48 protein-coding genes and 1 riboswitch (1 of these 49 running past the window's edge) are annotated in these 57,671 nt (G+C 72.2%); of the genes, 34 read left to right on the top strand and 14 right to left on the bottom strand.

What is annotated here, in order from left to right:
* From ABZY44_RS19310 to gcvT, 4 genes are all read right to left on the bottom strand, one after another.
* Positions 1 to 612 carry the beginning of an APC family permease gene (locus ABZY44_RS19310; protein ID WP_356655308.1) on the bottom strand. 1,068 nt of this gene lie to the left of the window's left edge, so the window shows 612 of its 1,680 coding nt (coding positions 1–612); it begins with the start codon at positions 610 to 612; its stop codon lies beyond the left edge, outside the window.
* 180 nt (positions 613 to 792) lie between these two features.
* A complete protein-coding gene (glyA, locus tag ABZY44_RS19305) occupies positions 793 to 2,049 on the bottom strand; it encodes a serine hydroxymethyltransferase (protein ID WP_356655306.1) in 1,257 nt (418 codons plus the stop codon).
* Between the two features lie 16 nt (positions 2,050 to 2,065).
* Entirely contained in the window at positions 2,066 to 2,446 is a 381-nt protein-coding gene (gcvH, locus tag ABZY44_RS19300) for a glycine cleavage system protein GcvH (protein ID WP_356655304.1), read from the bottom strand.
* A 160-nt stretch (positions 2,447 to 2,606) separates the two neighbouring features.
* Positions 2,607 to 3,722, bottom strand: coding sequence for a glycine cleavage system aminomethyltransferase GcvT (gene gcvT, locus ABZY44_RS19295; protein WP_356655302.1), 1,116 nt, complete (start codon positions 3,720 to 3,722; stop codon positions 2,607 to 2,609).
* A gap of 183 nt (positions 3,723 to 3,905) precedes the next feature.
* Positions 3,906 to 4,010: riboswitch (glycine riboswitch) on the bottom strand.
* A gap of 289 nt (positions 4,011 to 4,299) precedes the next feature.
* On the opposite strand from gcvT, the gene ABZY44_RS19290 reads away from it, so the two are divergent.
* The 11 genes from ABZY44_RS19290 (at position 4,300) to ABZY44_RS19240 (ending at position 16,655) form a co-directional block, all read left to right on the top strand.
* A complete protein-coding gene (locus ABZY44_RS19290) occupies positions 4,300 to 4,911 on the top strand; it encodes an AAA family ATPase (protein WP_356655328.1) in 612 nt (203 codons plus the stop codon).
* Positions 4,912 to 5,012: 101 nt separating this feature from the next.
* Entirely contained in the window at positions 5,013 to 5,723 is a 711-nt protein-coding gene (locus ABZY44_RS19285) for an enhanced serine sensitivity protein SseB (protein ID WP_356655326.1), read from the top strand.
* 66 nt (positions 5,724 to 5,789) lie between these two features.
* Positions 5,790 to 6,530: an enhanced serine sensitivity protein SseB C-terminal domain-containing protein gene (locus tag ABZY44_RS19280; protein WP_356655300.1), complete on the top strand. Its 741-nt coding sequence runs from the start codon at positions 5,790 to 5,792 to the stop codon at positions 6,528 to 6,530.
* 522 nt (positions 6,531 to 7,052) lie between these two features.
* Positions 7,053 to 8,045 carry an ABC transporter permease gene (locus ABZY44_RS19275; protein ID WP_356655298.1) on the top strand — a complete coding sequence of 331 codons (993 nt, stop codon included), beginning with the start codon at positions 7,053 to 7,055 and terminating at the stop codon, positions 8,043 to 8,045.
* A 31-nt stretch (positions 8,046 to 8,076) separates the two neighbouring features.
* Positions 8,077 to 9,855 carry an ABC transporter substrate-binding protein gene (locus tag ABZY44_RS19270; RefSeq protein WP_356655296.1) on the top strand — a complete coding sequence of 593 codons (1,779 nt, stop codon included), beginning with the start codon at positions 8,077 to 8,079 and terminating at the stop codon, positions 9,853 to 9,855.
* A gap of 197 nt (positions 9,856 to 10,052) precedes the next feature.
* Positions 10,053 to 11,054, top strand: a complete 1,002-nt coding sequence (locus tag ABZY44_RS19265) for an ABC transporter permease (RefSeq protein WP_356655294.1) — start codon at positions 10,053 to 10,055, stop codon at positions 11,052 to 11,054.
* Positions 11,055 to 11,143: 89 nt separating this feature from the next.
* On the top strand, positions 11,144 to 12,220 hold the full coding sequence (locus ABZY44_RS19260) for an ABC transporter ATP-binding protein (RefSeq protein ID WP_356655324.1): 1,077 nt from the start codon (positions 11,144 to 11,146) through the stop codon (positions 12,218 to 12,220).
* Positions 12,217 to 13,338, top strand: coding sequence for a dipeptide ABC transporter ATP-binding protein (locus ABZY44_RS19255; RefSeq protein WP_356655292.1), 1,122 nt, complete (start codon positions 12,217 to 12,219; stop codon positions 13,336 to 13,338). The genes ABZY44_RS19260 and ABZY44_RS19255 overlap by 4 nt, the downstream gene beginning before the upstream one ends.
* Positions 13,339 to 13,585: 247 nt before the next feature.
* Positions 13,586 to 14,242, top strand: coding sequence for a trimeric intracellular cation channel family protein (locus ABZY44_RS19250; RefSeq protein ID WP_356655290.1), 657 nt, complete (start codon positions 13,586 to 13,588; stop codon positions 14,240 to 14,242).
* Positions 14,243 to 14,301: 59 nt separating this feature from the next.
* Positions 14,302 to 15,162 (top strand): thioesterase family protein, encoded by an 861-nt coding sequence (locus ABZY44_RS19245; protein ID WP_356655288.1) that lies wholly within the window; start codon positions 14,302 to 14,304, stop codon positions 15,160 to 15,162.
* Positions 15,163 to 15,491: 329 nt separating this feature from the next.
* Positions 15,492 to 16,655: a cysteine desulfurase family protein gene (locus ABZY44_RS19240; RefSeq protein ID WP_356655286.1), complete on the top strand. Its 1,164-nt coding sequence runs from the start codon at positions 15,492 to 15,494 to the stop codon at positions 16,653 to 16,655.
* A 107-nt stretch (positions 16,656 to 16,762) separates the two neighbouring features.
* Here ABZY44_RS19240 and ABZY44_RS19235 read toward each other — a convergent pair whose 3' ends face one another.
* Complete coding sequence (locus ABZY44_RS19235) at positions 16,763 to 17,473, bottom strand: N-acetylmuramoyl-L-alanine amidase (protein WP_356655284.1); 711 nt, start codon at positions 17,471 to 17,473, stop codon at positions 16,763 to 16,765.
* 69 nt (positions 17,474 to 17,542) lie between these two features.
* Here ABZY44_RS19235 and mnmA point away from each other — a divergent pair, with 69 nt between their 5' ends.
* Positions 17,543 to 18,697, top strand: a complete 1,155-nt coding sequence (mnmA, locus tag ABZY44_RS19230; protein ID WP_356655282.1) for a tRNA 2-thiouridine(34) synthase MnmA — start codon at positions 17,543 to 17,545, stop codon at positions 18,695 to 18,697.
* A 55-nt stretch (positions 18,698 to 18,752) separates the two neighbouring features.
* Here the strand turns inward: mnmA and ABZY44_RS19225 are convergent, their stop codons facing one another.
* Positions 18,753 to 19,676, bottom strand: coding sequence for an NADP-dependent oxidoreductase (locus ABZY44_RS19225; RefSeq protein WP_356655280.1), 924 nt, complete (start codon positions 19,674 to 19,676; stop codon positions 18,753 to 18,755).
* Between the two features lie 173 nt (positions 19,677 to 19,849).
* Between ABZY44_RS19225 and ABZY44_RS19220 the strand changes: the two genes are divergently transcribed.
* From ABZY44_RS19220 to gatB, 10 genes are all read left to right on the top strand, one after another.
* Positions 19,850 to 20,905, top strand: a complete 1,056-nt coding sequence (locus ABZY44_RS19220; RefSeq protein ID WP_356655278.1) for a helix-turn-helix domain-containing protein — start codon at positions 19,850 to 19,852, stop codon at positions 20,903 to 20,905.
* A gap of 147 nt (positions 20,906 to 21,052) precedes the next feature.
* Positions 21,053 to 21,397 (top strand): DUF1330 domain-containing protein, encoded by a 345-nt coding sequence (locus tag ABZY44_RS19215; RefSeq protein WP_330298707.1) that lies wholly within the window; start codon positions 21,053 to 21,055, stop codon positions 21,395 to 21,397.
* Positions 21,398 to 21,515: 118 nt separating this feature from the next.
* Positions 21,516 to 22,205 carry an SDR family oxidoreductase gene (locus ABZY44_RS19210; RefSeq protein ID WP_356655276.1) on the top strand — a complete coding sequence of 230 codons (690 nt, stop codon included), beginning with the start codon at positions 21,516 to 21,518 and terminating at the stop codon, positions 22,203 to 22,205.
* Entirely contained in the window at positions 22,202 to 23,191 is a 990-nt protein-coding gene (locus ABZY44_RS19205) for a methionine synthase (RefSeq protein WP_356655274.1), read from the top strand. Before ABZY44_RS19210 ends, ABZY44_RS19205 begins: the two co-directional genes overlap by 4 nt.
* Before the next feature lie 31 nt (positions 23,192 to 23,222).
* On the top strand, positions 23,223 to 25,433 hold the full coding sequence (gene ligA, locus ABZY44_RS19200) for an NAD-dependent DNA ligase LigA (protein ID WP_356655272.1): 2,211 nt from the start codon (positions 23,223 to 23,225) through the stop codon (positions 25,431 to 25,433).
* 408 nt (positions 25,434 to 25,841) lie between these two features.
* The gene (locus tag ABZY44_RS19195; protein ID WP_356655270.1) at positions 25,842 to 28,031 is read left to right on the top strand and encodes a bifunctional diguanylate cyclase/phosphodiesterase; all 2,190 of its coding nucleotides are present in this window, start codon (positions 25,842 to 25,844) and stop codon (positions 28,029 to 28,031) included.
* 191 nt (positions 28,032 to 28,222) lie between these two features.
* Entirely contained in the window at positions 28,223 to 28,519 is a 297-nt protein-coding gene (gene gatC, locus ABZY44_RS19190; protein ID WP_007266718.1) for an Asp-tRNA(Asn)/Glu-tRNA(Gln) amidotransferase subunit GatC, read from the top strand.
* Positions 28,520 to 28,523: 4 nt separating this feature from the next.
* On the top strand, positions 28,524 to 30,026 hold the full coding sequence (gene gatA, locus ABZY44_RS19185; RefSeq protein ID WP_356655268.1) for an Asp-tRNA(Asn)/Glu-tRNA(Gln) amidotransferase subunit GatA: 1,503 nt from the start codon (positions 28,524 to 28,526) through the stop codon (positions 30,024 to 30,026).
* Positions 30,023 to 30,268, top strand: coding sequence for a hypothetical protein (locus ABZY44_RS19180; protein ID WP_356655266.1), 246 nt, complete (start codon positions 30,023 to 30,025; stop codon positions 30,266 to 30,268). Before gatA ends, ABZY44_RS19180 begins: the two co-directional genes overlap by 4 nt.
* Before the next feature lie 15 nt (positions 30,269 to 30,283).
* Positions 30,284 to 31,792, top strand: coding sequence for an Asp-tRNA(Asn)/Glu-tRNA(Gln) amidotransferase subunit GatB (gene gatB / locus ABZY44_RS19175; RefSeq protein WP_356655264.1), 1,509 nt, complete (start codon positions 30,284 to 30,286; stop codon positions 31,790 to 31,792).
* A 59-nt stretch (positions 31,793 to 31,851) separates the two neighbouring features.
* Here the strand turns inward: gatB and ABZY44_RS19170 are convergent, their stop codons facing one another.
* From ABZY44_RS19170 to ABZY44_RS19160, 3 genes are all read right to left on the bottom strand, one after another.
* Complete coding sequence (locus ABZY44_RS19170; protein WP_356655262.1) at positions 31,852 to 33,807, bottom strand: protein kinase; 1,956 nt, start codon at positions 33,805 to 33,807, stop codon at positions 31,852 to 31,854.
* Positions 33,808 to 33,913: 106 nt separating this feature from the next.
* Positions 33,914 to 34,525, bottom strand: a complete 612-nt coding sequence (locus tag ABZY44_RS19165; protein ID WP_356655260.1) for a GNAT family N-acetyltransferase — start codon at positions 34,523 to 34,525, stop codon at positions 33,914 to 33,916.
* The gene (locus tag ABZY44_RS19160) at positions 34,522 to 36,660 is read right to left on the bottom strand and encodes a penicillin acylase family protein (RefSeq protein ID WP_356655258.1); all 2,139 of its coding nucleotides are present in this window, start codon (positions 36,658 to 36,660) and stop codon (positions 34,522 to 34,524) included. The genes ABZY44_RS19165 and ABZY44_RS19160 overlap by 4 nt, the downstream gene beginning before the upstream one ends.
* Before the next feature lie 70 nt (positions 36,661 to 36,730).
* Here ABZY44_RS19160 and ABZY44_RS19155 point away from each other — a divergent pair, with 70 nt between their 5' ends.
* Positions 36,731 to 37,492, top strand: coding sequence for a siderophore-interacting protein (locus tag ABZY44_RS19155; RefSeq protein ID WP_356655256.1), 762 nt, complete (start codon positions 36,731 to 36,733; stop codon positions 37,490 to 37,492).
* Positions 37,493 to 37,523: 31 nt separating this feature from the next.
* On the opposite strand, the gene ABZY44_RS19150 is transcribed toward ABZY44_RS19155, so the two are convergent.
* Both ABZY44_RS19150 and ABZY44_RS19145 read right to left on the bottom strand, forming a co-directional pair.
* Positions 37,524 to 38,042, bottom strand: a complete 519-nt coding sequence (locus ABZY44_RS19150; protein ID WP_356655254.1) for a DinB family protein — start codon at positions 38,040 to 38,042, stop codon at positions 37,524 to 37,526.
* Positions 38,043 to 38,288: 246 nt separating this feature from the next.
* Entirely contained in the window at positions 38,289 to 39,098 is an 810-nt protein-coding gene (locus ABZY44_RS19145) for a GNAT family N-acetyltransferase (protein WP_356655322.1), read from the bottom strand.
* A gap of 167 nt (positions 39,099 to 39,265) precedes the next feature.
* On the opposite strand from ABZY44_RS19145, the gene ABZY44_RS19140 reads away from it, so the two are divergent.
* The 6 genes from ABZY44_RS19140 to ABZY44_RS19115 all read left to right on the top strand — a co-directional run bounded on the left by ABZY44_RS19140 (position 39,266) and on the right by ABZY44_RS19115 (position 46,884).
* Positions 39,266 to 39,646, top strand: a complete 381-nt coding sequence (locus tag ABZY44_RS19140; RefSeq protein WP_356655320.1) for a signal peptidase I — start codon at positions 39,266 to 39,268, stop codon at positions 39,644 to 39,646.
* A gap of 158 nt (positions 39,647 to 39,804) precedes the next feature.
* Positions 39,805 to 42,054, top strand: a complete 2,250-nt coding sequence (locus tag ABZY44_RS19135) for an MMPL family transporter (protein WP_356655252.1) — start codon at positions 39,805 to 39,807, stop codon at positions 42,052 to 42,054.
* Positions 42,055 to 42,093: 39 nt separating this feature from the next.
* Entirely contained in the window at positions 42,094 to 42,648 is a 555-nt protein-coding gene (locus ABZY44_RS19130) for a GNAT family protein (protein WP_356655250.1), read from the top strand.
* 136 nt (positions 42,649 to 42,784) lie between these two features.
* Positions 42,785 to 43,372 (top strand): hypothetical protein, encoded by a 588-nt coding sequence (locus ABZY44_RS19125; RefSeq protein ID WP_356655248.1) that lies wholly within the window; start codon positions 42,785 to 42,787, stop codon positions 43,370 to 43,372.
* A 213-nt stretch (positions 43,373 to 43,585) separates the two neighbouring features.
* Positions 43,586 to 43,750 (top strand): hypothetical protein, encoded by a 165-nt coding sequence (locus tag ABZY44_RS19120; RefSeq protein WP_356655246.1) that lies wholly within the window; start codon positions 43,586 to 43,588, stop codon positions 43,748 to 43,750.
* Between the two features lie 80 nt (positions 43,751 to 43,830).
* Complete coding sequence (locus tag ABZY44_RS19115) at positions 43,831 to 46,884, top strand: AAA family ATPase (RefSeq protein ID WP_356655244.1); 3,054 nt, start codon at positions 43,831 to 43,833, stop codon at positions 46,882 to 46,884.
* 25 nt (positions 46,885 to 46,909) lie between these two features.
* Here ABZY44_RS19115 and ABZY44_RS19110 read toward each other — a convergent pair whose 3' ends face one another.
* The 3 genes from ABZY44_RS19110 to ABZY44_RS19100 all read right to left on the bottom strand — a co-directional run bounded on the left by ABZY44_RS19110 (position 46,910) and on the right by ABZY44_RS19100 (position 49,549).
* Positions 46,910 to 47,083 (bottom strand): DUF6191 domain-containing protein, encoded by a 174-nt coding sequence (locus ABZY44_RS19110; RefSeq protein ID WP_356655242.1) that lies wholly within the window; start codon positions 47,081 to 47,083, stop codon positions 46,910 to 46,912.
* A gap of 40 nt (positions 47,084 to 47,123) precedes the next feature.
* The gene (locus tag ABZY44_RS19105) at positions 47,124 to 48,287 is read right to left on the bottom strand and encodes a PQQ-dependent sugar dehydrogenase (RefSeq protein WP_356655318.1); all 1,164 of its coding nucleotides are present in this window, start codon (positions 48,285 to 48,287) and stop codon (positions 47,124 to 47,126) included.
* 254 nt (positions 48,288 to 48,541) lie between these two features.
* Positions 48,542 to 49,549 (bottom strand): aldo/keto reductase, encoded by a 1,008-nt coding sequence (locus ABZY44_RS19100; RefSeq protein WP_356655241.1) that lies wholly within the window; start codon positions 49,547 to 49,549, stop codon positions 48,542 to 48,544.
* 81 nt (positions 49,550 to 49,630) lie between these two features.
* On the opposite strand from ABZY44_RS19100, the gene ABZY44_RS19095 reads away from it, so the two are divergent.
* The 5 genes from ABZY44_RS19095 to ilvC all read left to right on the top strand — a co-directional run bounded on the left by ABZY44_RS19095 (position 49,631) and on the right by ilvC (position 57,547).
* Positions 49,631 to 50,587: a 2-hydroxyacid dehydrogenase gene (locus tag ABZY44_RS19095; protein ID WP_356655239.1), complete on the top strand. Its 957-nt coding sequence runs from the start codon at positions 49,631 to 49,633 to the stop codon at positions 50,585 to 50,587.
* Between the two features lie 342 nt (positions 50,588 to 50,929).
* Positions 50,930 to 53,752: an EAL domain-containing protein gene (locus ABZY44_RS19090; RefSeq protein ID WP_356655316.1), complete on the top strand. Its 2,823-nt coding sequence runs from the start codon at positions 50,930 to 50,932 to the stop codon at positions 53,750 to 53,752.
* A 215-nt stretch (positions 53,753 to 53,967) separates the two neighbouring features.
* Positions 53,968 to 55,854, top strand: coding sequence for an acetolactate synthase large subunit (locus ABZY44_RS19085; protein WP_356655237.1), 1,887 nt, complete (start codon positions 53,968 to 53,970; stop codon positions 55,852 to 55,854).
* A gap of 31 nt (positions 55,855 to 55,885) precedes the next feature.
* Entirely contained in the window at positions 55,886 to 56,410 is a 525-nt protein-coding gene (gene ilvN, locus ABZY44_RS19080) for an acetolactate synthase small subunit (RefSeq protein WP_150517694.1), read from the top strand.
* 135 nt (positions 56,411 to 56,545) lie between these two features.
* Complete coding sequence (gene ilvC / locus ABZY44_RS19075) at positions 56,546 to 57,547, top strand: ketol-acid reductoisomerase (protein WP_356655235.1); 1,002 nt, start codon at positions 56,546 to 56,548, stop codon at positions 57,545 to 57,547.
* Positions 57,548 to 57,671 lie beyond the last annotated feature (124 nt).

Below are 57,671 nucleotides of genomic sequence, written 5' to 3'. Positions count from 1 at the left end.
CATGACGGCGGACCAGCCGTTGGGTGCGAAACCGCCGTGGTCGGTGAAGTTGCCCGGGTGGAAGCCGGAGGCGATCAGGGCGATCACGGCGAGCACCGGGATGGCGAACTTGACGAGGGTGAGCAGATTGTTCGCCTTGGCGAGCAGCGCCACCGACCAGTAGCAGGCCAGCCACAGGGCTACCGTCAGGAACAGCGCCATCGCCATGCCGGAGGTCGTCAGGCCGCCGTTCTCGACCAGGCCCCTGGCCCAGCCGAAGTTCCAGGACGACATGTACTGCGTACCGGCGATGGACTCGATCGGGATCAGTGCGGCGATGGCGATCCAGCCCGCCCAGCCGGTGATGAAGCCCAGCACGGGTCCGTGCGAGAGGGCGCCGAAGCGGGCCATCGAGCCGGGCAGCGGGTAGGCGGCGCCCAACTCCGCGTACGACATGGCGATCATGCCGATGAGCACGGCGCCGATGACCCAGGCGACGATGGCCGCGGGCCCCGCGACGGTGGCTGCCCGGCCGGCGCCGAAGAGCCACCCCGAGCCGAAGATCGAGCCGAGCCCGATCATGATCAGGGCGAAGAGGCTGAGCCCCTTCCTGTTGGCCGCGCTCATGTCCATGAGGTGTGCTGTCCGTCCTGCCGAGGGGACCGTCGAGTCCGGCGACTCCTTATTCGCAGCCTATTTGCCATGAAATAAAACGAATCAGTGGCGATCGGCAGGTTCCATCAGGCCTTTGGTCATGAGAGGGGCCCGGAGCCCGTGGACGAACGGGCAGGCGCCGGGCCCCTCACGGTGACGTCAGAGCGTCGGGTACAGCGGGAACTTCCCGGCGAGCGCCGAGACGCGCGCCTTCAGGGAGTCGCCGTCGAAGGCCGGCTTCAGCGCGGCCGCGATGATCTCCGCGACCTCGGTGAAGTCCTCCGCGCCGAAACCGCGCGTGGCCAGGGCCGGGGTACCGATGCGCAGGCCGGAGGTGACCATCGGCGGGCGCGGGTCGTTCGGAATGGCGTTCCGGTTGACCGTGATGCCGATCTCGTGGAGCCGGTCCTCGGCCTGCTGGCCGTCCAGCTCGGAGTTGCGCAGGTCGACCAGGACCAGGTGGACGTCCGTACCGCCGGAGAGGACGGACACGCCGACCTCGGTGACGTCCGGCTGCACCAGGCGCTCGGCGATGATCTTGGCGCCCGCCAGGGTGCGCTCCTGGCGCTCCTTGAACTCGGGCGAGGCCGCGATCTTGAAGGAGACGGCCTTGGCCGCGATCACGTGCTCCAGCGGACCGCCCTGCTGGCCCGGGAAGACCGCGGAGTTGATCTTCTTGGCCAGCTCCTGCGTCGACAGGATGACACCGCCGCGCGGACCGCCGAGGGTCTTGTGCGTGGTGGTGGTCACGACGTGGGCGTGCGGCACCGGGTTCGGGTGCAGACCCGCGGCGACCAGGCCGGCGAAGTGGGCCATGTCGACCATCAGGTACGCGCCGACCTCGTCCGCGATGCGGCGGAAGGCGGCGAAGTCCAGCTGGCGCGGGTAGGCGGACCAGCCCGCGACGATCAGCTGCGGCTTGGACTCCTTGGCGAGGCGCTCGACCTCGGCCATGTCGACCTGGCCGGTCTCGTCGACGTGGTACGGGACCACGTTGTAGAGCTTGCCGGAGAAGTTGATCTTCATGCCGTGGGTCAGGTGGCCACCGTGGGCCAGGTTCAGGCCCATGATCGTGTCGCCCGGCTTCAGCAGCGCGAACATCGCGGCCGCGTTGGCCTGCGCACCCGAGTGGGGCTGCACGTTCGCGGCCTCGGCGCCGAACAGCGCCTTGATGCGGTCGATCGCGATCTGCTCGACGACGTCCACGTGCTCGCAGCCGCCGTAGTAGCGGCGGCCGGGGTAGCCCTCGGCGTACTTGTTGGTCAGGACCGAGCCCTGGGCCTCCATGACGGCGACCGGGGCGAAGTTCTCCGACGCGATCATTTCCAGGGTCGACTGCTGGCGCACGAGTTCGGCGTCGACAGCGGCGGCGACGTCCGGGTCGAGCTCGTGGAGAGGGGTGTTCATTGCAGACATCTTCGATCCCCTGGGGTCAGTTGCCGGAGGTGAGCTTGGCGTACTCGTCCACGGAGAGCAGGTCGGCCGGCTCCTCCGTGACGCGCACCTTGAAGAGCCAGCCACCCTCGAACGGGGCCGAGTTCACCAGGGACGGGTCGTCCACGACGTCCTGGTTGGCCTCGACGATCTCGCCGGTGACGGGGGAGTACAGGTCGCTGACCGACTTGGTCGACTCCAGCTCGCCACAGGTCTCGCCTGCCGTCACCGTGTCGCCGACCTCGGGGAGCTGGGCGTATACGACGTCACCGAGCGCGTTGGCCGCGAACTCCGTGATGCCGACCGTCGAGACGCCGTCCTCGGCGACCGACAGCCACTCGTGCTCCTTGCTGTAACGCAGCTGCTGGGGGTTGCTCATGACCTGATTCTCCTGGATGCGGGGGAGTGGATACGAACGGTGGTCCTGCGTGCCGAGACGGACCGGGACGGACCGGGACGGAGCGCGGGCGCGAGGGCGTACGGGAACCGGTGCGGGAGCCCCGGCGGGGCGACCCGAACGGCAGCGGTCCCGTACAGAGTTACTTCTGCCGCTTGTAGAACGGCAGAGCCACGACCTCGTACGCCTCATGCGTACCGCGAATGTCCACGCCGACGCCGGAGGTGCCGGGCGCGGCGTGCGCCGCGTCGACATAGGCCATCGCGATCGGCTTGCCCAGCGTCGGGGACGGGGCGCCCGAGGTGACCTCGCCGACGACCTGGCCGTCGAACGTCACGGAGAAGCCGGCGCGCGGAACGCGGCGGCCCTCGGCGATCAGGCCGACCAGCTTGCGCGGCGGGCTGGCGGCGGCGCGCTCGGCGGCGGCCTCCAGGGCGGCGCGGCCGACGAAGTCGCCCTCCTTCTCGAACTTCACGACCCGGCCCAGACCCGCGTCGAACGGGGTGAGGGAGGTGGTCAGCTCGTGCCCGTACAGCGGCATGCCCGCCTCCAGGCGCAGCGTGTCGCGGCAGGACAGGCCCGCGGGCACCAGGCCGACACCCTCGCCCGCCTTGGTCAGCGCCTGCCACAGCTCCACGGCGTGCTCGGGGGCGACGAAGAGCTCGAAGCCGTCCTCACCGGTGTAACCGGTGCGGGCGATCAGCGCGGGCACCCCGGCGACCGTGCCCGGCAGGCCGGCGTAGTACTTCAGCCCGTCCAGGTCGGCGTCCGTGAGGGAGGCCAGGATGCCCGGGGACTGCGGACCCTGCACCGCGAGCAGCGCGTACGCGTCGCGGTCGTCGCGGACCGCGGCGTCGAAGCCGGCGGCGCGCTCGGTGATCGTGTCGAGGACGACCTGCGCGTTGGAGGCGTTCGCGACGACCATGAACTCGTCCTCGCCGAGGCGGTAGACGATCAGGTCGTCGATGATCCCGCCGTCCTCCTGGCAGATGTGCGTGTAGCGGGCGCGGCCGACGCCGACGGTGGAGATGTTGCCCACCAGCGCGTAGTCGAGGGCCTTGACGGCCTCGGGGCCGGTCAGGGTGATCTCGCCCATGTGGGAGAGGTCGAACAGGCCGGCCTTGGTGCGGACGGCGTTGTGCTCGTCGCGCTCGCTGCTGTACCGCAGCGGCATGTCCCAGCCCGCGAAATCGGTCATGGTCGCACCGAGTGAACGGTGCAGCGCATCGAGGGCGGTCAGGCGGGGGGCAGTGCTCATGGGTGTGGCTCCCGGGTCCCAGGGCATGACATGACGAGGAGGAGTTCCTCCCCATCTGTCATCGGAACCTGAGAGGTTCGCCGAGAGTTCCCCGCTTCCAGGGGAAGGCCTTCGACTTGCACCTTGGGTGGAGCAGCGCCGGTGCCCTCACGGGCGGTGGCGCGGCTCGCTTTTCAGATCTGCCTCATCCACGCGGTACGGGGCCTGAGAGATTCAAGGGAGGTACTTGCTCCTTCGGCGCCCGGACGCGGCCTTGCGGGCCCGCCGGGACTCTCCCGCGTGGATTCAAGCGGCCGGTATGCAGTTGGTGTCCAGATGGCGCACATCATTGCACGGCGTGCGGCCGAATGGGGGAGGGGGTCCGCAAGCGGAGCGGAACCGGTGGTCCCGGATTACCGTCTCTTTACACTCAGGGGACGGGTCCCGGTGGCCCGACGCGGGGGAGGCGATCACTGTGCGGAGATTCGGAGCACTGACGGCAGCGAGCACGGCAACGAGCACGGCACCGAGCACGGCAGCGAACACGACGACGGGCGCGGAAGCCGATGCGGGGACCGGCGGGGGCGGCGCCGCCGGGGTGCCCACGCAGCGCGGCGCGGCGCGGGGGCCGGCCGAGCCGGCGACGGCGGTCGTACGGGACCTGCGCGCGGTGGCGGGCCCCGGCCGGCTGCGCTTCGCCGACGGCGACATCGTGGTGGTGTCCGGACTGCCCGGCGGCGGCAAGAGCACCCTGATCAAGCGGGCCGCACAGGGCGGCGGCATCGACTCCCAGGACGCGCGCGAGCGGTGGGAGCGCCTGATGCCGGCCCCCGTGCCGTACGCGGTGTACCGGCCGGCCGTCCGGATCGCCCACTACTGGGGGCTGTGGCGGGTGCTGCGCTCCGGAGCCTCGGCCGTGGTCCACGACTGCGGTACCCAGAGCTGGGTACGGGCCGTCCTCGCCGGGGCCGCCCGGCGCCGGGGCCGCGCGCTGCACCTGGTGCTCCTGGACACCACCCCCGAGGAGGCCAGGGCTGGGCAGGCGGCGCGCGGGCGGGGGGTGTCGGCGTACGCCTTCGCCCGGCACCGCGGCGCGGTGGCCCGGCTGCTGCGCGAGGCGGAGTCGGGCCGTCCGCCGGCCGGCTGCGCGTCGGTGGTCCTCCTGGACCGGCCGGCGGCGTCCCGCCTGACGGAGATCGGCTTCCGGTAGCCGCGCGGCCGCGGCGGCCGCCGCGGCCCGGCCCCCGGCGGGCGGGGCGGGGCCGACCGTTAACCTCGGGGCGGACAAGGGTGAACGAAGCGGAGGCGTACATGTGGCCGGGTAACGAGCTGGAGCAGGTGCTCGGGGCGGCGCTGGGGCAGGCGGACGCCGGCGGGCGGATCGTCGAGGTGCTCGGGCGCAGCCACGTGTGGATCCCGCTGCCCGGCGGCGTGGGCAGTCTGAGCCTGCCCACCATGGAGATCAACGGCGCCGCGTACGTGCCCGTCTACACCTCCGAGGAGCAGTTCCGCGCCTGCGCCGGACCCGCCATGGACTTCGCCGTGGCCCCCGCCGTGGACTTCGCCCGCGGCCTGCCCCCGCAGCTGGGCATCGCGCTCAATCCCGAGGGCGCCGTCGGCGCCCCGCTCCCCCCGCCCGCCGTCGCCGAGCTGTGCCGCGCCGGCCGGAGCGCGCTCGACGGCACCGCCACCGGCGGCCGGGTCCGGCTCTTCGAACCCGACTGGCAGCAGGACCCGGTGGACTTCCTGGCCGCCGCCGCGGAGGAGTTCCGCGCCACCGCGGCGGTCACGGCCGCCTACCGCTGCCTCGCCAGCGTCGAGGGCGGGGCCCCGGAGCTGTACGTCGGCGTCCAGCTGGTGGGATGGTCGACCGACATGCGAAACGCCCCGATGGAGGCCCTGGGCCGCGCCCTGGCGCGCGTACCGGCCCCCTGGCCCGTCCAGTTGATCCTCCTCGACGCCGCCGAGGACCCGGTCGTCGACTTCATCGTTACGCGCGTGCGCCCCTTCTACCTGCCGTAGGCACGCTTAAGCTGGTGTGGACACGCGTGGGCGACGGGCGGACGAACAGACGAAGAGGGGTACCGGGTGAGTGCGTCAGGCACGGCCGCGGTCGGGCAGGTCGAGCACATGCTGCGCCAGGTGACTCCCGGGCGCTACGAGAGCTACGAGTCGCTCCTGCACGCCCTCGCCGAGGGCCGGCTGTGGATGCTGCTCTGGCAGGGGCAGCCCGGCTCGCCGGATGCCCAGTACGGCGGCATGGAGGTCGAGAACCTCGGCTACGCGCCCTGCGTGACCTCCCCCCAGGAGCTGGCCGCCAGTGGCTGGAACCGGGGCTACGAGGTGGTCACCGGCCGGGACATCGCCCGCGCCCTCTACCCCGACCGCTGGGGGCTGTGGCTCAATCCCCATGCCCAGGGCGGCGGCGTCGGCATCCCCTGGGCCGACCTGCGCCGGATCGCCACCGGTCTCGACCGGATGCCGGCGGGACCGCTGCGGCTGTCCGAGCCCGCCCTGGAGCTCCCGCAGTTCTACGGGCTGCTCACGCAGCACGCGCACCGCACGCCCGCCGTCCGCTCGCTGCGCCGCGCCTGGGTGCAGCCCGCGCTCGGGTCTCCGTACCTGGCCGTCGGGCTCGACCTCTACGACGCCTCCGCGCCCGCGCTGGAGTCCGTACGGGAGATGATGCGCCAGTCCGTCGGCGTGGTCCCCGAGGGCGTGCCCGTGTGCACGGTCGCGCTCGCGGACGAGCACGACCCCGTGGCGATGTGGCTCCGGGCGCAGACGAGGCCCTTCTACGACCGCGAGGGACAGGCGGCCGGTTACTGAGACATCGGTATCAAGCCATGCGAGGCCGCACGGAACAGGCGTTCCGTGCGGCCTTTGCGTTGTCCTGATTTCGCCGCTGATGTACGCCCAATAGGCATGCTGGTACGACGAGTTGGGCGCCATGTCCCATTCCGCACCGAACGCACGGTCTTGCTCCGCTGAGACGCCAGCGAAGTCCGGATAACGGGAACTCGACCCTCACATCACGGTTGCGCATCCATTCACCTGCGGGTCTGGCGGCTGATCGAGCGCCCGATGAAGACTCCCCACCCAAGAGCAGGTCAGTCCTCCCGGAGGCGGACCTGCCACGGGAAATTCGCTTGTCGTTTCGCACAGCACCACGCGCACCACCAGCTACGCCAGTACTGCCAGCACCGCACGGCATCGAGTGCGCCTCCCGCGCACCCGGGCCCTCCCGCACTCTTCCAGTACTCCGCACTCCGAGCGCCACTCCGCACCAACGCCGCCACAGCGGCGGGCATGGGCCGGCCCACCCGTCGGCCGAGAGGGGTCCCCACCACGATGACGGCACCACTGCACGACACGAGCGCGGAGACTCCCGCACCCGTGTCCGTAGCCGACGTCCCAGCCAAGGCCATCGAAGGCCGCTCGCCCGGCCGCATCGCCTGGATGCGGCTCAAGCGCGACAAGATCGCGCTGACGGGCGGCGTGGTCGTGATCCTCCTGATCCTGGTGGCGGTCTTCGCCCCGCTGATCGTGAGCCTGCTGGGCCACCCGCCCAACGAGTTCCACGAGGATCTCCTCGACCCGGAATTCGGCACACCGCTCGGGTCCTTCGGCGGCATCAGCCCCGATTACCTGCTGGGCGTCGAACCGACCAACGGGCGCGACGTGTTCAGCCGGATCGTCTTCGGCGCCCGCATCTCCCTGGTCGTCGCGTTCCTCGCAGCCTTCGTCTCCGTCGTCCTCGGCAGCCTGCTGGGCGCCCTGGCCGGTTTCCTCGGCGGCTGGGTCGACGGCCTCATCAGCCGCACGATGGACCTGCTGCTGGCCTTCCCGCAGCTGCTCTTCACCATCTCCCTGGTCTCCGTGGTCCCCAACTCCCTCTGGGGCTTCACCGGTTCGGGCGTCCGCATGGGCGTACTCGTCGTCGTCATCGGCTTCTTCGGGTGGCCCTACATCGGCCGCATCGTGCGGGGCCAGACGATCTCCCTGCGCGAACGCGAGTACGTGGAGGCGGCGCGCAGCCTGGGCGCCGGCCGCGGCTACATCCTGATCAAGGAGCTGCTGCCGAACCTGTTCGCGCCGATCCTCGTCTACACGACGCTGATCATCCCGACGAACATCCTGACGGAGGCGGCCCTCAGCTTCCTCGGTGCCGGCGTCAAACCGCCCACCGCCTCCTGGGGAAAGATGCTGTCGGATGCCATCCCCATCTACCAGGACGACCCCATGTACATGGTGGTCCCGGGTATGACGATCTTCATCACCGTCCTGGCGTTCAACCTCTTCGGGGACGGGCTGCGCGACGCACTCGACCCCAAGGGCAGCTGAACCGCTTCAACGATTCACCCACCAATGGAGGTTGAACAACGTGATCCGCAGAAAGAAGGCGCTCGCGATCACCGCGGTGGTCGCTGCCCTGTCGATGTCCGCCGTGGCGTGCTCCAAGGACGACGCCAAGAAGCCCTCCGAGGGCAAGCCGGCGGCCGGTGCCAGCGGCTTCAACGCCGCGACCACGGGCATCGTGAACCCGTCGACCACCAAGGGCGGAGAGCTCAAGCTCTGGTCCCCCCAGGACGTCGACTACCTCGACCCGGCGCGCGCGTACTACGGCTTCGTGTGGAGCATGCAGCGGCTCTACATCCGCCAGCTGTTCGCGTACGACAGCAAGCCGGGCGCCGCGGGCACCAAGCTGGTCCCGGACCTCGCCGCGGCCGACCCGGTCCTGAGCAACGACGGCAAGACGTACACCGTCAAGATCAAGGACGGCGTCAAGTTCGAGGACGGCACGCCGATCACCTCGAAGGACTTCAAGTACGGCATCGAGCGCGTCTTCGCGCAGGACGTGCTGTCCGGCGGTCCCACGTACCTGATCGACATACTCGACCAGGGCCAGAAGTACCCCGGCCCGTACAAGGACACCGACCCCGACAAGATGGGTCTGAAGTCCGTCGAGACGCCGGACGACAAGACGATCGTCTTCAACCTGGCGAGCGCCAACTCCGACTTCAAGTACCTGCTGGCCATGCCCTCGTCCTCCCCGGTCCCCGCGGGCAAGGACACGGGCGCCACCTACACCAACAAGCCGGTCTCCACCGGTCCTTACAAGGTGTCGGAGTTCACGGCGAGCAAGGGCGCGACCTTCGTCCGCAACGAGAACTGGGACCCGTCGACGGACACGATCCGCACGGGCCTGCCGGACACGGTCTCCTTCACGGTGACCACCAACCCGGACGACATGGACGCGCGTCTGCTCTCCGGTGACATCGACCTCGCGGTCGACGGCACGGGCATGCAGGCCGCCGGCAAGAACAAGGTCCTCAAGGACGAGGCGCTCAAGGCCAACGCGGACAACCCGTTCACGGGCTACATCCGCTACTTCGCCTTCCCGACGACCGTCGCTCCGTTCGACAACGTCGAGTGCCGCAAGGCCGTCATCTACGCGGCCGACAGCAAGTCCCTGCAGACCGCCCGCGGCGGCCCGACCAGTGGTGACCTCGGCGCGAACATGCTGCCGCCCGGCATCCCCGGTGCCGACAAGAAGTACGACCCGTACGGCCTGACCAAGGGCGAGCCGCAGATCGAGAAGGCCAAGGAGGCCCTCAAGGCCTGTGGCAAGCCGGACGGCTTCACGACCACCATCGCGGTCCGCAACAACCGCGCCCCCGAGGTGAAGTCCGCGGAGTCCCTGCAGGCGGCCCTCGACAAGGTCGGCATCAAGGTCACGATCGACCAGTACGACGGCAAGCTCTCGTCCTCCGTCATCGGTTCGCCGGAGAACGTGAAGGCCAAGGGCTACGGCATCATCGTGATGGGCTGGGGCGCCGACTACAACTCCGGCTCGGGCTTCCTGCAGCCGCTGGTCGACGGTTCGTTCATCCTGCCGAACGGCAACAACAACTACAGCATGATCAACGACCCTGAGATCAACGGGCTGTTCAAGACCGCCGCTGCCGCCGCCACCCCGGAAGCCGCCGCGCCGTTCTACACCCAGATCAACCAGAAGGTCATGGAGAAGGCGCTGTATCTGCCGATCAACTTCGACAAGGCCTTCGTCTACCACAACCCGCGCCTGACCAACGTCTACTTCAACGACTCCCTCGGCAAGATCGACCTTGCCACCCTCGGCGTCGCGAAGTAGTCAGTCGCAGCCGCACCACGGTTCGCAGGCCGCCCGACTCGTCCGATCGACCGGGCGGCCGACCGTACGGCTCGTCAGACACCAGCTGGTTACGCCTTCACCGCACATGCGCTAGTCCGAAGGGCAGGTGAAGGCCGCAGGCGGCGGTTGCCGTCCCCACAAGGGGCGGCGGCCGTCGGCCCGAGCGGCCGACTGCAGTGCTCGTCTACCTCATACGGCGACTTTTCAACGTCGCCGCAACGCTGCTGGTGGTCTCCGCGGTCACCTTCGGCATCTTCTTCGCGGTCCCGAAGCTGACCGGCAGCGACCCGGCGCTCATGTACGCCGGACGCGAGACCAACGCGACCGCCCTGGCGGGCATCCGGGTCAAGATGGGCTTCGACAAGCCCATCTCCGAGCAGTACCTGATCTTCATGAAGGGCATCTTCACCGGCCGCGACTACGACGGCGGCACCGAGATCACGCACTGCGCGGCCCCGTGCTTCGGCTACTCCTTCAAGACCGAGGTCCCCGTCTGGGACACCCTGGTCGACCGCATGCCGGTCACCCTGTCGCTCGCGCTCGGCGCGGCCGTCATCTGGCTGATCGCGGGCGTGGCCACCGGTGTGATCTCCGCGCTCAAGCGCCGGACCGCCGTCGACCGCACCGTCATGGTCGGAGCACTCGCCGGCGTCTCCCTGCCGATCTTCTTCACCGGCATGGTGGCCCCAGCGGTCTTCGTCTACGGCCTCGGCTGGCTGGACGTCTCCAACTACAAACCGCTCACCGAGGATCCGGGGGCCTGGCTCAACTCCCTGATCCTGCCCTGGGTGACCCTGGCCTTCCTCTTCGCCGCCACCTACGCCCGCATCACCCGCGCCACGATGCTGGACGTGCTCGGCGAGGACTACATCCGCACCGCCCGCGCCAAGGGGCTCAAGGAGGGCGTGGTCATCCGCAAGCACGCCCTGCGCTCCACGCTGACCCCGGTCGTCACGATGTTCGGCCTCGACCTCGGCGGACTCCTCGGCGGCGCGGTGCTCACCGAGACGACCTTCAACTTCCAGGGTCTGGGGACGGCAGCCGTCGCCGCCATCAGCGCGGGCGACCTCCCGGTGATCATGGGTGTCACCCTGCTCGCCGCACTGTTCGTGGTGCTGGCCAACCTGATCGTGGACCTGCTGTACGCCGTCATCGACCCGCGCGTGAGGCTGACGTGACCGAGAACCACACCACCGACGCCGGGGCCGCGTCCGTACCGGCCCCCGCGTCCGGCTCCACGGCGGCCCCCGCCTCCGGCCCCGCCTTCGTGCCCGAGCAGGGCAGGGTGCGGGACCGGGCCTTCCTCTCGGTGCGCGACCTCAAGGTGCACTTCCCGACCGACGACGGCCTGGTCAAGTCCGTCGACGGGCTCTCCTTCGACCTCGAGCGCGGCAAGACGCTCGGCATCGTGGGCGAATCCGGCTCGGGCAAGTCGGTGACCTCGCTCGCGATCATGGGCCTGCACCGCACCGGTCACGTCCGCAACCGTCCGCAGATCTCGGGCGAGGTGGTGCTCGACGGCGAGGACCTGATCACGGCCGACGCCGACCACGTACGCACCCTGCGCGGCCGCAAGATGGCCATGGTCTTCCAGGACCCGCTGTCCGCGATGCACCCGTACTACTCGGTCGGCAAGCAGATCGTCGAGGCCTACCGGACCCACCACGACGTGGACAAGAAGACGGCGCGCAAGCGGGCCGTCGAAATGCTCGACCGCGTCGGCATCCCGGAGCCCCAGCAGCGCGTCGATTCCTACCCGCACGAGTTCTCGGGCGGCATGCGCCAGCGCGCGATGATCGCGATGTCGCTGGTCAACAACCCCGAGCTGCTCATCGCGGACGAGCCGACCACCGCCCTGGACGTCACCGTCCAGGCACAGATCCTGGACCTGATCCGGGACCTGCAGCGGGAGTTCGGCTCCGCGGTCATCATGATCACGCACGACCTCGGCGTGGTCGCCGAGATGGCCGACGACATCCTCGTGATGTACGGCGGCCGGTGCGTGGAGCGCGGCAGCGCCGAGAAGATCTTCTACGAGCCCCGGCACCCCTACACCTGGGGCCTGCTCGGCTCGATGCCGCGCATCGACCGCGACCAGACCGAGCGCCTCATCCCGGTCAAGGGATCGCCGCCCAGCCTCATCAACATCCCGAGCGGCTGTGCCTTCCACCCGCGCTGCCCCTACGCCGACCTCCCCAAGGGCGGCATCACCCGTACCCAGAGGCCCGAGCTGGCCCTGGTCGACGGATCCGCGGAGGGTGACGGCCGCCACTGGGCCGCCTGCCACCTCTCCCCGGAGCAGCGGAACCGGATCTGGACCGAAGAGATTGCGCCGAAGCTGTGACCGATAAGAAGAACACGGAAGCGGGGACGGGCACGGCCACGGGCGCGGTCCCCGCGCAGGCGGACGCGTCCCCCGAACCCCTGCTGAAGGTGACCGGCCTGGTCAAGCACTTCCCCATCACCAAGGGGCTGCTGCGCCGCCAGGCGGGGGCCGTGAAGGCCGTCGACGGCATCGACTTCGACGTCCGGCGCGGCGAGACCCTCGGCATCGTCGGCGAGTCCGGCTGCGGCAAGTCGACCATGGGCCGGCTGATCACGCGCCTGCTCGAACCGACCGGCGGCAAGGTCGAGTTCGAGGGCAAGGACATCACGCACCTGAGCGTCGGCGCCATGCGCCCGCTGCGCCGCGACGTGCAGATGATCTTCCAGGACCCCTACGGCTCCCTGAACCCGCGGCACACGGTGGGCACCATCATCGGCGCGCCGTTCAAGCTCCAGGGCGTCCAGCCCGAGGGCGGCCTCAAGGCGGAGGTGCAGCGGCTGCTCTCCCTGGTCGGCCTGAACCCGGAGCACTACAACCGCTACCCGCACGAGTTCTCCGGCGGCCAGCGCCAGCGCATCGGCATCGCGCGGGCGCTCGCGCTCAAGCCGAAGCTGGTCGTCGCGGACGAGCCGGTCTCGGCGCTGGACGTGTCGATCCAGGCCCAGGTGGTCAACCTGCTGGACGACCTCCAGGAGGAGCTCGGCCTCACCTACGTGATCATCGCGCACGACCTGTCGGTCATCCGGCACGTCTCGGACCGCATCGCGGTCATGTACCTCGGCAAGATCGTCGAGCTCGCCGACCGCAAGTCCCTGTACGAGGCTCCGATGCACCCGTACACGACCGCGCTGATGTCGGCCGTGCCGGTGCCGGACCCCAGGCGGCGCGGCGCGAAGAGCGGCCGCATCCTGCTGAAGGGCGACGTCCCCTCGCCGATCTCGCCGCCGAGCGGCTGCCGCTTCCACACCCGGTGCTGGAAGGCGACGCAGATCTGCACGGTGCAGGAGCCGCCGCTCGTCGCTCTGAAGACCGGCCACCAGGTGGCCTGTCACCACCCGGAGAACGCGCCGGACCAGAGCCCGGACGACCCGGCCCTCCCGGGCGCCGCGGAAGCGGTCTCCACGGTCGTGGAGTAACGGTCGTGGAGTAGCGGTCGTGGAGTAGCGGCCGAGCCGGGCCGCGCCCGGGCTCCCCGGGCCGACCCCCGGGCCCGAGCCCCGGGATCCCGCACCCCGGAGCCCGGGGATCGGCCCCCCCCTGGGACACCTCGCCCCGAACGCCGGCACACATCAGCCCCGCCGGCGTTCGAGGCGCGTCCGGTTCCCGGGCCGCGACCGGGGCACCCGTTCCCGCGCGCCGTCGGGCGACCGGCAGAATGGGGCCGTGCTCCACGATCTCTTCCCGCCCGGTATCCAGCACGGCCTGGACCTCGCGGGCATCTTCGTCTTCGCCCTGGCCGGGGCCCTGCTCGCCGTACGCAAGAACTTCGACGTCTTCGGCATCGCCGTCCTCGCGCTCGTCACCGCCCTCGGCGGCGGTCTCTTCCGGGACATCGTCATCGGCGCCACCCCGCCCGCCGCCTTCGGCGACCTCGGCTTCTTCGTGACGCCCCTGGTCGCCGCCGCCATAGTCTTCTTCCTGCATCCCGAGGTGCAGCGGATCAACCGCGCGATCAACGTCTGCGACGCGGCCGGCCTCGGACTGTTCTGCGTGACGGGTACGACCAAGGCGTACGAGTTCGGCCTCGGCCTCACCGCGTCCGCCGCGCTCGGCCTGGCCACGGCCGTCGGCGGGGGCGTACTGCGCGACGTACTCGTCAACGAGGTGCCCTCGCTGCTGCGCGACCGCGAGATGTACGCGGTGCCGGCCATCATCGGAGCCTCGCTGGTCGCCCTCTTCATCAGCTTCGACTCCCTGAACGCCGTCACGACCGGCGTCGCCATCGTCACCACCTTCGTGCTCCGGCTCCTGGCCATCCGCTACCACCTGCGGGCGCCGCTCGCCTGGAACCGGCGCTCCGCGGTCGCGGAGGAGCCGTGACGCGGCCGCAACCGAAGAAAGCTACCGCTTAGTAGCTACTTCGTTGTACCGTCGTCCGCATGTCACACGCAGCTGCCAAGGCCACCGTCGGCGACAGCGAGTTCGACCGCGACACCGCCGTCACCGCTCGCGCGGGCGACCCCGGGGTGTACGACGCGGACCTCTCCGCCGGGTGGACGATCATCACCGCCGTCAACGGCGGCTATCTCCTGGCCCTCGTCGGCCGCGCCCTGTCGGCGACCCTGCCGCACCCGGACCCGTTCACGGTCTCCGCGCACTACCTGACCTCGTCCGTGCCCGGCCCCGCCGTGATCCGCACCCAGGTCGTACGCGTCGGCCGCACGCTCTCCACCGGCCAGGCCTCGCTCTTCCAGTACGACGAGAACGGCACCGAGATCGAGCGCATCCGCGTCCTCGCCTCGTACGGTGACCTCTCCGCGCTCCCGGACGCCGTCCACACCACGGCCCTCCCGCCGCGCATCCCCGCCTACGAGGACTGCCTCGGCCCCGAGGCCGGCCCGGCGCCGATCCCCGGCAGCTCGGCGATCGTGGACCGGCTCCGGCTGCGCCTGGACCCGGCGACGGCCGGCTGGGCGGTCGGACAGCCGTCGGGCAAGGGTGAGATGCGGTCCTGGTTCGAGCTCGCCGACGGGCGCGACGCGGATCCCCTCTCGCTGCTGCTCGCGGTCGACGCGCTCCCGCCGACCTCGTTCGACCTCGGCCTCGTCGGCTGGACCCCGACCGTGGAACTCACCACCCACGTCCGCCACCGTCCGGCCCCGGGCCCGCTCCGGGTCGCCATCACCACGCGCAACCTGGCGGGGGGCTTCCTGGAGGAGGACGCGGAGATCTGGGACTCGGCGGACCGCCTGGTGGCGCAGTCCCGCCAACTGGCGCGCGCACCACGGCTCCCTTCCTGACGTCGCCCCGGCCTCCGGAAGCCCCCTTCCTGACGTCGCCCCGGCCTCCGGAAGATCCAGCCCCGCCGGCGCTCGAGGCGCGGGGTTCGGGGCGGAGCCCCAGGTCCTCCGGGTCAGGGCGAGCCCTGGGAACGGTGGAAGGGCGGGGAGGGGACAACGGCCCCGCGCAGCGGTGGCCCTGCCCCGTCCCGCCCCCTCGGCGGGCCCCGGGCAGGGCCCAGGGCAGCGCGCGGGCAGCGCACAGGCGGCCCCGGGTCGAGGCCCTGGCCCACCGGCTACGCCCCCGCGCGGGATTCCGAGGCGCGGGGGACTCGTAGAATCGGGGGATCATGGCCTACCTCGACCACGCCGCCACCACTCCGATGCTTCCGGAGGCCGCTGCGGCGATGACCGCGCAGTTCGGCGTCACGGGCAACGCGTCCTCCCTGCACGCCGCCGGCCGCCGCGCCCGCCGCACCGTCGAGGAGGCCCGCGAGGCCCTCGCCGAGGCGCTCGGGGCCCGGCCGAGCGAGGTGGTCTTCACCGCGGGTGGCACGGAGGCCGACAACCTCGCCGTCAAGGGGCTCTACTGGGCCCGCCGCGACGCGGATCCCGCCCGGACCCGGATCCTCGCCAGCCCCGTGGAGCACCACGCCGTCCTCGACGCCGTGCACTGGCTCGCGGAGCACGAAGGGGCCCAGGTCGAGTACCTCCCCGTCGACCGCCACGGCCGCGTACACCCCGAGGCCTTCCGCGAAGCGATCGCGCGGAACCCCGACGACGTCGCCCTCGCCACCGTCATGTGGGCCAACAACGAGATCGGCACGGTCATGCCGGTCGCGGAACTGGCCGCCATCGCGGGCGAGTCCGGCATCCCCCTGCACTCCGACGCCGTCCAGGCCTTCGGCCAGCTCGACGTCCGCTTCGGCGACAGCGGCCTCGCCGCCATGACCGTCAGCGGCCACAAGGTCGGTGGACCGTACGGGATCGGCGCGCTGCTGCTCGGCCGCGACCAGAGCCCCGTGCCCGTCCTGCACGGCGGCGGCCAGGAACGGCACGTCCGCTCCGGCACCCTCGACGTCCCGGCGATCGCCGCCTTCGCGGTGGCCGCCGTGCTCGCCGCCGAGCGGCGCGAACGCTTCGCCGCCGAGATCGGCGCGCTGCGCGACGAGCTCGTCGCGGCCGTGCTCCGCGAGGTCCCCGACGCGGTCCTGGGCGGCGACCCCCTCGACCGGCTCCCCGCCAACGCCCACTTCAGCTTCCCCGGCTGCGAGGGCGACTCCCTGCTGCTCCTGCTCGACGCCCAGGGCATCGAGTGCTCCACCGGATCGGCCTGCACGGCGGGCGTGGCCCAGCCCAGCCACGTCCTGCTGGCCACCGGCACGGATCCGCAACTGGCCCGCGGCACCCTGCGCTTCTCCCTCGGCCACACGTCCACGAAGGCCGACGTGGACGCGGTGGCCGCCGCCATCGGCCCGGCCGTCACCCGCGCCCGCACGGCGGGCCTCAGCTAAGGGTTTGCAGAGAATCAACATGCGATCGAACACCCTGCGTGGGCTGGTCTGTCAAGAGCTGAAACACGCACGTTAATTCTCTGCAAGCCCTTAGTTGCCTGACGCCACTAGTGCTCTGATCCCAGGGCTTCGCCGACCAGGCGGACGTAGCGGTTCCAGTCCCAGTGGGGTCCGGGATCCGTGTGGTCGGCGCCCGGGACCTCGGAGTGGCCGACGATGTGCTTGCGGTCCGCCGGTATGCCGTACCGTCGGCAGATGCCGGCGGCGAGCAGCGCCGAAGCCCCGTACATGGCGTCCGTGAAGTCCTGGGGCCGGTCCACGAAACCGACGTGCTCGATGCCGACGCTGCGCTCGTTCATGGAGCGGTTCCCCGAGTGGAAGGCGACGTCGAGCTCGCGCACCATCTGCTCCACGTGACCGTCCTGGCCGACTATGTAGTGGGCCGACGCCCGGTGGAACGGATTCTTGAAGGCGTCCACCGAGGACGCGAAACTGCCTTGTGTGACATGCACGACGATCCGGTCCACGCGATAGTCGGCGGGCCGGTCCGCCAGCCGCCAGTTCGCCGGCGAGGCCGAGGTCCACCCCGCCCCCGCGTGGTCCAGCTCACCCTCCTTGCGCGGCTTGGACACCCCCGGCACCAGCCACCAGGCCCGTCCCAGCTCGTCCCGCCCGGCGACCGCCGCCACCGCGACGGCCCCGAGCCCGCCGAACAGCAGCGCCCTGCGGGTCCGCCCAGGCCGCTTCGCCCCCGCGGCACCCTCGGTCCCCGCGGCCCCCTCGGTGCCCGAAGCACCCCCGTCGCCCTTGCTCCCCAAGGTTCTCCACCCCCCTGACCCGATAACGCGCTGTGACCCCGCGCGGTTCCCCGTACCCTGGACGGTGCTATGACTGAGAACCTGCCGAGCAGCCCCCGCCCCCTGCGCATCCTCGCCGCCATGTCCGGCGGCGTGGACTCCGCCGTCGCCGCCGCCCGCGCCGTCGAAGCCGGGCACGACGTGACCGGTGTCCACCTCGCGCTCTCCGCGAACCCGCAGTCCTTCCGGACCGGCGCCCGCGGCTGCTGCACGATCGAGGACTCGCGCGACGCCCGCCGCGCCGCCGACGTCATCGGCATCCCGTTCTACGTCTGGGACCTCGCCGAGCGCTTCCGCGAGGACGTCGTCGAGGACTTCATCGCCGAGTACGAGGCCGGGCGCACCCCGAACCCGTGCCTGCGCTGCAACGAGAAGATCAAGTTCGCGGCGCTGCTCGACAAGGCCCTCGCCCTTGGCTTCGACGCCGTCTGCACCGGCCACTACGCCACCGTCGTCCTCAACGACGACGGCACGCGCGAACTGCACCGCGCCTCGGACATGGCCAAGGACCAGTCGTACGTCCTCGGCGTCCTCGACGAGAAGCAGCTCGCCCACGCGCTCTTCCCGCTCGGCGACACCCTCACCACCAAGGACGAGATCCGCGCCGAGGCCGAGGAGCGCGGCCTGGCCGTCGCGAAGAAGCCCGACAGCCACGACATCTGCTTCATCGCCGACGGCGACACCCAGGGCTTCCTCGCCGGCCGCCTCGGCAAGGCCGAGGGCGACATCGTCGACGGGGTCACCGGCGAGAAGGTCGGCACCCACGAGGGCGCCTTCGGCTTCACCATCGGCCAGCGCAAGGGCCTGCGGATCGGCCACCCGGCCCCCGACGGCAAGCCGCGCTACGTCCTCGACATCTCTCCGGTGAACAACACCGTCACCGTCGGCCCCGTCGAGGCCCTCGACGTCACCGCGCTCACCGCCATCCGCCCCCGCTGGTGCGGCTCCAGCCCCGCCGCCCCGGGTACGTACACGGCGCAGCTGCGCGCCCACGGCGGCGAGACCGAGGTCTTTGCCGAGGTGGTGGAGGGCGAACTGCGCGTCTCCTTCACCGAGCCGGTCCGCGGGGTCGCCCCGGGCCAGGCGATCGTCCTCTACGACGGCACGCGCGTGGTCGGCTCCGCCACCATCGCCACGACCACCCGGGCCGCCACCGCCGACGCCACCGCCGCGGCGTCGGCCTAGCCGGAGCGCCGGCCGCGGCCCGGTGCGGACCCGCCCCCGGCGGGCGGGGGACCGGTCAGACCACCGTCAGGACGATCTTGCCGGTGGTGCGGCCCAGCTCGCCGGTCTCGTGGGCCCTCGCGGCCTCGGCCAGCGGGAGCACCGTCTCGACGACCGGGCGCAGCTTCCCCTCCTCCACCAGGGAGGCGATCTCCACCAGGCCCCGGAAGTCCGGCTCGACCAGGGTCCAGCCGGTGTGGACGCCCGCCGCGTCCGTCGGGACGTCGTCCGGGGCGGGCAGGGTCACCAGGTGCCCGCCGGGCTTGAGGACCTTCAGCGAGCGCTCGCCGGTGTCCCCGCCGAGCGCGTCGATCACCACGTCCACGTCCGACACCACCTCGGTGAAGTCGGCCGAGCGGTAGTCGACCAGCTCGTCGGCGCCCAGCTCGCGCAGCAGGCCGTGCTTGGCCGCGCTCGCCGTGCCGATGACGTACGCGCCGCGCGCCTTGGCGATCTGCACCGCGAGGTGGCCGACGCCGCCCGCCGCCGCGTGGACCAGCACCCGCTGGCCGGGGGCGATCGCGGCCGTGTCCACCAGCGCCTGCCAGGCGGTCAGCGCCGCCAGGGGCAGGGCGGCCGCCTGCACGTGGTCGAGCGACGCGGGCTTGCGGGCGAAGTGCCGGGCCGGTCCCACCACGTACTCGGCGTAGCCGCCTGCCTGACGGGGGAAGCGCGGCATCCCGTACACCTCGTCGCCCGGGCGGTACAGGGTCACGCCGGGCCCGACCGCCTCGACGGTGCCGGAGACGTCCCAGCCCACGACCGGGACCTCGCCCCAGGCGATCAGGGCGCCGCTGGCCCGGGTCTTCCAGTCGACCGGGTTCACCCCGGCCGCGTGGACGCGCACCAAGATCTCGCTCAGACCCGGCTCGGGCCGCTCGATCTCCCGCTCGACCAGGGTCTCGGGGCCGCCCCATTCGCTCACGACCATCGCGCGCATGCTGTTCTCCTCGATTGTCCGACCGCGTCGGCCGCGTACGGCCAGGTCCTCCTGACACTGACCACGTCCGACTGCTCCGAAACCGGAGTGTTCTCCGGTGACGTGTCCCAGATTCGGCCACCGTGACACCCGCCGGTGTTGGCCGTCTGGCCACTATGTGACAGGATTCGGCCATGAGTGAGGTGCGAGCGGAACCGACGTCGGCGGCCGGGGCGCCCCGGGGGAGCGGCGGCGGAGGGCGGCACCTGGTCGCGGTGCTCGCCCTGCCCGGGTTCCCGCCCTTCGAGCTGGGGATCCCCTCCCGGGTCTTCGGCAGCGCCGTGGACGAGTCCGGCGAGGCCCTGTACGAGGTCGTCGTCTGCACCGCGGATGGCGGTCCGGTGCCCAGTGACTCCGGCTTCGTCCTCCAGCCCGCTGCCGGTCCCGAGGCCCTCGCCGTCGCCGACACCGTGATCGTCCCGCCCACCCACGCCATGCCCGAGCTGGCCCTCGGAGGTCCGCTGCCGCCCGCGGTGGCCGCCGCCATCGCGGGCATCCGCCCGGGCGCCCGCCTGGTCTCCATCTGCTCCGGCTCCTACGTGCTCGCCGCCGCGGGCCTGCTCGACGGCCGCCCCGCGACGACGCACTGGAACCTCGCCCTCGAGTTCCGCCGCGCCTACCCCCGCGTCAGCATCGACGAGAACGTCCTCTTCGTCGACGACGGCGACGTTCTGACCTCGGCCGGGGTCTCCGCCGGCGTCGACCTGTGCCTGCACCTGATCCGCCGGGACCACGGCGTCGCCGTCACCAACCGGGCCGCCCGCATGTGCGTCGTACCGCCCTGGCGCGACGGCGGCCAGGCCCAGTACATCGACCGGCCCGTCCCCGAACCCACCGTCGCCACCACGACCGCCACCCGCGCCTGGGCCCTGGAACGCCTCGCCGAGCCGATCGCCCTGGCGGAGCTGGCCGCCCACGCCCGGATGAGCCTGCGCACCTTCACCCGCCGCTTCCGCGACGAGGTCGGCATGACCCCGGTGCAGTGGCTCACCGCCCAACGGATGGAACTCGCCCGCGACTTGCTGGAGTCGAGCGACCTCCCGGTCGACCTGGTCGCCCACCAGTCCGGCTTCGGCTCGGCGAACTCCTTGCGCCAGCACATGCGTTCCACCCTCGGCATCTCCCCGATCGCCTACCGCCGCACCTTCCACGCGACTCCGGAGGCAATCGACGTGGCGGCGGCCCGCTGACGGGCGATCGTCCTCCACGACGGCGCCCCTGACCCCCGTCGGCCCTCATGGCGGCCATGACCCCGGAAGTAATCGACCGGGCCGCGCCCCGCTGACAGGCTGGATCCAACAGCCCGGAACGCCGGGCCCTCGACCGGGGAGACGAACATGACCGCGTACGCCATCGGACACCTGCGGCCCGAGACGATGAACGAAGAGATCCTGCACTACATGGGCGTGGTCCAGTCGACGATGGACCCCTTCGAAGGCCGGTTCCTCGTGCACGGCAAGCAGGTCGAGGTCATGGAGGGCCCCTTCCCCGGCTCGGTGGTCGTGATCGCCTTCCCGGACATCGAGAGCGCCCGCGCCTGGTACGCCTCCGACGCCTACCAGGCAATCCTCCCGGAGCGCACCCGCCACATAGCGGGCGAGGTCGTCCTGGTCGAGGGCGTCGCCCCCGACTACGACGCGTCGGCGACGGCCGCCCGCCTCCGCGAAGCCGCCGGCCTCTGACGCATCCCCTGACGCCGACCCCTGACGCCGGCCTCTGACGCCGCCCTCGGACCTCCGGCAGGTCCGGCGGTCCGGCCCGGCGGGCCTCCGGACCTGGCCGGGGTGCGAGCATGGCCGCATGGCTACTCACCTGATCACCGGCGCCGGCTCCGGCATCGGCGCCGCCGTCGCCAACCGGCTGCACGCCCGCGGCGACGACCTCGTCCTGCTCGCCCGTGACGCCGCCCGCGCCAAGCAGCTCACCAGCCGGTACCCCGGATCCACCGCCCTCGTCGGAGACCTCGCCGACCCCGACCGGCTCTCCTGGGCCTTCTCCAAGCAGGCCGTCCCCGAGCGCATCGACTCCCTCCTGCACATCGCCGGGATCGTCGACCTCGGCCCCGTCGGCGACCTGCGCCCCAAGACCTGGCACCAGCAGCTCAACGTCAACCTCGTCGCCCCCGCCGAGGTGACCCGCCTGCTGCTCCCCACGCTGCGCGCCTCGCACGCGACCGTGGTCTTCGTGAACTCCGGCGCCGGCCTCGCCGCCCACGCCGACTGGAGCGCGTACGCCGCCTCCAAGCACGGCCTCAAGGCACTCGCCGACTCGCTCCGGGCGGAGGAGAAGGAGCACGGCATCCGCGTCACGTCCGTCTACCCCGGCCGTACCGCCACCCCCATGCAGGCCAAGGTCCGCTCGCAGGAGGGCGAGTCCTACGACGCCGCCGACTGGATCGACCCCGAGTCCGTCGCGACGACCGTCGTCATGGCCGTCGACCTGCCCCGCGACGCCGTGGTCAGCGACCTCTCCGTCAGGCCCGGCCGATGAGTGCCCCCGGCGGAGCCACCGGCATCGGCTCGCTGCCCGGCGGCGACGCGCGCGAAGCCGCCAAGACGGTCACCGGCTCCTTCGAGGAGTTCCCGTACCTCGCCGAGCTGCCCGCCCGGGGCCCCGGCGCGGACATGGCCGGCCGTTCCCTCGGCCTGCTCGTGGACATGTACGCGCACGTGGAGCCCAGCGGCTGGCGGATCAGCGACCGGCCCGGCCGCGACACCAGGCGGGCCCGCTCCTGGCTCGGCGAGGACCTCGACGCCCTCGAGGAGTTCACCCAGGGCTACCAGGGACGGCTGAAGGTCCAGGCCGTCGGGCCCTGGACGCTCGCGGCCGCCCTGGAGATGCACGGCGGCGAGGCCCTGCTCCAGGACCCGGGCGCCTGCCGCGACCTGGCCGGCTCCCTCGCCGAAGGCGTCCGCGAGCACCTGGCCGACGTACGCAGGCGGATCCCCGGCGCCGAGATCGTCCTCCAGTACGACGAACCGTCACTGTCGGCCGTGCTGCTCGGGCGGGTCCGGTCCGCGAGCGGCTACCGCACCTACCGCGCCGTCGACCGGCAGGTCGTCGAGGGCACCCTGCGCGACCTGTTCGCCGTCCACGACGGCGAGGTCGTCGTCCACTCCTGCGCGCCCGAGGTGCCCTTCGGGCTGCTGCGGCGGGCCGGGGCCTCGGGAGTGTCGTTCGACTTCTCCTTGCTCACCGAGCGCGAGGACGACGCCATCGGGGAAGCCGTCGAAGCGGGTACGAAACTCTTCGCCGGAGTGGTGCCCGGCACCGACGGCCCGTTGTCGGACCCGGGCGGTAGCGTCATGGGTGTCAGGAAGCTTTGGCGCAGGCTGGGGCTGACCCCGGGGACTCTCGCGGAGTCCGTCGTGGTCACCCCGTCGTGCGGCCTGGCGGGCGCCTCGCCCGCCTACGCGCGCGCGGTCCAGGCGCACTGCGTCAGGGCGGCGAGGTCGCTCGCCGACAACCCTGAGTGACGGATCGGGACGGGCCACGGGAGGACACGGCATGGCAGCCGAACAGAAGCAGGGCAGCGACACGGCCGTACCGGCGGCGGTGCGCGAGCAGCACGCGCTGCTCGCCGAACAGGTCGAGGAGCACCGCTTCCGGTACTACGTGAACGACCAGCCGGTCGTCAGCGACGCCGAGTTCGACCAGCTGCTGCGCTCCCTGGAGGCGCTGGAGGAGGAGTACCCGGAGCTGCGCACGCCCGATTCGCCCACCCAGAAGGTGGCCGGGGCGTACGAGACGGACTTCGCCTCCGTCGAGCACCGCGAGCGCATGCTCTCCCTCGACAACGCCTTCGACGACGAGGAACTGGCGGCCTGGGCCGAGCGCGTGGCCCGGGACGCCAACACCTCCGACTACCACTACCTGTGCGAGCTGAAGGTCGACGGCCTCGCCGTCAACCTCACCTACGAGCACGGCCGCCTGACCCGCGCCGCCACCCGCGGCGACGGCCGCACCGGCGAGGACATCACGCCGAACGTCCGCACCATCGCCGAGATCCCCGACCGGCTGAAGGGCGACCGGATCCCGGCCCTGGTCGAGATCCGCGGCGAGGTCTACTTCCCGATGGAGAAGTTCGAGGAGCTCAACGCCCGGCTCGTCGAGGCCGAGGGCAAGCCCTTCGCCAACCCGCGCAACGCGGCGGCCGGTTCCCTGCGCCAGAAGGACCCCAAGGTCACCGCGAGCCGCCCGCTGCACATGGTGGTGCACGGCATCGGCGCCCGCGAGGGCTTCGAGATCGAACACCAGTCGCAGGCGTACGAGCTGCTCCACGAATGGGGCCTGCCCACCGGCGGGCACAACAAGGTGGTCTCCTCGCTCGCCGAGGTCCGGGAGTTCATCGCGTACTTCGGCGAGAACCGGCACTCCGTCGAGCACGAGATCGACGGCGTCGTCGTCAAGCTGGACGAGATCTCCCTCCAGGGCCGGCTCGGCTCCACGGCGCGCGCCCCGCGCTGGGCCATCGCCTGGAAGTACGCCCCCGAAGAGGTCAACACCAAGCTGATCGACATCAAGGTCGGCGTCGGCCGCACCGGGCGCGTGACCCCGTACGCGCAGGTCGAGCCGGTGACGGTGGCGGGCTCGGAGGTCGAGTTCGCGACCCTGCACAACCAGGAGGTCGTCAAGGCCAAGGGCGTCCTCATCGGGGACACCGTCGTCCTGCGCAAGGCGGGCGACGTCATCCCCGAGATCCTCGGCCCCGTCGTGGACCTGCGGGACGGCAGCGAGCGGGAGTTCGTGATGCCCGCCGAGTGCCCCGCGTGCGGAACGGCGCTGCGCCCCATGAAGGAGGGGGACATCGACGTCCGGTGCCCCAACGCCCAGACCTGTCCCGCCCAGTTGCGCGAACGGCTCTTCTACCTCGGCGGCCGCCAGAGCCTGGACATCGAGAACTTCGGCATGGTGGCGGCGGCCGCGCTGACCGGCCCCCTGGAGCCGGCGCAGCCGCCGCTGCTCGACGAGGGCGACCTCTTCGGCCTGACCATGGAGCAGCTGCTCCCCATCAAGGCCTACGTCCTGGACCCGGACAGCGGGCTGCCCAAGCGGGACCCCAAGACGGGCGAGGAGAAGATCGTCACGGTCTTCGCCAACCAGAAGGGCGAGCCGAAGAAGAACGCCCTGTCGATGCTCGAGAACATCGCGGCCGCCAAGGACCGTCCGCTCGCCCGCATCATCAACGGCCTGTCGATCCGTCACGTCGGACCGGTGGCGGCGGAGGCGCTCGCCCGCGAGTTCCGGTCGATCGAGCGCATCGAGCAGGCCACCGAGGAGGAGCTGACCGCCACCGAGGGCGTGGGCGCGATCATCGCCGCCTCCCTCAAGGAGTGGTTCGCCGTCGACTGGCACCAGGAGATCCTGCGCAAGTGGCGCGAGGCCGGCGTCCGGATGGAGGAGGAAGGTTCCGGCGAGGAGGAGGGCCCGCGCCCGCTCGAGGGCCTGACCGTCGTCGTCACCGGCACTTTGCAGAGCCACACCCGGGACGGTGCGAAGGAGGCCCTGCAGAGCCGGGGCGCCAAGGTGACCGGGTCCGTGTCGAAGAAGACCTCCTTCGTCGTGGTCGGCGACAACCCCGGCTCCAAGTACGACAAGGCGGTGCAGCTGAAGCTCGCCGTCCTCGACGACGCCGGCTTCGCCGTCCTGCTCGAAGAGGGCCCCGAGGCCGCCCGCGCGGCCGCGCTCCCGGTGGACGGCGTCGCCGCAGCGGAGTAACGAAGGCGAACGGATGCACGGCGTGCGGCCGCGGGAGCGGGCGCACGCCAGGCGCGGCGGCCGGTGACGCCAGGCGCGGTCCTGGCCCCGGCCGACGGCAATCGGCCGGTAGGCGGTCACCGCAAGGCCGGTACAAGGCTGTTCGCCGGGTGGTGACCTGTCGGATCATCGGATGGGCGACCCGGGGGTCCTGGTCCAAACTCACCCGTTCGGCGGATACCGTACTGATGAGGATGGCCGGGTCGAATACGGGCAACCGCCGCCGACCGCTGCCCCTGGGTGCCTCTCGCGTCCTACTGTTGAGGGGTGCGCCCGTCGTGCACGGCTGCTCGACGCGCAGTTGCCGTGAGGGCATGACAACGGGGCCATTGCGTGGCATCGGCATCGCCGGCTGTGAGAGGGACGGGCATGAAACCCACCGAGAGCGCCGACCCGTCACCAGATTTCGGCGGGGACCTCCCGTCCCTGCGGACGGGCCGGTTCGGTGTCCTGGGAGCCAGGACACCGCGATCCCGACCGCTCGACACCGGAGCGGGCCCGGGCGGAGCGGGGCGCAGCGCCGCGCTGCCCTTCGCCGTCGTGGGCCTCGCCGCCGTGCTGCTCGCCGTGGGCATCGTCACGGCACTGAGCGGCCGTCACGCCCTGTTCCCCGGCGGTCCGGTCGGCTGGGCGCTCGCCCTGCTCACCGGCATCATCGTCGGCCACCTCGTCGCCCTCGGCCGCGACCGCTGGTGGGGCGGCACCGGTTCGGGCGCGGCCCTCACCCTCGGCGTCCTCATCCTCTACGGATGGGTCCCCGCGGGCCTCGTCTCGCTCGCCGTGGTCACCCTCGTCGGCGCCGCCCGCCGGCACCGCTGGCGCCAGGGCCTGCTGCACGGCTCCACCGACGTGCTCGGGATCGGCGCGGGCGCGCTCGTACTCGCCGCCTTCGGCGAGTCGCCGTCCGTGGAACACCCGTGGGCACCCACCAACTGGGGGATCGACGCGGTCCCCGAGGTCATCCTGGTCGCCGTCACGTACCTGCTCGTCACGCGCGTCCTGCTGTGGCTCGCACTCGCTCCGCACCACGGGGGGCTGCCCACCGTCGCCCGCACCGCACTGCTGCGCCAGGGCCTGGTGGCCGTGGCCCTCCTCGGCATCGCCCCGCTGATCTGCGTGGTCGCCGAAGCGCAGCCGGTCCTGCTGCCGCTCTTCGCCGTACCGCTGATCGCCCTCGACTCCACGCTGTGGATCGCCCGCGCCCGCGCCGAGGAGCAGCTGAAGGACCCGCTGACCGGGCTGCCGAACCGCCAGTGGCTGCTGGAGCGCGCCTGGACCGCTCTCGACCAGGCCGAACGGCTGGGCACCCGCTCGGCGCTGGTGCTGATCGACCTGGACCGCTTCCGCGCGGTCAACGACACCCTCGGCCACCTCGCCGGCGACCGGCTGCTCCTGCAGATCGCGGACCGGCTGCGCCAGGCCCTCCCGCCGGACGCCGAGGCCGCCCGCCTCGGCGGCGACGAGTTCGCCGTCCTGCTCCCCGTCGCGGACTCCACCACCAGCGCCCAGCGGGTCGCACGCCACCTCGTCGCCGAGCTCAGCTCGCCCCTCGACCTGGACGGCCTGACCCTGGTCCTGGAGGCCAGCGCCGGCCTCGCCGTCTTCCCCGACCACGCGCTCGACGCGGAAGGCCTGCTGCGCCGCGCCGACGTCGCCATGTACCAGGCGAAGCGGGACCGCACGGGCGTCGAGGTCTACGAGTCCAAGCGCGACAGCAACACCCCCGACCGGCTCGGTCTGCTCGGCGACCTGCGGCGCGCCCTGGACGCGGGCGAGGTGGAACTGCACTACCAGCCGAAGGTCCGTTTCGACGGGCAGGTGGCCGGCCTCGAGGCCCTCGTACGGTGGGTGCACCCGGAGCGCGGCCGGGTCTCCCCGGACGAGTTCATCGCCATCGCCGAGACGTCCGGGCTGATGCCGCACCTGACGGAGTACGTCCTGGAGACCGCGCTCGCGCAGGTCGCCCGCTGGCGGGCCCAGGGCCTCAAGGTCCCGGTCGCCGTCAACGTCTCGCCGCGCGACGTCCACACGCCCGGCTTCGCGGGCGCGGTGGCCGCGCGCCTCGCCCGCCACGGGGTCCCGGCGAGCGGGCTGCAGCTGGAGATAACGGAACACGTCCTGCTGGAGGACCCGCAGCGGGCCGCCGACACCATGGCCGGGCTGACCGGCCACGGCGTGAAGATGTCCCTGGACGACTTCGGCACGGGCTATTCCTCCCTCGTCCACCTGCGACGGCTGCCGGTCAGCGAATTGAAGATCGACCGCTCCTTCGTGGCCCGCCTCGCGGTGGACGCCCAGGACGCCGAGATCGTCCGCTGCACGGTGGACCTCGCCCACTCCCTGGGCCTGCTCGTCGTCGCGGAGGGAGTCGAGGACGACGAGACGTGGGAGCGTCTGCGCGACCTCGGGTGCGACGCGGTGCAGGGCTGGCTGGTCGCCGCCGCGATGCCTCCGCAGGAGGCCACGGCCTGGCTGCTCGCCCGCGGCGAGCGCGGCTGGCGCCGGCCGGCGGACATCACGGCGGAGCTGGCGGCGGAAGCGGCGGCGCGGACGCAGTGAGGCACGCGCGGGCCCGCCAGCCGCGCCCGCGTCCGGCCAAGGGCTTCGCGCAGCGCCCACCCGGGGGCGGAAACCGGCTCCTGTGGCGCCCGCGTACCGCCCCCGGGGGGAAACCGTTGCGTCGGCCGGGGGCCGGGCCCCATAGGATTGGGCCCGAAACCTACACACTCACCACCCCAGAGGATCGCTGCATGCCTGGCATCACGCGCGAGGAGGTCGCCCACCTCGCTCGGCTGGCACGTCTGGAGCTGAAGAGCGAAGAGCTCGACCACTTCGCTGGACAGCTCGACGACATCATCGGCGCGGTCGCCCGCGTTTCCGAGGTCGCCGACCAAGACGTCCCGCCGACCTCCCACCCGCTGCCGCTGACGAACGTCATGCGCGCGGACGAGGTCCGTCCGTCGCTCACCCCCGAGCAGGCGCTTTCCGGCGCTCCCGCCCAGGAGCAGCAGCGTTTCAAGGTGCCGCAGATCCTGGGGGAGGACTAACAACATGACCGACACGCACACGATCATCCGGCTCACCGCCGCACAGACCGCCGAGAAGATCGCCTCCGGCGAGCTCACGGCCGTCGAGGTCACCGAGGCCCACCTGGCCCGCATCGAGGCGACCGACGAGAAGGTCCACGCCTTCCTGCACGTCGACCGCGAGGGCGCGCTGGCCCAGGCGCGCGCCGTGGACGCCAAGAAGGCGGCCGGCGAGAAGCTGGGCCCGCTCGCCGGCGTCCCGCTCGCCCTCAAGGACATCTTCACCACCGTCGGGATCCCGACGACGGTCGGATCGAAGATCCTCGAAGGCTGGATCCCGCCCTACGACGCCACCCTGACGCGCAAGCTGAAGGAAGCCGACGTCGTCATCCTCGGCAAGACCAACATGGACGAGTTCGCCATGGGGTCCTCGACCGAGAACAGCGCCTACGGGCCCACCGGCAACCCCTGGGACCTCACCCGGATCCCCGGCGGCTCCGGCGGCGGCTCCGCGGCCGCGCTCGCCGCCTTCCAGGCGCCGCTCGCGATCGGCACGGACACCGGCGGCTCCATCCGCCAGCCCGCCGCCGTCACCGGCACCGTCGGCGTGAAGCCCACGTACGGCGGCGTCTCCCGCTACGGCATGGTCGCCTTCTCCTCCTCCCTCGACCAGGGCGGCCCCTGCGCCCGCACGGTCCTGGACGCGGCCCTGCTGCACGAGGTCATCGCCGGCCACGACCCGCTCGACTCCACCTCCATCGACGCCCCGGTCCCGCCGGTCGTCGAGGCGGCCCGCAACGGCTCCGTCGCCGGCATGCGCGTCGGCGTGGTCAAGCAGTTCGCCGGCGAGGGCTACCAGGCCGGCGTCGTCCAGCGCTTCAACGAGTCCGTCGCCCTCCTCGAGGAGCTCGGCGCCGAGATCGTGGAGCTGGACTGCCCGTCCTTCGACCTCGCGATGGCCGCGTACTACCTGATCGCGCCGTCCGAGTGCTCCTCCAACCTGGCCCGCTTCGACGCCATGCGCTACGGCCTGCGCGTCGGCGACGACGGCACCAGGTCCGCCGAGGACGTCACCGCCCTGACCCGCGAAGCCGGTTTCGGCGACGAGGTCAAGCGCCGCGTCATCCTCGGCACGTACGCGCTCAGCTCCGGCTACTACGACGCGTACTACGGCTCCGCCCAGAAGGTCCGCACGCTCATCACGAAGGACTTCGAGAAGTCCTTCGAGCAGGTCGACGTGATCGTCTCCCCGACCACGCCCACCACCGCCTTCCCGATCGGTGAGCGCACCGACGACCCGCTGGCGATGTACCTCGCGGACCTGTGCACCATCCCGACCAACCTGGCCGGCAACTCCGCCATGTCGCTGCCCTGCGGCCTGGCTCCGGAGGACGGTCTGCCGGTCGGACTGCAGATCATCGCCCCGGCGATGAAGGACGACCGTCTCTACAAGGTCGGCGCCGCCGTCGAGGCGGCCTTCATCGAGCGCTGGGGACACCCGCTGCTTGAGGAGGCACCGTCGCTGTGAGCACCAGTGCACTGTCCAAGGCCAAGGGCTTCAAGAAGTCCAAGACCGGCACCTACCTGTCGATCGGCACCACCGCGTTCGGCGCCCTCGGCGTGATCAAGCAGGTCAAGAAGGCCCGCAGCGAGAACGACATGCTGAAGCTGGTCGACGCCGCCGTGTCCGCCGCCGCCATCGTCACCGGCCTCGCGATCCTGTACCGCGAGCTCAAGCGTCTCGGCGACGACGACGTCCTGCTGGGCTGAGAGGGAATTTCCACTGTGACTGCCATCGAACTGCTGTCGTACGAGGACGCCCTCGCGTCGTACGACCCCGTCATGGGCCTCGAGGTCCATGTCGAACTCGGCACGAAGACCAAGATGTTCTGCGGCTGCTCGACCGAGCTGGGCGCCGAGCCCAACGCGCAGACCTGCCCGGTCTGCCTCGGTCTGCCCGGCGCACTGCCGGTCGTCAACGCGATCGGCATCGAGTCCGCCATCAAGATCGGTCTCGCGCTGAACTGCGAGATCGCCGAGTGGTGCCGCTTCGCCCGGAAGAACTACTTCTACCCGGACATGCCGAAGAACTTCCAGACCTCCCAGTACGACGAGCCGATCGCCTTCAACGGCTTCCTCGACGTCCAGCTGGAGGACGGCGAGATCTTCCGCGTGGAGATCGAGCGCGCCCACATGGAGGAGGACACCGGCAAGTCGCTGCACGTCGGCGGCGCCACCGGCCGCATCCACGGCGCGTCCCACTCGCTGCTGGACTACAACCGCGCCGGCATCCCCCTCATCGAGATCGTCACCAAGCCCATCGAGGGCGCGGGCGTACGGGCTCCCGAGGTCGCCAAGGCGTACGTCGCCGAGCTGCGCGAGGTCATCAAGGCGCTCGGCGTCTCCGAGGCCCGCATGGACAAGGGCCAGATGCGCTGCGACGTCAACCTGTCGCTGCGCCCGACCCCCGAGTCCGAGCTCGGCACCCGCAGCGAGACGAAGAACGTCAACTCGCTGCGCTCCGTCGAGCGCGCCGCCCGCTTCGAGATCCAGCGCCACGCGGCGGTGCTCTCCTCGGGCGGCTCGATCGTGCAGGAGACCCGGCACTTCCACGAGGAGGACGGCTCCACGACGGCCGGCCGCATCAAGGACAACGCCGAGGACTACCGGTACTTCCCCGAGCCCGACCTGGTCCCGATCGCCCCGGCCCGCACCTGGGTCGAGGAGCTGCGGGCCGGTCTGCCGGAGATGCCGCGCGTGCGCCGCAACCGCCTCCTGAAGGAGTGGGGCGTCACCGAGCACGACATGCAGTCGATCCTGAACGCGGGTGCGGTGGACTCCATCGTCGCCACCATCGAGGCCGGCGCCGACTCGGCCGCCGCCCGCAAGTGGTGGATGGGCGAGCTGGCGCGCAACGCCAACGAGCAGGGCGTCGTCGTCGACGAACTGCCCGTCACCCCCGTCCAGGTCGCGCGCGTCGCGGCCCTGGTCGCGGCCGGCGAGCTCAACGACAAGCTGGCCCGCCAGGTCCTCGAAGGCGTCCTCGCCGGCGAGGGCACCCCGGACGAGGTCGTCGAGAAGCGCGGCCTGAAGGTCGTCTCGGACGAGGGCGCGCTCGGCGCGGCCGTGGACGAGGCCATCGCGGGCAACGCGGGCATCGCCGACAAGATCCGCGGCGGCAAGATCGCCGCCGTCGGCGCGCTGGTCGGAGCGGTCATGAAGACCACCCGCGGCCAGGCCGACGCGGCGCGCGTCAAGGAACTCATCCTGGAGCGCCTGGGCGTCTCCGAGTAGACCGTACGCACGCGGCGGCCCCGCACCGGATCTCCGGTGCGGGGCCGCCGTGCGTCCGGCTAGCGCTTGAGCTGGGGGGCGGCGATGACGACCGTCCCGTTGTCGCAGCCCTTGTCCACCTTGATGCGGAGCCGCAGGGCGCCGCTCACGTCCACCGTGTGGGTGATCGGCTTGCCCAGCTCCACGAGCTCGGAGAAGGCCGCGGGCTGGCCGTCGAGCGAGACGCTGACCCGGCCCTTCTCGTTCTGCGAGCCGTCGTCGATCCCCGCGGTGAACTCCAGGCTCTTCCACTCGCGGTTGAGGTCGAACTCCGTGTACGCGTCGAAGTCGCAGTTGCGTTCCTGGATGAACGCGGCGCCGTACTGCTTGGTGTTGATCTTGGCCGGCCCGACCTCGAACCCGCCCAGGTCCTTCACGGGCGCCATCACGGTCAGGTCGGCCGCCTTCACTCCCGGCGCCACCCCGGACGGCGGCTGGGAACCCGTCGCGGTGGGCTGCGCCGCCGCGCCCTCGGAAGCGGACGCGGACGGGGACGGGGACGGGCTGGGCGTCGGCGGGGGAGTCGGGCTCCCGGACGGCGACGAGGACGCCTTGTCCCCGCCGCTCGCCGTGTTCGAGCCGTGCGCGTCCTCCTTGTCCCCGAGGAGCCTGACGCCGATCACCGCGCCGACGCCCACCACCAGCACCGCGAGCACCGCCCCGAGCACCAGCCCGGTTCGCCGCTTCTTGCGCGCGGGCGGCGGGGGCAGCGGCTCCGCGGCAGACACGGCCGCGGGCGCGGGACCGTACCCCTGCGGCACGCTCGCCCGCACCGGCGGCGGGGTGTGCACGGGTTCGGCGGGCGGTGGGGCGGCGTACACGGGCTGGGCCGGCTGGGCCGGCGGCGGTGCGTACACGGGCTGCTGTGGCGGCGCGACCGGCTGCCGCGGCGCCGCGGCAGGGGGCGCGGCAGCCGCCGGGGCCGTCGTGGGCGGCGTCGGCTGCTGCCGGGGCGCGGCCGCCGGCCTCGGCGGGACCGCGGCGGGAGGCGTGAGCGGCGGTGAGACCGGTGGCGCGGCCGGAGGCGGGACCGGCGGCACGGCCGGGACCGCGTCCTGGACCACCCGCTGCGAGGTGGACGTGGTCGTGGACACCACGGCACGCCGGACGTCCTTCATCCAGCCCGCCAGGTTCACCGGCCGCTTCAGCGGGTCGGACGCGTAGATGGAGGCGATCCGCGCCCGCTGCTCCGCGTCCAGCACGGCGATCTGAGGCAGCCTGGTGAGGGCCTGCGCCAGCAGCTCCGGGGTCGCGGGCGGCGACTCCCCGCTCAGCAGGAAGTAGGCGAGGGCCCCGAAGGCGTACCGGTCCGTCCCCGGCGTCCGCTTCCCGTCGAACACCTCGGGGGCCGCGTACCCCTGGGTGAACCAGACCTCCGCGGTCTGGTGGTCGGCGGTCAGCTTGCTGAGGCCGAAGTCCACCAGCGTGGCCTGCCCGTGGGCGTCGACCATGACGTTGCCGGGGGACAGGTCGCCGTGGATCACCTGGCGGCCGGACGGGGTGGCCTTCCCCGAGTGCAGCCAGTCCAGTACGTCGGCCAGCTGCTCCAGCGTGCGCATCACCTCGCGCCGCTCGGCGGCCGTGGCGAGCGTCCGTTCGGCCCGCCAGTCCCGCAGGTCCAGCCCGTCGACGTGGTTCATGACCAGGACGAGGGCCCGCCCGGTCAGCGTCCCGGACTCGCCGGGCCGGTGGATCGGCGATCCCTCGAAGTGCTCCCGTACGCCCACGACCCCGGGCCGGTGGACGAAGCGCAGCAGCTCCGCCTGTTCGTTCCATTTCTGGCTGATGCGGTCGAACACGTCCGGTGTGATCGTCGTCTTGGAGTCGAGCACCTTCACGACGACCGGCTCGGCTCCGCCCGCGAGCTCGATCTCCGCGAGATAGAGCACGGCCTCCCCGCCGCGCCCGATGGCCCGGAGCAACCGGTAACGGTCGGCTGCCGCGTCAGGGCCGATGTGCAGATTCTGGCTGGTCAATTTCCCCCCAGCGCCATTGATATGAGTGGGGATCAGCTTCCCGGCGCGGGAGGGGGATGGTCAAGCGGAGACGGAGGTGAATGTGGGGCCCACGGCGGCGCGCGGATCACCGGAGCGTCGGCAGGGCCCCCGACACGTCGAGCAGGAGCAGGCGGGCCCGCTTGGCCGGGAGGTGGACCTCGGGGAGGTCGATCTCGGGGAGTTCGACCTCCGGGCCGAGCGTGAAACCGGTGCGCCGGAGGCGGGCTATGGCCTTGTCGTTGCGCGCGTCCGGTTCGGCGACGACGCGGCGGACCGAGGGGTCGGACAGGACGTACGCCATGAAGGCGGTCAGCAGGGCCGCGGTGAAGCCCTGTTCGGCGACGCCGGAACCGGGACCGATCAGCAGGTGCACGCCGATGTCCCCGGGCTGGACCTCGTAGCACTCGCCGACGCGGTCCTGCGCGCAGTCGTACGTCTGGAACAGCGCGACAGGCACCCCGTCGCGGCGCGCCAGGTACGCATGGTGGGTGGTGCGGGCGTCCACGTCCGCGTAGATCTCCTCGACCAGCTCCCGGTCGGCTCCGGCCATGCCCCAGAAGGCGGCCCGTTCCTGGGTGACCCAGCCGTGGATCAGGGCGGAGTCGGCGGCGGGGTCGACCGGGGTGAGGGTGACGGTGCCGAAGCCCTCCACGAGGTGGGTGTGGACCGGCCGGCGGGCGTGCGACGAGGTGGTCATGCGGATTCCTTGGTGAGGCGGGACCAGTCGGTGACGACCGGGACGAGTGCGCACCGTGCCCAGAGCGGGAGCTGGTCGCGGTGGTGGGGGGCGCCGGTGACCCCGTCCGCGCCGAGCGGGACCGCCCAGAGGCTGTCCTCCCGGCGGGCGAGGTCCCAGACGAAACGGGCCGCCGACGCCCGGGCGGTGAGATCGCTGAACCCGGGAACGGTGGAGGTGGCGTTGACGCAGTCGTGGTCGCCGCCGAGGCCCGGCCACACGGCGTCCGGATCCGGCAGCGCCGACCAGGGGGCCAGCCGGTGCACCTGCGACCAGGGGGCGTCGGGGGTGCCGGCGGCCGCCGTTTCCTCCAGGGCGGCCCGGACGTGCGCGGGCCGGTCGAGCCCGGGCAGCAGCGTGGTGCCGAGCAGGCCCTCCAGGGCGTAGCCGACGCGGGGGAGCAGGTACAGCCAGGGGTGGAACACCTCCGGGCCGTCCGGGGCGGCCGCGAGCCCGGCGAAGACCGGGTCGGCGGCGAAGCGGCGTACGGTCGCCGCACGGAAGGCCGAGAAGACGGTGGCGTCGGTGCTCTCGGCGTCCATGTGCCGGTCCCAGCCGAGCAGCCGGGTCCGCAGCGCGTCGGCGGCGGCGGAGAGGCCCTCGAGCGCGGGCAGCAGGGCGAGCAGCGGCGCGGCGGACGCGAGGTGGGTGTCCGCGTGCACCTCGGCCATGGCCTTCGCGGACCAGTCCGCCGAGCCGGAGAGCAGCTCGCGGATGCGGTTGGCGCGGTGCGGGGGCGCGAACTCCACGCCCAGCGGGGAGGCGATCCCGCGGGCGTTCGCCATGACGGCGAAACCCTGGACGGGCTCGGCCGGGGTGTCGGCCCAGCCCTGCCAGGCGTGCCGGGCGTCCCGGGCGGGTACGGGGCGCAGCCGGTTGGCGGGATCGCGCAGCGGGACCGCTCCGGCGACGCGGTGCAGCAGGCCCCCCTCGGTGTCGGCGGCGTGGACCACGTTGACGGGCTCGGCCCAGCCGTCGAGGGCGGCGTCGACGTCGGCGACGGTGCGGGCGCGCAGGAGGGCGGGGAGGGCGGCGAAGCCGAGGTCGCGGCGGACGCGGGGCGGGTAGCGGAGCGAGAGGGTCTGACGGGCGGGAGCCGGGGCTCGGCCGCCGTCGGCGTCGTCCGCGGGGTCCGCGGCGTCCGTGGCGTCCGTGGCGTCCGCGCGGATGATCACGGGGCCGCGCGCGGTCTCCAGCACCTCGACCTCGACGGGGCCGGCTCCGGCGACGGTGATGGTCTCGGTGTGCCGGGCGACCGGCTCCCAGGAGCCGTCGGGGCCGAGCGCCTCGATCCGGCCGTCCTCGAGGGTCCGCAGCCGCTCCTCGTACAGGTCCTGGTAGTCGGCCATGGCGTTGGTGATGGCCCAGGCGACGCCGCCGGTGTGCCCGAAGTGGGCGAGGCCGGGGACGCCGGGGACGGCGAGCCCGAGGACGTCGTAGTCCGGGCAGGCGATGCGTATCTGCTGGTACACGCCCGGGTCCTCGATGAACCGGTGCGGGTCACCCGCGAGGATGGCCGCGCCCGTGGCGGTGCGGTCGCCCGGGACCAGCCAGCCGTTGCTGCCGGCGGTGCCGGGGCCGTCGGTGGCGAACAGGGTGACGGCCTCGTCGCCGAGGGCCCGGGCCACGCGCTCACGCCACAGTTTGGTGGCGAAGCCGGCGAACAGGATGTGCGTGGAGATCCAGACGGCGAGCGGGACCCAGGGCTCCCACGGCTCGGGGGCGTGACCGAACCGCTCGTCGCGGGCGGCCCCGGAGGCGAGTCCGTCGTTGACTCCGGCGACATAGGCCCCGACCCAGGCGGCGGTCTCCGGGTCGAGTTCCGCGTAGCAGCGGCGGGCGGTGTCGGCGAGGCGGCTCTGGCGGGCGAAGCGGTCCCAGGCGACGGAGTCGGGGCCGAGGAGGGAGGCGCTCGCGCCCTCGGCGCGCAGGCGCTCGACCTCGAGCTGCCAGGCGCGGTCGAAGGCGGTGGTGCGGCCCTGGGCGTAGGAGAGCCGGAGCGGGTCCGGGGCGTGGAGGTGAGGAATGCCCCAAGCGTCCCGGTAGAGCGCGTAGTTCTCGTCATCCTCGTATGCGGCGTCGTCCGTACTGCTCACTAGGCTCACACTCTTCCCCAAGTGCATTTAGGTTAGGCTGGCCTAACTATAAGGGGAAGGTGGGCGTGCGATGAGCGTCGCGAGCGGGGCAGTGAAGACGGCCAAGGGCTGGGAGGGGGTCGTCCTCAAGCTCCTGCGGGGCAAGGACTTCACCTTCACGGTGGTGGGGGCGGAGCAGGTCACCGAGCACTTCCGCCGGGTCCGGATGACGGACGGCGGGCTGCTCGCGGCCGCGGCGCAGTCGCTCCATCCGACGATGTGGGTCCGGCTCTGGTTCGCGGCCGCCGACGGCAAGCCGCACCAGCGGGCGTACACCCTGGTCGACCCGGACCCGGCCGCCGGCACCTTCGCGCTGGAGTTCGCGCTGCACGACGGGGTCGCGAGCGACTGGGCACGGCGCGCGGCGCCGGGCGACACCATCGAGGCAACCGTGCAGGGCACGGGCTTCGCGGCCCCGGACCCGGCGCCGGGCCGGCTGCTGGTGATCGGCGACGCCGCGTCGCTGCCCGCCGTCAACTCCCTGCTGGACTCCTTCCCCGACACCGCCGCGACGGTCTGGTTCGAGACGCAGCACGCGTCGGACGCCGACCTTCCGCTACGGGTGCACGCGGAGCGCCACGAGGTCCGCCGGGTCGAGCGGGGCACGGGCGCGGGCGAGGCCCTGGCCGAGCGCGTCCGCGCCGAACTCCCGGACCTGCTCGGCGAACCGGGGTCGGCCTACGTCTGGCTGGCCTCCGACACGGCCACCACCCGCACCCTGGCCACCTGGCTCCGCAAGGACCTGTCGGTCCCGAAGCAACGCGTCAACGCCCTGGGCTACTGGCGGCCCTGAAGCCCGGCGGCGGACGGGGCCGCTCGCGGGGTCACGCGCCCGTGGTGCCGTCGATGGCCTCGCGGAGGAAGTCGGCGTGGCCGTTGTGGCGGGCGTACTCGTGGATCATGTGCAGCATGAGCATGCGGAGCGAGGCCTCCTCCTTCCACTTCACGACGTACGTCGTCACGTCGAGGGACTCGGCGGCCGCCTCGACCGAGCGCGCGTGCTCCACCTCCGCCTCCCAGGCCGCGAAGGCCTCGGCGCGCGTCGAGCCGGAGGCGTCGTAGGCGGCCTGGAAGTCGCGCTCGTCCGACCACAGGTGCGGGACGTCGGCTCCGCCCACGGTGCGGCGGAACCAGTGCCGTTCGACCTCCGCCATGTGCCGGACCAGCCCCAGCAGGGAGAGGGTGGAGGGTGGGGACGCCTGGCGGCGCAGCTCCTCGTCGGTGAGGCCGTCGCACTTCCAGGCGAGGGTGGCGCGGTGGTAGTCGAGGTGCGCGCGGAGCATCTCGCGCTCGCCCGCGGTGAGGGGCGGCCCGATGCGGGGGGTGGGTTCTGTCGCTGCCATGGGTGCGATCTTGCCCCGAGGCTCCGCCGGGCGGAAGGCGTTCGCCTCATCTGGGTGTCGCGCACCGTCCGCCCACCCGCGCCGCTCCACGCGGCGGTGCTTGTGCCGGCGCGCGACGCCCGCTGCCCGCGACCCCGCGACGCCCGTGCTGCGCGCGCCGCCGCGCCATCCCACGACGCCCCCCTCCTCCCGTACGGCCCGCCTGAAGGCCGGCGGGCCCGGATCTCCTCCGCCGGCCCCTGTCCCTCAGCCCGCCCACACCCACGGCACCGTGACCCCCAGTGCCTCGAACCCCAGGCGTTCCAGGATCGGCCGGCTGTCGTCCGATGCGTCGACCTGGAGGTAGGGGATGCCCCGCTCCGCCGCCACGCGGGCGCGGTGGGCGACGAGGAGGCGGTAGATGCCCCGGCCGCGCCACCGCGGGTCCGTGCCGCCGCCCCACAGGCCGGCGAAGGAGGTGCCGGGGCGCATCTCCATCCGGGCCGCGCTCACCGGGGTGTCACCCGCCATCGCGACGACCGCCTCGATCGTGTCGGGCTCCTGCGCCAGCAGGTTCAGCATCAGCTGCCGGATGCGCGGGCGCTCCGTGCCGAACGCGCGGCGGTGGGCCTCCATCATCAGGTCGACCCCCTCCTCGTCGGTCACCACCCGCAGGGTGATGCCCTCCGGCGGTTCCACCGCCATGCGCGCGAGGTCCGGGGTCCTCCCGACCAGCAGGGTCTCCGCCGGCTCCGCCACGAAGCCGGCCGCGCGCAGCCGGTCCCCGAGGTCGGCCGGGCGGTCGTAGTCGTAGAGCTTCCACTCGAACTCCGCGTCCGGGATCTCCCCCCGGGCCGCCAGCTCCGTGAAGAAGGCCACCTGCTCCGCGATCGCCGCGTCCGCCGTGCGCGCGTCGAGCCCGGACCACAGGATCGTGTTCCCGCCGGCTCCCGGCACGATCTGGCGTACGACCGCACCCGCGCGCTCCACGCGCGCATCGGCGGTGTCGGGCTGCGCTTCGCGGCGCATCTGCGTGTCGAACTCGTCGCGCAACGTCAGCAGCGCATCAGGATCCATCGTCATCGGGCCAGCTGACCAGGCGCCGGGCACCACGACAACTGCATTAGCCTCGCCCCGTGAACGACCCCCTGAACGCCCCCGCGAGCAGCCCCACCCGCGCCACCCCCGTCCCCCCGGTCTACACCGGCAAGGCCGCTCCCGACGCCGCCGTCGACCGGGGCTGGCTGCTCGGGCACTTCAAGGACCCCGGCGATCCCCGTCACAGCGAGGACGTGGAGATCAAATGGGGTGTCCACCCCAAGGGTGACGAGCGGACCCAGTGGGTGCGCGGCGAGGAGCGCACGGCCTTGCAGGTGCTGATCAGCGGGCGCTTCCGGCTGGAGTTCCCCGGCCGGAGCGTGGTACTCGCCGAACAGGGGGACTACGTCGTGTGGGGACGCGGCGTGGACCACTCCTGGTACGCGGAGGAGGACGCGGTGGTGCTCACCGTCCGCTGGCCCTCCCTCCCCGGCTACCGGGCCGGCGAGCCGCCGGAGGCGCCCCCGGGTGACCAAGGTCCGTACGAGTCCGGGCACCTGGTCCCCTGTCCTTTCCGGGGCCTGTGACGATGACCACGAAGGCCGCCGACGATCAAGGAACGCTGAGATCGTGAAGGTACGGACCCCGGGTCCCGGCACGGCCGGACCACGGCGTTCAGCGTTCCAGCGTTCTTTGCGACGGGCCGTTCCCCGGTGAAGATCCGAACCACCAGGGAGCTCGTCCGTTGGCAGCAATCGCACGATGGTGCATGCGGCACCGTCTCGTGACCGTCCTGCTCTGGCTCCTCGCGCTCGGCGGGACCGCCGCCGCCGCCGTCGGCGCCGGAGCGGCGTTCTCCAACGACTACGAGGTCCCCGGCACCGGGTCGGCCAAGGCGCACGCCCTGCTCCGCGAGGGCTTCCACGGACAGGGCGGGGACGCCGACACCGTCGTGTGGCGCACCCCGGAGCACCAGAACGCCCGTACCCCCGCCGTCGAGGAACGCATGACGCGGGCGCTCGACGCGATCGCCGCGCTGCCCGGCGTCGGATCGGTCTCCGGCCCCTACGGCTCCGGCCCCGAGAGCGCGGCACGGATCAGCCCCGACGGGCGCACGGCCTACGCCGTGGTCACCTTCGACCAGCAGGCCGACTCGGTCCCCAAGGCCCGGGCGAAGTCCGTCGTCGAGGCCGCGAAGAACCCGACGACCCAGGCCGAGGGCCTCCAGGTCGAGCTCGGCGGCCGGGCCATCGCCCTCACCGAGGCCCCCGGAGCGCACCGTGCCGAGGTCGTCGGCGTGGCCGTCGCCGCCCTCGTGCTCTTCCTGGCCTTCGGCTCGCTCGCCGCGAGCCTGCTGCCCCTCGCGACCGCCCTCGTCAGCGTGGGCACCGCCTCTTTCGGCATCACCCTGCTCGGGCACGCGATGCCGGTGGCCGACTTCGCCCCGATGCTCGGCACCCTCGTGGGCCTCGGCGTCGGGATCGACTACGCGCTGTTCATCGTCACCCGGCACCGCACGGGCCTCCAGCGCGACCTGTCGGTCGAGGCGGCGGCCGAGAGCGCCGTCGCCACCACCGGCCGGGCCGTGGTCTTCGCCGGGGCCACCGTCTGCATCGCCCTGCTCGGCATGCTGGTGCTCCGGCTGGACTTCCTCGACGGCGTCGCGATCGCCGCCTCCCTCACCGTCGTCCTGACGGTCGCCGCCTCGGTGACCCTGCTGCCCGCCCTCCTCTCGTACATCGCCGCGCGCGCCCTCTCGCGCCGCGAGCGCCGCAGGCTGGCGGCCGAGGGCCCGAAGGGCGGGAGCACCACGGGCTTCGCCGCCCGCTGGTCGGCCTTCGTGGAGCGGCGGCCGAAACTGCTCGGCCTTCTCGCCACGGCGGTCATGGTGGTGCTGGCACTGCCCACGCTCTCCCTCCACCTCGGCACCTCCGACCAGGGCAACAACCCGGCCACGTCCACCACCCGCAAGGCCTACGACCTGCTCGCGGAAGGGTTCGGCCCCGGGACGAACGGCCCGCTGACGGTGGTCGCCCGCCTCGACGGAGCCGACGACAGGATCGCCGTGGACCGGCTCGCGGCCTCCCTCCGCACGACCCCGGGCGTCGCCTCCGCCGGACCGGCCGTCCTCAACCGCAGCGCGGACACCGCCGTCATCACCGTCGTACCCGACTCGGCGCCGCAGTCCCGGGCCACGAGCGAGCTCGTCGACACGCTGCGCGAGGACGTCATCCCGCGCGCCGAGCACGGCTCGTCCCTGCGGGTCCACGTCGGCGGCGTGACCGCGGGCTACGACGACTTCGCCGAGGTCATCATCGGCAAACTGCCGCTCTTCGTCGGGGTGGTCGTCGCGCTCGGCTGTGTGCTCCTGCTCCTGGCCTTCCGCTCCCTCGGCATCCCGCTCAAAGCCGCCGCCATGAACGTCGCCGCCGTCGCCTCCTCCTTCGGAGTCGTCGTCGCGGTCTTCCAGTGGGGATGGGGCAGCGAGCGGATGGGCCTGGGCAGCGCCGGACCGATCGAGCCCTTCCTGCCGGTGATCATGGTCTCCGTGCTCTTCGGGCTGTCCATGGACTACCAGGTCTTCCTCGTCAGCCGGATGTACGAGGAGTGGCTGGAGACCGGGGACAACCGGCGCGCCGTCCGCGTCGGCCTCGCCGAGACCAGCCGGGTGATCAATTCGGCGGCCGTCATCATGATCTCCGTCTTCCTGGCCTTCGTGCTCAGCGGCGACCGGATCATCGCCATGTTCGGCATCGCGCTCGCCGTGGCCGTCGCCCTCGACGCCTTCGTCCTGCGCACCCTCCTCGTCCCGGCCCTGATGCACCTGCTCGGCGGCGCCAACTGGTGGCTGCCGGCCTGGCTGGACCGCCGGCTGCCGCGGATCAGCATCGAACCCCCCGCGGGCGGGCCCCGTGCGACACTTCCGACACAGCGGACCGGCGCCGCAGCCGCCACGAGCGAGGACGGCCCCGAGCCCGCCACAGCATCCCGGTGAGCCGGCGGACCGCCGCCCGAGACCCAAGGACAAGCCCGCATGTTCTCGATAGACATCGCCGAAGACGCCCAGCTGTTCCCGCTGGAGATCCGGCACGCCGAGGAACTCCTGGCCCACATGGACCGCGGCCGGGAGTACATCGGCCAGTACGTCGGACTGCCGGACGTGGTCGCCGACCTCGACGGGGCGCGGTCCTACCTGGCGCTCTACGCGCAGAAGGCGGCCACCGACACCGGGCGGCTCTACGGCATCCGCGTGGACGGCGTCCTCGTCGGCGGTGTCCTCTTCCGCACCTTCGACACCGCGGCCGGCACCTGCGAGGCCGGCTGCTGGCTGGAGCCCGCCATGGCCGGCCGCGGCCTGGTGACCAAGGCCTGCCGGATCATCATCGACTGGGCGATCCGCGAGCGCGGCATGCACCGCGTCGAGTGGCACGTCGCCTCCGGCAACAAGAAGAGCATCGCCGCCGCCGAACGCCTCGGCATGACCCGCGACGGCGTCATGCGGGGGAACGACCTCTACCGGGGCCTGCGCCAGGACACCGAGATCTGGTCGGTCCTCGCCCACGAGTGGCCGGCGGACCGACCGGCGTAACCGGCGTAACCGGCGCCCCAACTCCCGCCGCCACCGCGCCCGTCCCCGCTCCCCTCCCGGATCCGGGACGGGGCGCAGGCGGCCGCCCGCGCCGATTCTCAGAAACCTCTCATACAAGCCGCCTACGGTGCCCCGCATGGACACCACGAAGACCCCCGCCCCGACCGCTCCCGAGGCGGACTCCCCGGCCGACCTGAAGAAGGCCGACGCCGCCGGGACGACCGCCCCGGCCGCCGCGGACACCGAAACCGCAGGCGAAGCCGTTCCGGACGAGGAGCTCGCGGGCCTCGAAGACGTCGAAGCCTTCGACGACGAGATGGACGAGCCCGCCGAGGAGCCGAGCGGTGTCGGCGCCGCCGCCTCCGCCCTCGTCGCCGCCGGTCTCGGTCTGATCGCCCTCAGCGGCAGCTGGGTCTCCCGCGTCATAGCCGAGCGCGCGACCCTCGTCGGCCAGATCGACTCGGTCAACGCCACCAGCACCGAGGCGAAGATCGAGGCGCTGTACGGCAACGCCTGGCACATGACCGCGCTCGTCAACGGCGTCCTGTCCACCCTCGCCCTGCTCGTCGCCGTCTTCGTCCTGGCCCGCCCGGCCTTCGGCGCCCCCGGCCGTACCCTCCCCACCTGGGTCCGCGCCGTGTCCTGGGCCGCCGTCGCCCTCGGCGTCATCGGTGTCATCGCCTTCGCCGTCATGTACTTCCTCCCGCTCCCGAAGGCCGCCTAGTCCCACCGGCCGCCCGCCCGCCCCGGCCCGGAGCCGTCACGCGGCTCCCCGCCTAGGTACCGCCTTAGTCCGCCCCCAGGGCCCCCGGCCCTGGACTAAGGCACCCCGGGTCGCGCAGATGCGGCATGCTCCCGATGTGCCGGTACCCCCTGGGACGCGAATCTTGGATCACACCGAACGAGGTGCCCGAGAAACGCCACCAGGGAGTACGAGATGTTCGAGTACGAGATCGCCGCCGCCCGCAGCAACGACCTCATCCGCCAGGCCGACACGTACCGCCTGATCCGGGAGGCGAAGAGGACCCGCCGCTCCTTGTCCCGAACCCAGGACCCGGAGGGGCCGGTGAGGGTGCGGGTCGGCGCGACCCGCACCGCGTAACCCGCCAGGGGACCGGCGCGGGCCGGCACGTGACGAGAAGCGCATTCATAACGAGTGCCGGCGGCCAGGGCGTCTGTGCGATGCTCGGCGACGTGGAGACCAGATCTGTCAGCCCGGTGTTCGTCGGCCGAGCCGACGAACTGGCCGTACTCACCGACGCTCTGACGCGCGCCGCCGCCCAGGAGCCGCAGGCGCTGCTCATAGGCGGCGAAGCAGGAGTCGGCAAGACCCGGCTCACCGAGGAGTTCCTCTGCGAGGCCGACCGCCGCGGCGCGGTCGTCGCCGTCGGAGGCTGTGTGGAGATCGGGGCGGAGGGACTTCCCTTCGCCCCCTTTTCGACGGCCCTGCGCACCCTGCACCGCCTGCTGCCGGACGAGCTGGCCGCGGCCGCCGCCGGCCAGGAGGACGAACTGGCCCGCATCCTCCCCGAACTCGGAGAGACCCCGCGCGGCCCGCACGACGAGGAGAGCACCGCCCGGCTCTTCGAACTGACGGCCCGGATGCTGGAACGGCTCGCCGCCGACCGCACCGTCGTCCTCGTCCTGGAAGACCTGCACTGGGCGGACACCTCCACCCGGCACCTGCTGTCCTACCTCTTCCGGGCCCTCGGCAGCGGCCGGCTCGTCGTGGTCGCCACCTACCGGGCCGACGACGTCCACCGCCGCCACCCGCTGCGCCCGCTCCTCGCCGAACTGGACCGGCTGCGCACCGTCCAGCGCATCGAACTGCCCCGGTTCAACCGGGCCGAAGTGCGCCGCCAGCTCGCCGGCATCCTCGCCTCGCAGCCCGACGAGGACTTCCTCGAGACGGTCTTCGCCCGCTCCGACGGCAACGCCTTCTTCGTCGAGGAACTCGTCGCCTCCCGCTCCAGCGGCTGCCTCACCGGCCTCACCGAATCCCTGCGCGACCTCCTCCTCGTGCGCGTCGAAGTCCTCCCGGACGCCGCGCAGCGCGTGGTGCGCATCGTCGCCGAGGGCGGGTCCACCGTCGAGTACGCCCTGCTGCGCGCCGTCACCCGGCTCACCGAGGACGAGCTGATCGAGGCGCTGCGCTCGGCCGTGGGCGCCAACATCCTCCTCGCCACCACGGACGGCGACGGCTACCGCTTCCGCCATTCCCTGGTCCGCGAGGCCGTCTCCGACGACCTGCTGCCCGGCGAACGCGCCCGCGTCAACCGGCGCTACGCCGAAGAGCTCGAGGCGGACGACACGCTGATCCGCGCCGACGAGCGGGTCATCCGCCTCGCCACCTACTGGTACCACGCCAACGACGCCGTCAAGGCGCTGCCCGCCGTGCTCGCCGCCTCCGTCGCCGCCCGGCGCCGGCACGCCTACTCCGAGCAGCTGCGGCTGCTGGAGCGGGCCATGGACCTGTGGGAAGGCGTACCGCAGGAGATACGCGACGCGTTGCGCCCGGCGGACTACACCGACGTGTACCCGCCCTGCGGCTGCGACCCCGCGACGACCCCGCTCCGGTACCTCGACCTGCTCGCCGAGGCGACCGTCTCCGCCCGCTTCGGCGGCGAACGCGAGCGCGCCCTGAAGCTCACCAAGACCGCACTGCGCCTCCTCGAGGACGGCGACGACCCGCTGCGCGCGGCCTGGTTCTGGACCGAGCGCTCCCGGCTCGTCGCGGGCCTCGCCCGAGGCGACGGCTGGGAGGAACTCGCCAAGGCGCAGGAACTCGTCCGCGGGCTGCCCCCGTCCCAGGTGCACGCCGACGTCCTGGTCCGGGCCGCGAGCTGGGGCATGCTCCACAGCCCCGGCCCCGACAACCTCGCGGCCGCCGAACGCGCCGTGGAGTACGCGCGGATGATCGGCGCCGAGGACACCGAGCTCAACGCCCGGATCACCATCGGCACGCTGCTCACCGACTCGGGTGAACCCGAGCGGGGTCTCGCCGAGATGTACGCCGTCAAGGACCGGGCCGCCGAACTCGGGCTCGCCATGCTGGCAGGACGCGCGCATATCAACCTCACCTCTCAGTTGGAAAGCATGGGCCGGTCCCGCGAAGCCGTGGAACTGGCCGAACAAGGTGCCGCACTGGTCAAGAAGTCCCAGCTCAGGGACTCCGAGGCCTGGGTGCGCGGAAACATGGCGGAGAGCCTGTACAGCCTCGGCCGCTGGGACGAGGCCGCGGCGGAGGCTCGGCGCACCCAGAGCCTCAGCAGCTCCGCTCCGCGCGCCTCCGCCTGCGCACGGCTGTCCTACCTGGCCCTGGCCCGCGGCGAGTTCACGGAAGCCGCAGCCCAGCTCGCCGCCGCCCGCGCCCACTTCGGACCCCACGACAAACAGCCCCAGCACCGGCTGCCGCTCTTTCGCCTCGCGATCGGCGTGGCCGCGGGGGAGGGCCGGATAGCCGACGTGCGCACCGAGGTGGCCGCCGCCGTCGACTACGGCTTCCCGCTCGGCCACCACCGCTACGCCTGGCCGATGCTGCTCGCGGCCGCCTCGGCCGAAGCCGACGCCCGCGGGCTGCCGGCCGCGGAGGCGGGCCGCCAGGAGGCGCTGACGGTGCTGCGCGACGCCGCGCGGACCCTGGGCACCCCCGTTCCGGTGTGGGTCGCCCACGCGGAGTACGTCCGCGCCGAACTGCTGCGGGCCGAGGCGCGGGACACCGTCGCCGACTGGACGGCCGTCGAGGCGGCCGTCCGGCCGCTGGAGCGCCCGTACCTGCTGGCCAGGGCCCGGCACCGGCTCGTGGAAGCCCTGCTGGGCTCGGGCAGCGACCGCGAGACCGCGGCCGGGCTGCTCCATGAGGCCTACGCCACCGCCGAGCGGCTGGGGGCCCGCCGGCTGCGCGAGGACCTGGCCCTGCTGGCGCAGCGCGCCCGGCTCCCGCTCGGCCCCGCCTGCACTGGGGCGCCGCCCGTCCCGGACACCGACCCGGTCGAGGCGCTGGGCCTGACCAGCCGGGAGCGGGACGTACTGCGCCTGGTCGCGGCGGGCCGGACCAACCGCCAGATCGCCGAGGAGCTCTTCATCTCCCCGAAGACGGCCAGTGTCCACGTTTCGAACATCCTGGCGAAGCTGGGCGTGGCGGGTCGCGGTGCCGCGGCCGCCCTGGCCCACCGGCTCAGGCTCTTCGGCCCGGCCGCCCCCGCCCCCGGCGGACCACTCCGGTCAGAGCACTAGGCCGCCGAGGTTCAGGCCGCCGGGGTCAGGCCGCCGGGTCCTCCCGGGTGCGTATGAGGACCTTGCCGGAGTCCAGGTCTATCGGGCCCTTTCCCGGATCGTTGTCGCTCACATCGGTCCGGGAGAGCTCCAGCCGCTTCTTCTCGTCGTCCGTGTGCTTGCGTCCCGGGCTGAAGAGCTCCTCGATCATGTTGAACATCGCGCCACCGCGCCTTTCGTCCCCCATGGGGGCCCTCAGGTCATCGCACCGTCAGTGTCAGGATCCTGTCGTCGCCCGCTTCCGGCGACCCGCGTCCGTCGGTCTCGCTCGTGACCAGCAGCAATGTGTCCCCGCCGAGGGCCACCACCGTGCGCAGCCGGCCGTACTCACCCTCCAGGAAGGCTTCGGGCGGCGCCACCGGCGTCGCCCCGGCCAGCGGGATCCGCCACAGCCGCTGCCCCTTCAGCCCGGCCATCCACACCGAGCCCCGTGCCCAGGCGATGCCGCTCGGCGAGGCCTCGTCGGTCTTCCAGACCGCCACGGGATCCCGCAGGCCCGGCTTGCCCGCGATCCCCTCCGCCTCCGGCCAGCCGTAGTTCCCGCCCGGCTCGATCAGGTTCAGCTCGTCCCATGTGTTCTGCCCGAACTCGGCCGCCCACAGCCGCTTGTCCCCGTCCCAGGCGAGCCCCTGCACATTGCGGTGCCCGGAGGAATAGACGACCGAATCGGCCTCGGGATTCCCGTGCACCGGCTGCCCGTCCGGAGTCATGCGAAGGATCTTGCCGCCCAGGGACTTCTTGTCCTGCGCGAGCCCCGCCTCGCCGGTCTCTCCCGTCCCGGCGTAGAGCATCTTGTCCGGGCCGAACGCGATCCGGCCGCCGTTGTGGATCAGACCCTTCGGGATTCCCCTGAACACCGTGTCGGGAGCGCCCAGTTGCTCACCGGCCGGTCTCTTGTCGTCATAGCGCAGCCGGGCGATGCGGTTGTCGGACTCGGTCGTGAAGTACGCGTAGACCATACGGTCCGCGGCGAAGGAAGGGGACAGGGCCAGACCCAGCAGACCGCCCTCGCCTCCCGGGGCCACTCCGGGCACCTTGCCCACGGCGGTCACCGCGCCCGTGGCCACGTCGACCCGGCTGATCGTCCCCTTGTCCCGCGAGGCGACCAGGAGGTTCCCGTCGGGCAGCGGAGCCACGCCCCACGGGGACTCCAGGTCCTTGGCTATCACACCCGTCACCGTCACGCCGCCCTTGGCCGGCGGCCCCGAGGCCGACGCGGACGGCCCCGCCGAAGCCCCCGAGGCCGGCGACCCGGAGGCCGCGGAGGCGGAGGGTGACGCGGACGGTCCGGCCCCCGCTCCGCCCGGCGGCGAGCATCCCGCCGCCAGCAGCGCCCCGCACCCGGCCAGGGCGCACGCCGCCAGTACTCCGCGGGTCCGGGCCCGCGCGGTGGCGTGGGGAACGGGTGCCCGTCGTCCCCCTGCCCGGCCCCGCTCCTGTGCCTGTGCCCGCGCTCGCGCCCTCTGCCGCCTGCCGCCGTATCGCATCGTCCTGCTCCCCTCGGATCCTCCGATCGTGCCCTTCACCCATCTCAACAGCCTCGACCGATCCCGAAGTTCCACCACTCGTACACTCGATCGAGTGGTTGTGCGGTGGTCCCGGATCCACGGCCGGAAGCTCAGTCCCAGCCCCCCACCGGCTCCGGCAGCTCCGCCAGCTCGTCGAGGTCCGCGGCGGTCAGCCGGACCTGCGCCGCCCGGGCGTTCTCCGCCGCCCAGTGCGCCCGCCCGGCCCCCGGCACCGGAACCACCTGCGGCCCCTGCGCCAGCACCCACGCCAGCGCCGCCTGCGCCTCCGTGACCTCGGGCCCGTGCCGCCGCGCGACCCGCCGCAGCCCCGCCACCAGCACCTGGTTCGCCGCCATCGCGTACGCCGTGAACCGAGGGTGCCTCGCCCGCACGTCCCGCGGCTCGAACCCCTCACCCGGCGTCAGCGTCCCCGTCAGGAACCCGCTCCCCAGCGGCATCGCCGCGAGGAACCCCACCCCGCGCGCCGCGCACCACGGCAGCAGCTGCCAGGCCGCCTGCGGGGACCACACCGACAGCTCCGCCTGCACCGCGCTCACCGGGAACACCTGCTGCGCCCGCTCCAGGTGCCGCACGGTCGCCCCGTACGACCGGTCCGCGCGCCGCCCCGCCCCCGGCCCGGCCCCGGCGCCCAGCGCGCAGAAGCCGAGCGCCCGCACCTTCCCCGCGCCCACCAGCTCCGCCATCGCGCCCCAGGTCTCCTCGACCGGCACGTCCGGATCCACCCGGTGCAGCTGGTAGAGGTCGATGACATCGGTGCGCAGCCGCCGCAGCGAGGCGTCGCAGGCCCGCCGGAGATACCCCGGCCGTCCGTCCGCCACCACGTGCTGGCCGTCCGAGCGCAGCCCCACCTTGGCCGACACGAAGGCGTCGCCCCGCCGGTGCGCCAGCACCCGTCCGAGCAGCAGTTCATTGGTGTAGGGGCCGTACAGGTCGGCGGTGTCCAGCAGGTTCGCGCCCAGGTCCAGCGCCGTGTGCACCGTCTCCAGCGAGTCCTCGCGGCTCCGGCGCGACGGCGCGTACGCCCCGCTCATGGGCAAGCATCCGAGCCCTATGGCGCCCACCGTCAGCGACCCCGCTCCGATCGACCTGCGCTCCACTCCCGCGTCCCTCCTGGTCCCGCCCGGTCCGGCACACAAACTAACGGCTCGACCGGGATCCCCTGGCATAGCCTCGTGATCATGACTGCAGAAACTCCGGACGTCTGGCTCCCGTTCCCCGCCGAGGAGATCGACGGCCTGCCCGCCTCCTTCCGCTACCGACACTGGGACGGCGAGGAGACCTTCCCGGCCGATCCGGCCGACTGCGTCTTCTACGTCGCCCCGTACATGAAGTCCGAGGCCGTCACCCTGCGCCCGCTGGCCGCGATGCCACGCCTGCGGGTCGTCCAGACCCTGACCGCCGGCGTCGACGCGTTCGTCGGCGCCCCGGGCGGCCTCGCCGGCCTGCCTCCCGGCGTACGGCTGTGCAACGCCCGGGGCGTCCACGAGGCGAGCACCGCGGAGCTCGCGCTCACCCTGACCCTGGCCTCCCTGCGCGGGATCCCCGGCATGGTGCGCGGCCAGGACCGCGAGGAATGGCGTGGCGGGTTCTACGACGCCCTCGCGGACAAGTCCGTACTGATCATCGGCTACGGGGCGATCGGCGCGGCCATCGAGGACCGGCTCGCGCCCTTCGAGTGCGAGCGCGTCGCGCGGGTCGCGCGGACGGCGCGCACCACGGCGCACGGTCCGGTGCACGCCCTCGCCGACCTGCCCCGACTCCTGCCCGCCGCCGACGTGGTGATCCTCTCCACGCCGCTCACGGACGGGACGCGGGGGCTCGTGGACGCCGGGTTCCTCGGCCGCATGAAGGACGGGGCGCTGCTCGTGAACGTGGCGCGCGGGCCCGTCGTCGACACCGGCTCGCTCGTGCGGGAGCTGGAGACGGGCCGACTGCGCGCCGCGCTGGACGTGACCGACCCCGAACCGCTGCCTTCCGGCCATCCGCTCTGGCATGCTCCGGGTGTCCTGATCACGCCCCATGTGGGCGGCAGCAGCTCGGCGTTCGCGCCGCGGGCCAAGCGCCTGGTGGCCCGCCAGCTCCGCAGGTTCGCCGACGGGGAGCCCGTGGAGAACACGGTGCTGATCACGGAGTGACGCGGGCCGCCACGCTCCGCAGCCGTACGGGCGCCCGTGGTGTCCTCAACTCCCCGTGTGGTGACGGAGAGTAGAGACTCTATGTCCCTGAGTGACGAAATTGGTGTATCGTCCGGACCAAGGGGCTACGGCGCGCGTTCGTCTCGCGTCGGGGAGTGATCGGACACTTGGGGGGCGACGGGCGATGTACGGCCAATGGGTGAAAGACCGGACGCGGCGAAGCCGCCGCAGGCCACGATGGGGCACGCCGGAACCGGCCGGCGAGGGGGGCCGGTGAGCGCCCCGGGGGCCGCGCTCCTGACCCGGCAGCCCCTCGCCGGGGGCGGCGGCAAGAACCTCGCGATGCAGCTCCTGCTCGCGGTGGTCTGCAGCGGGTACGCCGTGGGTGCCGCCCTCGGCTGGGGCTCCGAGGAACTCGCCGAGTTCATGGGCGACTTCGGGCTCAGCGCCGCCGGTCTCCTGGCCGCGGTCTCCTGCTTCACGTACGCGCGGGCCATCGACAGCCGCGAGCGGCCCGCCTGGCTGCTGTTCGCGTTCTCCTCCCTCATGGGCGGCTGCGGCAACGCCGTCTGGGGCTGGTACGAGGTGGTCCTCGGCGAGAGCGTGCCGAAGCCCTCCGTCGCCGACTTCGCGTTCCTCTGCTTCGCGCCGCCCGCCATCGTCGGCCTGCTCGTCCTCGCCAAACGCCCGGTCACCAGGGCCGGCTGGGTCTGCCTCGGCCTCGACTCCTGGCTCATCGGCGGTTCCCTGCTCACCCTGTCCTGGAGCCTGGCCCTCGCGCACGCGGCGCGCACCGCGCAGTCCGGCGCCCCCGGGAGCGTCCCGCGTGCGGCCCTCTCGCTGGCCTACCCGCTCCTGGACATCGCGCTCGTCTCCATGGTCCTCGTGCTGCACTTCCGCCGCTCCGAGGCCAACCGCTCCGCCGTGAACACCGCCATCGCGGCCCTCGCGCTGACCGTGCTCAGCGACGCGCTCTTCACCTCGCCCCTGCTCAGCGCCGAGTACCAGTCCGGCCAGCTGCTCGACGCCGGCTGGTTCGCGGGCTCGCTGCTCCTCGCGTACGCCCCCTGGGGCGCCCGCCGCATCCACGGCGGGCTGCCGGTCCCCGAGCCCGCCGCCCGGGCCCGCGCGGAACGGACGCACAGCCGGCCCATCACCGGGTCCCTGCCCGCACTCACCCCGTACCTCGCGGCCGCCGTCTGCACGCTCGGCATCCTCTACAACGTGGTGGACGGCCGGAAGGTCGACCGGATCGTCGTGTTCACCGGCTGCACCGTCGTGCTCGCGCTGGTCATCCGGCAGGGCATCATGCTCCTCGACAACATCGCGCTGACCCAGGAACTGGCCCAGAAGGAGAACCACTTCCGCTCCCTGGTCCAGGGTTCCAGCGACGTCATCATGATCGCCGCCCCCACCGGGACCCTGCGCTACGTCAGCCCCGCCGCCGCCGGGGTCTACGGCCGCGAGGCGGAGGAGCTGGTCGGCACCGAGCTGGCCCACCTCATCCACCCCGACGACCTGGGCCGCGTGGTCCACGAGGTGCGCCGCTTCCTGGCCGCGCCGCCCACGGAGGAACCGACCACCCGCATCGAGTGCCGCTTCAAGTCCGGCGAGGGCGTCTGGCTCAATGTGGAGTCCACCGTCAACCGCCACCAGGGCGGACTCATCCTCAACAGCCGAGACGTCACCGAACGGGTCCGGCTGCAGGCGCAGCTCCAGCACAGCGCCGAGCACGACCCGCTCACCGACCTCCCCAACCGGGCCCTGTTCACCCGCCGGGTCCGCCAGGCCCTCACCGGCCGGCGCGCGGGGGACCACAGTACCGCCGTCCTCTTCGTCGACCTGGACGGCTTCAAGGCGGTCAACGACACCATCGGCCACCAGGCGGGCGACGAACTGCTCGTCGAGGCCGCCCGCCGGCTCCAGGACTCCGTCCGGGCCGGGGACACCGCGGCCCGCCTCGGCGGCGACGAGTTCGCCGCCCTGATCCTGGGGGACGGCAGCCGCGACCGCAGCGCCCGCGAGTACCAGGTCCACGAGATCGCCGACCGGCTGCGCACCACCCTCTCCCAGCCGTACCGGATCGCGGGCAGCGAGGTCCGGGTCGCCGCCAGCATCGGGGTGGCCTTCGCCGACCCCGGCATCACCCCTTCGGACCTCATGCGCAACGCCGATCTCGCGATGTACCGGGCGAAGGCCGGCGGCAAGAACCGCGTCGAGATGTACGCGCCGCAGATGCAGGACGAGGTCGTCCGCAGGACCGAGCTGGCGGGACGGCTGCGCACCGCCCTGCACGACGGCGAGTTCGCCCTGCTCCACCAGCCCGTGGTCTCCCTGGCCACCGGCGAGATCTCGGCGGTCGCGGCGCAGGCCCGGTGGCGCTCCGCCCAGGGGATCCTGTTCACGCCCGCGGAGTTCCTGCGGGTCGCCGCCGAGAGCGGCGCCGGTGGCCGGACGGCCGTCCCGGACGCCTCGCGCACCGCCGAGCTGGGGCGCTGGCTGCTGGAGGAAGCCGTGGGGCAGGCCGCCGAACGGCACCGCGCGGGACACGACGTACCCGTGGCGGTGCGGATGACCGCGCAGCGGCTCCTGGACCGGTCGATGCCGCTGGGTTCCGTCGAGGCTCTGCTGACCCGGCACGGGCTGCCCTCGGGCGCACTCGTCCTGGAGCTCGCCGTGTCCGACCCCAGGGTGCCCTTCGACGACCTGGAGCGGCGCCTGGCGGCCCTGCGCCGGCTCGGGGTCCTCATCGCCCTGGACGGCTTCGGCAGCGGTTACGCGGCCATCGGCGCACTGCGCCGCCTCCCGGTGGACGTGCTCAAACTGGACCGCGGCCTGGTGGAAGGCGTCGTGGAGTCCCCCCGCCTGCACAAGATCACCGCCGGTTTGTTGCGCATCGCAAACGACCTGGGCATGCAGTCGGCGGCGGAGGGCGTGGACCTGCCCGAGCAGGTCCTGGCGCTGCGCGCGATGGGCTGCACGCATGGACAGGGATCGGCCTTTTCGGGCCCCTTGGACGAGTACAGGCTGCGGCGCGCGCTCGTGCGCGGTACGTTCCCAGTACCGGGGGGTGCGGCCCAGCCCGCATGGGCCGGTGGCCCGTCCGGGGGTTCCATGGCCATCCGTAGAGGCTCACATAATGAGACGCCCGTCCCACCCGCTTGACATCACCCTCCCGCCGGAGGGAGGGTCAATGTCATGCGCACCCGAATTCTCGTACTTGGAAAGCGCGTCGGCTGAAGCTGGGGCCAGCATGTCCCCGCTCAACGCACCCGACGCGCTCCCCTCGCTTGCCTCCCGGCACGAGGGGTTTTTTGTTGCACTGGCAACGTCGCATCTCGTAAAACCCTCCTCGCAAAACCCTCAGCTTCGAGAAGAGAATGCCGATGACCGAGCAGGCCACCGGGGCCCACCATCCGCAGCCGCGGCCCCGTAACGGCGGACAGCAGTCCACCGCAGTTGAGCACGTCACGGGTGCGCAGTCCCTCATCCGCTCTCTCGAAGAGGTGGGGTGCGACACCGTCTTCGGCATCCCGGGCGGAGCCATCCTCCCCGCGTACGACCCGATGATGGACTCCAAGAAGGTCCGTCACATCCTGGTCCGCCACGAGCAGGGGGCCGGCCACGCCGCCACCGGCTACGCGCAGGCCACCGGCAAGGTCGGCGTCTGCATGGCCACCTCCGGTCCGGGCGCCACCAACCTGGTCACCCCCATCGCCGACGCGCACATGGACTCCGTGCCGCTCGTCGCGATCACCGGCCAGGTCTCCTCCAAGGCGATCGGCACCGACGCCTTCCAGGAGGCTGACATCGTCGGCATCACCATGCCGATCACCAAGCACAACTTCCTGGTGACCAGGGCCGAGGACATCCCGCGGACGATCGCCGAGGCCTTCCACATCGCCTCGACCGGCCGCCCCGGCCCGGTCCTGGTCGACATCGCCAAGGACGCCCTGCAGGCGAAGACCACCTTCGCGTGGCCCCCCACCCAGGACCTCCCCGGCTACCGTCCCGTCACCAAGCCGCACGCCAAGCAGATCCGCGAGGCCGCCAAGCTCATCTGTCAGGCCAAGCGTCCGGTCCTGTACGTCGGCGGCGGCGTCATGAAGTCCGGCGCGACCGCCGAGCTGAAGGTCCTCGCCGAGCTGACCGGCGTCCCGGTCACCACCACCCTGATGGCCCTGGGCTCCTTCCCCGACAGCCACCCGCTGCACGTGGGCATGCCGGGCATGCACGGCGCGGTCACGGCCGTCACGGCCCTGCAGAAGTCGGACCTGCTGATCGCGCTGGGCACCCGCTTCGACGACCGCGTCACCGGCAAGCTGGACAGCTTCGCCCCGCTCGCGAAGATCATCCACGCGGACATCGACCCCGCCGAGATCGGCAAGAACCGCGCGGTGGACGTCCCGATCGTCGGTGACGCCCGCGAGGTCATCGCCGACCTGATCCAGGCGGTCCAGGCCGAGCACACCGAGGGCCAGGCCGGCGACTACAGCGCCTGGTGGAAGGACCTCAGCCGCTGGCGCGAGACGTACCCGCTGGGCTACGAGAAGCCCTCCGAGGACGTGCTGTCGCCGCAGCAGGTCATCCAGCGCATCGGCCAAATGGCCCCCGAACACACCATCTACGCGGCGGGCGTCGGCCAGCACCAGATGTGGGCCTCGCACTTCGTCAACTACGAGGAGCCCCGCACCTGGCTGAACTCCGGCGGCGCCGGAACCATGGGCTACGCGGTCCCGGCCGCGATGGGCGCCAAGGTGGGCATGCCGGACCGCACGGTCTGGGCGATCGACGGCGACGGCTGCTTCCAGATGACCAATCAGGAACTGGTCACCTGCGCGCTGAACAACATCCCGATCAAGGTCGCGATCATCAACAACGGCGCGCTGGGCATGGTCCGCCAGTGGCAGACCCTGTTCTACGGCCAGCGGTACTCCAACACCGTGCTGCACGCGGACGAGACGGGCCACGACACCGTCGGCTCCCAGCTCGGCGAGTCCTCCGCCCCCCGCAGGGGCACGCGCGTCCCCGACTTCGTGAAGCTGTCCGAGGCCATGGGCTGCGTGGCGCTGCGCTGCGAGGACCCCGCCGACCTGGACCGCGTCATCGCCGAGGCCAACGCGATCAACGACCGTACGGTCGTCATCGACTTCATCGTCCACGAGGACGCCATGGTGTGGCCGATGGTCGCCGCCGGCACCTCGAACGACGAGGTCCTGGCCGCCCGGGGCGTCCGTCCCGACTTCGGCGACAACGAAGACGACTGAGCCGAGAGAGCCGAGAGAGAGAACGCCCCACATGTCCAAGCACACGCTCTCCGTCCTGGTCGAGAACACGCCCGGCATCCTCGCCCGGATCGCCGCGCTGTTCTCCCGCCGAGGGTTCAACATCGACTCGCTCGCGGTCGGTGTCACCGAGCACCCCGACATCTCGCGCATCACCATCGTCGTGAACGTCGAGGACCTGCCGCTCGAGCAGGTGACCAAGCAGCTCAACAAGCTGGTCAACGTGCTCAAGATCGTCGAGCTCGAGGCGCACAACGCCATCGAGCGCGAACTCGTTCTGGTGAAGGTCCGCGCCGACAACGAGACGCGCTCCCAGATCGTCGAGATCGTCCAGCTGTTCCGCGCCAAGACGGTCGACGTCTCCCCGGAGGCCGTCACCATCGAGGCCACCGGCGGCACCGACAAGCTCGGCGCGATGCTCAAGATGCTGGAGCCCTTCGGCATCAAGGAGCTCGTCCAGTCCGGCACGATCGCCATAGGGCGTGGCGGCCGGTCCATCACGGACCGCAGCCTGCGCGCGCTCGACCGCAGCGCCTGAGACCGTCCGGGCCGGTGACGCCGGCCCGGACGCGGCTCACGTTCCTCGCTCGCTCGTATGGCGAGACCGAGAACCACGTATTCCGTTCCCCGCCGTACGGTGGGAGCAACACCAGCGCACCAAGGAGATATCCCAGTGGCCGAGCTGTTCTACGAGAACGACGCCGACCTGTCCATCATCCAGGGCCGCAAGGTCGCGGTCATCGGTTACGGCAGCCAGGGCCACGCCCACGCGCTGTCGCTCCGTGACTCCGGCGTCGACGTCGTCGTCGGCCTGCACGAAGGCTCCAAGTCCAAGGCCAAGGCCGAGGAGCAGGGCCTGAAGGTCCTCCCCGTCGCCGAGGCCGCCGCCTGGGCGAACGTCATCATGATCCTGACCCCGGACCCGCTCCAGGCCGAGATCTACGAGGCGTCCATCAAGGACCACCTGGAAGAGGGCGACGCGCTCTTCTTCGGTCACGGCTTCAACGTCCGTTACGGCTTCATCAAGCCCCCGGCCAACGTGGACGTCGCCCTGGTGGCCCCGAAGGGCCCCGGCCACCTGGTCCGCCGTCAGTACGAGGAAGGCCGCGGCGTGCCCTGCATCGCCGCCGTCGAGCAGGACTCCTCCGGCTCCGCCTTCGCGCTCGCGCTCTCGTACGCGGCCGGCATCGGCGGCACGCGCGCCGGCGTCATCAAGACCACCTTCACCGAGGAGACCGAGACCGACCTGTTCGGTGAGCAGGCCGTCCTCTGCGGTGGCGCCTCCGCCCTGGTCAAGGCCGGTTTCGAGACCCTGACCGAGGCCGGCTACCAGCCGGAGATCGCGTACTTCGAGTGCCTGCACGAGCTGAAGCTCATCGTGGACCTCATGTACGAGGGCGGCCTGGAGAAGATGCGCTGGTCGGTCTCCGAGACCGCCGAGTGGGGCGACTACATCACCGGTCCCCGCATCATCACGGACGCCACCAAGGCCGAGATGAAGAAGGTCCTCGCGGAGATCCAGAGCGGCGAGTTCGCCAACACCTGGATGGCCGAGTACAAGGCCGGTCTGCCGAAGTACAACGAGTACAAGAGTGCCGATGAGGCACACCTGCTCGAGACGACCGGCAAGAAGCTGCGCAAGCTGATGAGCTGGGTCGACAACGACGAGAGCTGATCGGCGTGCGCGGCGGGGCCGGGACGGTGACTCCCGGCCCGGTCCTGTACAACTCCGCGGTCATCGGCGAGATCGTCCGGGCCGGCGTCCAGTCGCTCCCGAGCGGCCAGACCGACGCCGCGAA

This window comes from Streptomyces sp. NPDC006544, assembly GCF_040611715.1.
In the GTDB taxonomy this organism is placed as follows: Bacteria; Actinomycetota; Actinomycetes; order Streptomycetales; family Streptomycetaceae; genus Streptomyces.
This window is presented reverse-complemented; position numbering and strand designations above follow the sequence as displayed.

Coding starts and splice junctions, on each gene's coding strand:
- ilvN (WP_150517694.1), top strand. CDS start 55,886: ATGTCCAAGCACACGCTCTCCGTCCTGGTCGAGAACACGCCCGGCATC.
- ABZY44_RS19165 (WP_356655260.1), bottom strand. CDS start 34,525: ATGACCACCTCGTCGCACGCCCGCCGGCCGGTCCACACCCACCTCGTG.
- glyA (WP_356655306.1), bottom strand. CDS start 2,049: ATGTCTGCAATGAACACCCCTCTCCACGAGCTCGACCCGGACGTCGCC.
- ABZY44_RS19085 (WP_356655237.1), top strand. CDS start 53,968: ATGCCGATGACCGAGCAGGCCACCGGGGCCCACCATCCGCAGCCGCGG.
- gatA (WP_356655268.1), top strand. CDS start 28,524: ATGACCGACACGCACACGATCATCCGGCTCACCGCCGCACAGACCGCC.
- ABZY44_RS19150 (WP_356655254.1), bottom strand. CDS start 38,042: ATGGCAGCGACAGAACCCACCCCCCGCATCGGGCCGCCCCTCACCGCG.
- ABZY44_RS19110 (WP_356655242.1), bottom strand. CDS start 47,083: ATGTTCAACATGATCGAGGAGCTCTTCAGCCCGGGACGCAAGCACACG.
- ABZY44_RS19195 (WP_356655270.1), top strand. CDS start 25,842: ATGAAACCCACCGAGAGCGCCGACCCGTCACCAGATTTCGGCGGGGAC.
- ABZY44_RS19205 (WP_356655274.1), top strand. CDS start 22,202: ATGAGTGCCCCCGGCGGAGCCACCGGCATCGGCTCGCTGCCCGGCGGC.
- gatC (WP_007266718.1), top strand. CDS start 28,223: ATGCCTGGCATCACGCGCGAGGAGGTCGCCCACCTCGCTCGGCTGGCA.
- mnmA (WP_356655282.1), top strand. CDS start 17,543: ATGACTGAGAACCTGCCGAGCAGCCCCCGCCCCCTGCGCATCCTCGCC.
- ABZY44_RS19285 (WP_356655326.1), top strand. CDS start 5,013: ATGTGGCCGGGTAACGAGCTGGAGCAGGTGCTCGGGGCGGCGCTGGGG.
- ABZY44_RS19240 (WP_356655286.1), top strand. CDS start 15,492: ATGGCCTACCTCGACCACGCCGCCACCACTCCGATGCTTCCGGAGGCC.
- ABZY44_RS19220 (WP_356655278.1), top strand. CDS start 19,850: ATGAGTGAGGTGCGAGCGGAACCGACGTCGGCGGCCGGGGCGCCCCGG.
- ABZY44_RS19125 (WP_356655248.1), top strand. CDS start 42,785: ATGGACACCACGAAGACCCCCGCCCCGACCGCTCCCGAGGCGGACTCC.
- ABZY44_RS19145 (WP_356655322.1), bottom strand. CDS start 39,098: ATGGATCCTGATGCGCTGCTGACGTTGCGCGACGAGTTCGACACGCAG.
- ABZY44_RS19275 (WP_356655298.1), top strand. CDS start 7,053: ATGACGGCACCACTGCACGACACGAGCGCGGAGACTCCCGCACCCGTG.
- ABZY44_RS19130 (WP_356655250.1), top strand. CDS start 42,094: ATGTTCTCGATAGACATCGCCGAAGACGCCCAGCTGTTCCCGCTGGAG.
- gcvH (WP_356655304.1), bottom strand. CDS start 2,446: ATGAGCAACCCCCAGCAGCTGCGTTACAGCAAGGAGCACGAGTGGCTG.
- ABZY44_RS19245 (WP_356655288.1), top strand. CDS start 14,302: ATGTCACACGCAGCTGCCAAGGCCACCGTCGGCGACAGCGAGTTCGAC.
- ligA (WP_356655272.1), top strand. CDS start 23,223: ATGGCAGCCGAACAGAAGCAGGGCAGCGACACGGCCGTACCGGCGGCG.
- ABZY44_RS19090 (WP_356655316.1), top strand. CDS start 50,930: ATGCAGCTCCTGCTCGCGGTGGTCTGCAGCGGGTACGCCGTGGGTGCC.
- ABZY44_RS19215 (WP_330298707.1), top strand. CDS start 21,053: ATGACCGCGTACGCCATCGGACACCTGCGGCCCGAGACGATGAACGAA.
- ABZY44_RS19120 (WP_356655246.1), top strand. CDS start 43,586: ATGTTCGAGTACGAGATCGCCGCCGCCCGCAGCAACGACCTCATCCGC.
- ABZY44_RS19115 (WP_356655244.1), top strand. CDS start 43,831: ATGCTCGGCGACGTGGAGACCAGATCTGTCAGCCCGGTGTTCGTCGGC.
- ABZY44_RS19095 (WP_356655239.1), top strand. CDS start 49,631: ATGACTGCAGAAACTCCGGACGTCTGGCTCCCGTTCCCCGCCGAGGAG.
- gcvT (WP_356655302.1), bottom strand. CDS start 3,722: ATGAGCACTGCCCCCCGCCTGACCGCCCTCGATGCGCTGCACCGTTCA.
- ABZY44_RS19225 (WP_356655280.1), bottom strand. CDS start 19,676: ATGCGCGCGATGGTCGTGAGCGAATGGGGCGGCCCCGAGACCCTGGTC.
- ABZY44_RS19155 (WP_356655256.1), top strand. CDS start 36,731: ATGAGCGTCGCGAGCGGGGCAGTGAAGACGGCCAAGGGCTGGGAGGGG.
- ABZY44_RS19210 (WP_356655276.1), top strand. CDS start 21,516: ATGGCTACTCACCTGATCACCGGCGCCGGCTCCGGCATCGGCGCCGCC.